50 protein-coding genes (2 of these 50 cut by a window edge) are annotated in these 57,671 nt (G+C 63.6%); 22 read left to right on the plus strand and 28 right to left on the minus strand.

The genetic code is table 11. The features are described 5' to 3' along the window. The 4 genes from EV286_RS16130 to EV286_RS16145 all read left to right on the plus strand — a co-directional run. A protein-coding gene (locus tag EV286_RS16130) for an ABC transporter ATP-binding protein (protein WP_132958170.1) crosses the window boundary here: on the plus strand, positions 1-646 show its end. Its footprint begins 1,064 nt before the window's first position; 646 of the gene's 1,710 nt are visible here — the last part of the coding sequence; the start codon falls outside the window, past its left edge; it ends in the stop codon at positions 644-646. Between the two features lie 9 nt (positions 647-655). Continuing rightward, on the plus strand, positions 656-1,435 hold the full coding sequence (otnI, locus tag EV286_RS16135) for a 2-oxo-tetronate isomerase (RefSeq protein ID WP_132958171.1): 780 nt from the start codon (positions 656-658) through the stop codon (positions 1,433-1,435). A gap of 7 nt (positions 1,436-1,442) precedes the next feature. Next, on the plus strand, positions 1,443-2,318 hold the full coding sequence (locus EV286_RS16140) for a 2-hydroxy-3-oxopropionate reductase (RefSeq protein WP_132958172.1): 876 nt from the start codon (positions 1,443-1,445) through the stop codon (positions 2,316-2,318). 102 nt (positions 2,319-2,420) lie between these two features. After that, positions 2,421-4,532 carry a beta-galactosidase gene (locus EV286_RS16145; RefSeq protein ID WP_132958173.1) on the plus strand — a complete coding sequence of 704 codons (2,112 nt, stop codon included), beginning with the start codon at positions 2,421-2,423 and terminating at the stop codon, positions 4,530-4,532. Between the two features lie 60 nt (positions 4,533-4,592). On the opposite strand, the gene EV286_RS16150 is transcribed toward EV286_RS16145, so the two are convergent. The 11 genes from EV286_RS16150 to EV286_RS16200 form a co-directional block, all read right to left on the minus strand. Beyond that, complete coding sequence (locus EV286_RS16150; RefSeq protein ID WP_132958174.1) at positions 4,593-5,321, minus strand: dienelactone hydrolase family protein; 729 nt, start codon at positions 5,319-5,321, stop codon at positions 4,593-4,595. 127 nt (positions 5,322-5,448) lie between these two features. Further along, positions 5,449-9,159: a PAS domain S-box protein gene (locus tag EV286_RS16155; RefSeq protein ID WP_132958175.1), complete on the minus strand. Its 3,711-nt coding sequence runs from the start codon at positions 9,157-9,159 to the stop codon at positions 5,449-5,451. A gap of 216 nt (positions 9,160-9,375) precedes the next feature. Then, on the minus strand, positions 9,376-9,891 hold the full coding sequence (locus EV286_RS16160) for an RES domain-containing protein (protein ID WP_132958176.1): 516 nt from the start codon (positions 9,889-9,891) through the stop codon (positions 9,376-9,378). After that, the gene (locus tag EV286_RS16165; RefSeq protein WP_132958177.1) at positions 9,884-10,255 is read right to left on the minus strand and encodes a DUF2384 domain-containing protein; all 372 of its coding nucleotides are present in this window, start codon (positions 10,253-10,255) and stop codon (positions 9,884-9,886) included. Before EV286_RS16165 ends, EV286_RS16160 begins: the two co-directional genes overlap by 8 nt. 76 nt (positions 10,256-10,331) lie before the next feature. Then, the gene (locus tag EV286_RS16170) at positions 10,332-11,123 is read right to left on the minus strand and encodes a crotonase/enoyl-CoA hydratase family protein (protein ID WP_132958178.1); all 792 of its coding nucleotides are present in this window, start codon (positions 11,121-11,123) and stop codon (positions 10,332-10,334) included. After that, positions 11,120-11,986: a hydroxymethylglutaryl-CoA lyase gene (locus tag EV286_RS16175; RefSeq protein WP_165932863.1), complete on the minus strand. Its 867-nt coding sequence runs from the start codon at positions 11,984-11,986 to the stop codon at positions 11,120-11,122. Before EV286_RS16175 ends, EV286_RS16170 begins: the two co-directional genes overlap by 4 nt. Beyond that, complete coding sequence (locus EV286_RS16180) at positions 11,976-13,970, minus strand: acetyl/propionyl/methylcrotonyl-CoA carboxylase subunit alpha (RefSeq protein ID WP_132958179.1); 1,995 nt, start codon at positions 13,968-13,970, stop codon at positions 11,976-11,978. Before EV286_RS16180 ends, EV286_RS16175 begins: the two co-directional genes overlap by 11 nt. A 9-nt stretch (positions 13,971-13,979) precedes the next feature. Beyond that, entirely contained in the window at positions 13,980-14,363 is a 384-nt protein-coding gene (locus EV286_RS16185) for a RidA family protein (RefSeq protein ID WP_132958180.1), read from the minus strand. A gap of 10 nt (positions 14,364-14,373) precedes the next feature. Further along, on the minus strand, positions 14,374-15,981 hold the full coding sequence (locus EV286_RS16190; RefSeq protein WP_132958181.1) for a carboxyl transferase domain-containing protein: 1,608 nt from the start codon (positions 15,979-15,981) through the stop codon (positions 14,374-14,376). 52 nt (positions 15,982-16,033) lie between these two features. Further along, positions 16,034-17,197, minus strand: a complete 1,164-nt coding sequence (locus tag EV286_RS16195; RefSeq protein ID WP_132958182.1) for an isovaleryl-CoA dehydrogenase — start codon at positions 17,195-17,197, stop codon at positions 16,034-16,036. Between the two features lie 31 nt (positions 17,198-17,228). Next, positions 17,229-20,741 carry an indolepyruvate ferredoxin oxidoreductase family protein gene (locus EV286_RS16200; RefSeq protein WP_132958183.1) on the minus strand — a complete coding sequence of 1,171 codons (3,513 nt, stop codon included), beginning with the start codon at positions 20,739-20,741 and terminating at the stop codon, positions 17,229-17,231. Between the two features lie 404 nt (positions 20,742-21,145). Here EV286_RS16200 and EV286_RS16205 point away from each other — a divergent pair, with 404 nt between their 5' ends. From EV286_RS16205 to EV286_RS16220, 4 genes are all read left to right on the plus strand, one after another. Further along, positions 21,146-22,078, plus strand: coding sequence for an NADP-dependent oxidoreductase (locus EV286_RS16205; protein ID WP_132958509.1), 933 nt, complete (start codon positions 21,146-21,148; stop codon positions 22,076-22,078). Positions 22,079-22,311: 233 nt separating this feature from the next. Next, entirely contained in the window at positions 22,312-23,520 is a 1,209-nt protein-coding gene (hmpA, locus tag EV286_RS16210) for an NO-inducible flavohemoprotein (RefSeq protein WP_132958184.1), read from the plus strand. 143 nt (positions 23,521-23,663) lie between these two features. Next, on the plus strand, positions 23,664-24,119 hold the full coding sequence (locus EV286_RS16215; protein WP_132958185.1) for an Rrf2 family transcriptional regulator: 456 nt from the start codon (positions 23,664-23,666) through the stop codon (positions 24,117-24,119). A 122-nt stretch (positions 24,120-24,241) separates the two neighbouring features. Next, on the plus strand, positions 24,242-25,543 hold the full coding sequence (locus EV286_RS16220; protein ID WP_132958186.1) for a condensation domain-containing protein: 1,302 nt from the start codon (positions 24,242-24,244) through the stop codon (positions 25,541-25,543). A 7-nt stretch (positions 25,544-25,550) separates the two neighbouring features. Here the strand turns inward: EV286_RS16220 and mmsB are convergent, their stop codons facing one another. The 7 genes from mmsB to EV286_RS16255 form a co-directional block, all read right to left on the minus strand. Then, complete coding sequence (mmsB, locus tag EV286_RS16225) at positions 25,551-26,438, minus strand: 3-hydroxyisobutyrate dehydrogenase (protein WP_132958187.1); 888 nt, start codon at positions 26,436-26,438, stop codon at positions 25,551-25,553. Between the two features lie 46 nt (positions 26,439-26,484). Beyond that, on the minus strand, positions 26,485-28,080 hold the full coding sequence (locus EV286_RS16230) for a GMC family oxidoreductase N-terminal domain-containing protein (protein WP_132958188.1): 1,596 nt from the start codon (positions 28,078-28,080) through the stop codon (positions 26,485-26,487). 64 nt (positions 28,081-28,144) lie between these two features. Then, complete coding sequence (locus EV286_RS16235; protein WP_132958189.1) at positions 28,145-29,134, minus strand: branched-chain amino acid ABC transporter permease; 990 nt, start codon at positions 29,132-29,134, stop codon at positions 28,145-28,147. A 1-nt stretch (position 29,135) separates the two neighbouring features. Further along, positions 29,136-30,023, minus strand: a complete 888-nt coding sequence (locus EV286_RS16240; protein ID WP_132958190.1) for a branched-chain amino acid ABC transporter permease — start codon at positions 30,021-30,023, stop codon at positions 29,136-29,138. Positions 30,024-30,027: 4 nt separating this feature from the next. Next, a complete protein-coding gene (locus EV286_RS16245; protein WP_132958191.1) occupies positions 30,028-30,729 on the minus strand; it encodes an ABC transporter ATP-binding protein in 702 nt (233 codons plus the stop codon). Between the two features lies 1 nt (position 30,730). Further along, positions 30,731-31,513 carry an ABC transporter ATP-binding protein gene (locus EV286_RS16250; RefSeq protein WP_132958192.1) on the minus strand — a complete coding sequence of 261 codons (783 nt, stop codon included), beginning with the start codon at positions 31,511-31,513 and terminating at the stop codon, positions 30,731-30,733. Between the two features lie 5 nt (positions 31,514-31,518). Next, positions 31,519-32,724: an ABC transporter substrate-binding protein gene (locus EV286_RS16255; protein ID WP_132958193.1), complete on the minus strand. Its 1,206-nt coding sequence runs from the start codon at positions 32,722-32,724 to the stop codon at positions 31,519-31,521. A gap of 311 nt (positions 32,725-33,035) precedes the next feature. Between EV286_RS16255 and EV286_RS16260 the strand changes: the two genes are divergently transcribed. Continuing rightward, the gene (locus EV286_RS16260; RefSeq protein ID WP_132958194.1) at positions 33,036-34,001 is read left to right on the plus strand and encodes a LysR family transcriptional regulator; all 966 of its coding nucleotides are present in this window, start codon (positions 33,036-33,038) and stop codon (positions 33,999-34,001) included. 10 nt (positions 34,002-34,011) lie between these two features. On the opposite strand, the gene EV286_RS16265 is transcribed toward EV286_RS16260, so the two are convergent. Continuing rightward, the gene (locus tag EV286_RS16265; RefSeq protein ID WP_132958195.1) at positions 34,012-36,159 is read right to left on the minus strand and encodes a heavy metal translocating P-type ATPase; all 2,148 of its coding nucleotides are present in this window, start codon (positions 36,157-36,159) and stop codon (positions 34,012-34,014) included. 170 nt (positions 36,160-36,329) lie between these two features. Between EV286_RS16265 and EV286_RS16270 the strand changes: the two genes are divergently transcribed. Both EV286_RS16270 and EV286_RS16275 read left to right on the plus strand, forming a co-directional pair. Then, entirely contained in the window at positions 36,330-36,713 is a 384-nt protein-coding gene (locus tag EV286_RS16270) for a DUF427 domain-containing protein (RefSeq protein WP_132958196.1), read from the plus strand. A 34-nt stretch (positions 36,714-36,747) separates the two neighbouring features. Then, positions 36,748-37,047: a putative quinol monooxygenase gene (locus EV286_RS16275; RefSeq protein ID WP_132958197.1), complete on the plus strand. Its 300-nt coding sequence runs from the start codon at positions 36,748-36,750 to the stop codon at positions 37,045-37,047. A 71-nt stretch (positions 37,048-37,118) separates the two neighbouring features. On the opposite strand, the gene EV286_RS16280 is transcribed toward EV286_RS16275, so the two are convergent. Together EV286_RS16280 and EV286_RS16285 are read right to left on the minus strand one after the other, a co-directional pair. Next, positions 37,119-38,237, minus strand: coding sequence for a TDT family transporter (locus EV286_RS16280; protein ID WP_132958198.1), 1,119 nt, complete (start codon positions 38,235-38,237; stop codon positions 37,119-37,121). A gap of 98 nt (positions 38,238-38,335) precedes the next feature. Next, positions 38,336-39,223 carry a LysR family transcriptional regulator gene (locus tag EV286_RS16285; RefSeq protein WP_132958199.1) on the minus strand — a complete coding sequence of 296 codons (888 nt, stop codon included), beginning with the start codon at positions 39,221-39,223 and terminating at the stop codon, positions 38,336-38,338. Positions 39,224-39,502: 279 nt separating this feature from the next. On the opposite strand from EV286_RS16285, the gene EV286_RS16290 reads away from it, so the two are divergent. Then, positions 39,503-40,702, plus strand: coding sequence for an aromatic ring-hydroxylating dioxygenase subunit alpha (locus EV286_RS16290; RefSeq protein WP_132958200.1), 1,200 nt, complete (start codon positions 39,503-39,505; stop codon positions 40,700-40,702). Between the two features lie 73 nt (positions 40,703-40,775). Here the strand turns inward: EV286_RS16290 and EV286_RS16295 are convergent, their stop codons facing one another. Together EV286_RS16295 and EV286_RS16300 are read right to left on the minus strand one after the other, a co-directional pair. After that, complete coding sequence (locus EV286_RS16295; protein WP_132958201.1) at positions 40,776-41,024, minus strand: tautomerase family protein; 249 nt, start codon at positions 41,022-41,024, stop codon at positions 40,776-40,778. Positions 41,025-41,279: 255 nt separating this feature from the next. After that, positions 41,280-42,692: an aminotransferase gene (locus tag EV286_RS16300; RefSeq protein WP_132958202.1), complete on the minus strand. Its 1,413-nt coding sequence runs from the start codon at positions 42,690-42,692 to the stop codon at positions 41,280-41,282. A 343-nt stretch (positions 42,693-43,035) separates the two neighbouring features. On the opposite strand from EV286_RS16300, the gene EV286_RS16305 reads away from it, so the two are divergent. From EV286_RS16305 to EV286_RS16315, 3 genes are read left to right on the plus strand one after another with little or no spacing between them, the layout of a single operon-like run. Next, complete coding sequence (locus tag EV286_RS16305) at positions 43,036-43,860, plus strand: ABC transporter permease (RefSeq protein ID WP_245500746.1); 825 nt, start codon at positions 43,036-43,038, stop codon at positions 43,858-43,860. Next, positions 43,857-44,678, plus strand: a complete 822-nt coding sequence (locus EV286_RS16310) for an ABC transporter permease (RefSeq protein WP_132958204.1) — start codon at positions 43,857-43,859, stop codon at positions 44,676-44,678. Before EV286_RS16305 ends, EV286_RS16310 begins: the two co-directional genes overlap by 4 nt. A gap of 11 nt (positions 44,679-44,689) precedes the next feature. Beyond that, a complete protein-coding gene (locus EV286_RS16315) occupies positions 44,690-45,766 on the plus strand; it encodes an ABC transporter ATP-binding protein (protein WP_132958510.1) in 1,077 nt (358 codons plus the stop codon). Between the two features lie 43 nt (positions 45,767-45,809). Here the strand turns inward: EV286_RS16315 and EV286_RS16320 are convergent, their stop codons facing one another. Genes EV286_RS16320 through EV286_RS16330 form a run of 3 tightly spaced genes read right to left on the minus strand, consistent with a single transcriptional unit; the run spans position 45,810 to position 48,430 of the window. Then, a complete protein-coding gene (locus EV286_RS16320; RefSeq protein WP_132958205.1) occupies positions 45,810-46,886 on the minus strand; it encodes an extracellular solute-binding protein in 1,077 nt (358 codons plus the stop codon). Between the two features lie 37 nt (positions 46,887-46,923). Further along, positions 46,924-47,583 (minus strand): TetR family transcriptional regulator C-terminal domain-containing protein, encoded by a 660-nt coding sequence (locus EV286_RS16325; RefSeq protein ID WP_132958206.1) that lies wholly within the window; start codon positions 47,581-47,583, stop codon positions 46,924-46,926. Positions 47,584-47,605: 22 nt separating this feature from the next. Next, entirely contained in the window at positions 47,606-48,430 is an 825-nt protein-coding gene (locus EV286_RS16330) for a methyltransferase domain-containing protein (protein ID WP_132958207.1), read from the minus strand. 152 nt (positions 48,431-48,582) lie between these two features. Between EV286_RS16330 and EV286_RS16335 the strand changes: the two genes are divergently transcribed. From EV286_RS16335 to EV286_RS16350, 4 genes are read left to right on the plus strand one after another with little or no spacing between them, the layout of a single operon-like run. Next, positions 48,583-50,202 carry an NAD(P)/FAD-dependent oxidoreductase gene (locus tag EV286_RS16335; protein WP_132958208.1) on the plus strand — a complete coding sequence of 540 codons (1,620 nt, stop codon included), beginning with the start codon at positions 48,583-48,585 and terminating at the stop codon, positions 50,200-50,202. Continuing rightward, a complete protein-coding gene (locus EV286_RS16340; RefSeq protein WP_132958209.1) occupies positions 50,189-51,742 on the plus strand; it encodes an NAD(P)/FAD-dependent oxidoreductase in 1,554 nt (517 codons plus the stop codon). The genes EV286_RS16335 and EV286_RS16340 overlap by 14 nt, the downstream gene beginning before the upstream one ends. Beyond that, positions 51,739-52,959, plus strand: a complete 1,221-nt coding sequence (locus EV286_RS16345) for an aminomethyltransferase family protein (RefSeq protein WP_132958210.1) — start codon at positions 51,739-51,741, stop codon at positions 52,957-52,959. The genes EV286_RS16340 and EV286_RS16345 overlap by 4 nt, the downstream gene beginning before the upstream one ends. A 10-nt stretch (positions 52,960-52,969) precedes the next feature. Further along, positions 52,970-53,233 carry a hypothetical protein gene (locus EV286_RS16350; protein ID WP_132958211.1) on the plus strand — a complete coding sequence of 88 codons (264 nt, stop codon included), beginning with the start codon at positions 52,970-52,972 and terminating at the stop codon, positions 53,231-53,233. 259 nt (positions 53,234-53,492) lie between these two features. On the opposite strand, the gene EV286_RS16355 is transcribed toward EV286_RS16350, so the two are convergent. Continuing rightward, a complete protein-coding gene (locus EV286_RS16355) occupies positions 53,493-54,689 on the minus strand; it encodes an MFS transporter (RefSeq protein ID WP_132958212.1) in 1,197 nt (398 codons plus the stop codon). A 120-nt stretch (positions 54,690-54,809) separates the two neighbouring features. On the opposite strand from EV286_RS16355, the gene EV286_RS16360 reads away from it, so the two are divergent. Continuing rightward, a complete protein-coding gene (locus EV286_RS16360; protein WP_132958213.1) occupies positions 54,810-55,640 on the plus strand; it encodes a helix-turn-helix transcriptional regulator in 831 nt (276 codons plus the stop codon). Between the two features lie 158 nt (positions 55,641-55,798). On the opposite strand, the gene EV286_RS16365 is transcribed toward EV286_RS16360, so the two are convergent. Further along, entirely contained in the window at positions 55,799-56,494 is a 696-nt protein-coding gene (locus EV286_RS16365; RefSeq protein WP_132958214.1) for a phosphoribosyltransferase family protein, read from the minus strand. Between the two features lie 185 nt (positions 56,495-56,679). Between EV286_RS16365 and EV286_RS16370 the strand changes: the two genes are divergently transcribed. Next, complete coding sequence (locus tag EV286_RS16370; protein ID WP_132958215.1) at positions 56,680-57,147, plus strand: host attachment protein; 468 nt, start codon at positions 56,680-56,682, stop codon at positions 57,145-57,147. A 46-nt stretch (positions 57,148-57,193) separates the two neighbouring features. After that, positions 57,194-57,671, plus strand: partial view of a helix-turn-helix domain-containing protein gene (locus tag EV286_RS16375; RefSeq protein WP_132958216.1) — the 5' portion only. Its footprint extends 371 nt past the window's final position; 478 of the gene's 849 nt are visible here — the first part of the coding sequence; the start codon lies at positions 57,194-57,196; its stop codon lies off the right edge, out of view.

Below are 57,671 nucleotides of genomic sequence, written 5' to 3' on the forward strand. Positions count from 1 at the left end.
AGTCGTCTATCGCGGCAATGACGGCCACGAGGTCGATGTCACCAAGCTCTCGAAGCGCGAGCTGCGCAACTTCCACCGCGAGGTCCGCCTCGTCTTTCAGGATCCCTTCGCCTCGCTCAATCCGCGCATGACGGTCAAGGAGGTGATCGGCGATCCGCTGATCGTCAACGGGATCGCCAAGGGCCAGGCGCTGGAGGATCGCGTCGCCGAGCTGATGAAGCTCGTCGGCCTCGATCCGCTCGCCATGGAGCGCTATCCGCACGCCTTTTCCGGGGGGCAGCGCCAGCGCATAGGGATTGCCCGGGCGCTGGCGCTTGATCCGCGCATCATCATCGCCGATGAGGCGACCTCGGCGCTCGACGTGTCGATCCGCAGCCAGATCCTCGACCTGCTGCTCGACATCAAGCGGCGGCTTAATCTCAGCTTCATCTTCATCTCGCACGACATTTCGGTGGTGCGCTACTTCTGCGACCGCGTCGCAGTCATGCATCGCGGCAAGATCGTCGAGATCGGCGAGGCCGAACAGATCTGCACCGCCCCGCGGGAGGCCTATACGAAGAGCCTTATTTCTGCCGTCCCCAATCCAGATCCGCGCGACAAGCGTATGCTGCACCGGCATCGCTTCGTCGCACCCGCAGCCATCTGAGGAGTCAAAGTGCCCAAATTTTCCGCCAACCTCTCTTTTCTCTATCAGGACCTTGCCTTCCTCGACCGCTTCGCCGCCGCTGCCCGCGACGGTTTCAAGGCGCTCGAATATCTCGGCCCTTATGCCGAGCCGAAGGAAAAGGTCGCCGAAACCCTGAAGGCAAACGGCCTCAGCCAGGCGCTCTTCAACGTACCCTCGGGCGATTGGGCTGGCGGCGAGCGCGGCATCGCCTGCCTGCCAGACCGCGTCGAGGAATTCCGCAACGGCATCTCGCTGGCGCTGGACTATGCCAAGGCACTCGCCTGCCCGCAGGTGAATGTCATCTCCGGCCTCGTGCCGAAGGGCGCTGACCTCGAAACGCTGGAAAAGGTGCTGGTCGAGAACCTGCGCTACGCCGCCCCGCGCTGCGCGGATGCGGGCATCAGGCTGTTGATCGAGCCGATCAACCTGCGCGACATTCCAGGCTTCTTCCTGTCGACGACAAACCACGCCGAGCGCATCCTCGAAAAGGTCGGCTCGGACAATCTCTATATCCAGTACGACTTTTATCACATGCAGGTCATGCAGGGCGACCTGATCCCGACCTTCGCCCGGCTGAAGGATCGCATCGCCCATGTGCAGATCGCCGACAACCCCGGCCGCAACGAACCCGGCACGGGCGAGATCAACTACGGCTTCGTCCTCTCCGAACTCGATCGCCTCGGCTACGAGGGCTGGGTCGGCTGCGAATACAAGCCGAAAGCCGGCACGAGCGAAGGCCTCGGCTGGATGAAACCCTACCTGAAGTGAGAGCATCATGAATATCGGATTTATCGGACTGGGCGTGATGGGGCGCCCCATGGCGGAACACCTGATCGACGCGGGCCACACCCTTCACTTGAGCCGCGTCAAGGAAGCCTCCGAACACCTCATCGCCAAGGGCGGCAAGGCGGCTGCGAGCCCGAAGGCCGTAGCCGAGGCCTCTGATATCATCATTCTGATGCTGCCCGATACGCCGGACGTCGAGGCAGTCCTCTTTGGAGAAAACGGCGTATCTTCAGGCCTTTCTGCCGGAAAGCTCATCATAGACATGAGCTCGATTTCGCCCGTTGCGACCAAGGGCTTCGCGCGGCGCATCGAGGCGCTCGACTGCGACTACCTCGACGCGCCCGTCTCGGGCGGCGAAGTCGGCGCCAAGGCCGCGTCGCTGACAATCATGGTCGGCGGCAAGGAGGCGGCGTTCGCGCGCGTCCTGCCGCTCCTCGAGAAGATGGGCAAGAACATCACGCTCGTCGGCGGCGTCGGCGACGGGCAGACGGCCAAGGTCGCCAACCAGATCATCGTCGGACTGACGATCGAGGCAGTCGCCGAAGCGCTGCTGTTTGCGAAGAAAGCCGGCGCAGATCCCGCCAAGGTGCGCGCTGCGCTGATGGGCGGCTTCGCCTCCTCGCGCATCCTCGAGGTGCATGGCGAGCGCATGGTCAAGGAGACCTTTGAGCCGGGCTTCCGCATCCGCCTGCACCGCAAGGACATGACGCTCGCCGTCGATTCCGCCCGAGCGCTCGACCTTTCGCTGCCGAACACGGCGGCGACACAGCAACTGATGAATGCGGCCATCGCCAATGGTGACGGCGAGCGCGATCATTCGGCGCTCATCCGCACACTTGAACTTCTGGCCGGAGGACCGCGCTAGGCATCGCTTTAAGGACTGCCGGATCTAGGGCGTTCGACCGGCCGGAGACCCTCCGGGATGGCGGAGCTATGTCCGGAACCGTGATTGAAGAAGGATAGGACCATGCTCAGAAACGATATCCAATTCCCGTACGGCGCCGTCTATTTCCGCAAGTCCAGTCCGCCGCAGGAGGACTGGGAGCGCGATTACACGACCGCCGGCGAGGACGGACTCAACATATTCCGCCACTGGTTCATGTGGGGCGCGATCGAGAAGGCGCCCGGCGTCTATGACTGGGAGGAATACGACCGCCAGATGGACCTTGCGGCCGCCAACGGTATCAAGACGGTGATCGCCGAGCTCATCCATGCCGTGCCCGACTGGGCGGTGCGCAAATATGCCCACGCCCTGCAGGTCAATGCCGACGGCACGAAGCTCGGTTCCTACATGGGCGTCTCCTCGGCGACCGGCGGCTTCTCCAACAATGGCGGCGGTGCCGGCGCGCTGACGCTGAACTGCCCGGAGGTCAAGGAAGCGGCCGGCAACTTCCTCACCGCGCTCGCCACGCGCTACAAGGACCATCCGGCGATCTACGGCTACGACGTCTGGAACGAGTGCAACTACTCCGCCGATGTCGACTACAGCGACTATGCCAAGGCCGCCTTCCGCAAATGGCTGGAGAACAAGTACGGCAGCCTCGAGGTGCTCGCCCGCGCCTGGAACCGCTTCAGCTATGCCGAATGGGAGGATATCGAGCCGCCGGTCCACATGGCGCCCTATCCGGAATGCATCGACTGGCTGAAGTTCAAGCGCGACAATTTCTACGACCAGATGCAATGGCGTATCGACACGATCCGCGCCGTCGACAAGAAGAACGTCATCGCCGCCCACGGCATTTCCGGGGCGATCCCGAACATGGCCGCCAATGGCTGCGACGACTGGCTCGCCGCCTCCAAGGTCGAGGTCTACGGCTTCACCTGGATCCAAGCGCGCAAGGGCGCGGAGGCCTGGAAGAACTGGTACGGCGTCGACATCAACCGTGCCGCTGCCCGCGGAAAGCCCTTCTGGCACGCCGAGCGCCAAGGCGGCCCCCTCTGGCTGCAGCCGCAGGTGATCGGCCGCGACAAGCATGACGGACGCATCGCCGAGCCCGAGGACATCCGCCTCTGGAGCATGACCTCGCTTGCCGGCGGTGCGCGCGGCGTCCTGAACCTGCGCTGGCGGCCGCTGCTCGATGGCCCGCTCTTCGGCGCCTTCGGCTCCTACGGCATGGACGGCAGCCGCACACCGCGCTCCGAGATCGCAAGCAGGATGGCGAAATGGGCGAACGATCCGGCGCAGGCGACCCTCTGGGATGCCAAGCCCGTGCGCGGTGAGATCGGCATCCTCGTCATACCCGACACGCAGGAATTCGACTATCTGCTCAACTACGACCGCAAGGAGAAGCCCTATCCGGAGGCCATGTGGGGTGCTTACCGCGCCTTCCTCGAACACGGCGTGCAGCCGGACTGGGTCCATGTCGACGATATCGACGCCTATGACCTGCTCTACTTCCCCTATCCGATCATGTTCACCGCCGAGCATGCAAAACGCCTTGCAGCTTGGGTCGAGAAGGGCGGCACGCTGATCGCGGAAGCTTGCCCGGGCTATTTCGGCGACCGCGGCCGCGTCGGCACCGTCCAGCCAAACATGGGACTCGACAAGGTCTTCGGCGTGCATGAGGAAGAGGTCGAGTTCATGCCCGACATCGCCGAGCATATCTGCTTCCGCTTCAACGGCGAGCCGGTCAACGGCGGCGGCTTCCTGCAGTCATACCGGCTCGCGGGCGGCACGGCGCATGGCAATTTCAACGACGGACGGCTCGCGATTGTCGAAAACAGCTTCGGCAAGGGCAGGACGCTGCTGATCGGCACCAACCCCTCCGTCGCCTATTACAGGAGCGAAGGCCTGAAGAACGGCACGTTCTTCGCCGATCTCTTCCGATGGACCGGCAAGAAGAAGCACGTCACGCTCTCCAACCCCGCCCTCTTCGCCCGCGTCCACAAGGGCGAGAAGGAAAGCTTCCTCTGGCTCGTCAATCCGACGCACGCGCCGCGCAGCACGGAGGTCAGCGTCTCCGAAGAACTCGGCAAGCTCTATCCTGCCTCGTCCCCCTGGCCTCCCGGCCACCGGCACGAGGGCGGAAACTCCGTTGAGGTGCCGGCCCGCGATGTGCTGATCCTGAGACTGGATTGATAGGTCAGGACATTCTTAACGTGCCGTCCGCGAGCCTCGGCGCTTGCGGGCGGCCTGTCTTCAGGCGAGCGTTTCCTCGAAGAAGGTGAGAAGCCGCTTCCAGTGTCTTTCGGCGCCGTTTTCATTGAAGGCGCCATGGTCGGGCACCGTCCAGCCATGGGCCACGCCGACATAGTTCTCGATGATGTGATCGACTTCCGCTGTTCTAAGCGCCTCCGCAAGCCTGGCTGACTGCTCCGGTGGGAAGCTGCCGTCCACGCCGGCAACGCCGACATAGACCTTGCCCTTGATGTGGGTTGCCAGCCGGTGCGGGCTGTCCTCTTCGGCGCTGGCAAGATTGCCGCCATGGAAGCTTGCGGCCGCCGCAACGCGATCCGGATAGGCGCCGGCTGCTGTCAGCGCCCGACCACCACCCATGCAATACCCAACGACACCGACCGGACCTTCGGCGCCTTCCGCGGCAAGGGTATCCAGGAAGACTGCGGTATCGCTCTTCGTCATCTCCTGGCGCGTGCCGCGCACCATCGTCATGATCTTCGCGCGCGAATCCGGGTCACCGAAGGCGGTGCCGGTGAACGGGCCATAGGCTCCGAAGCGATAGAATAGATCGGGCATCAAGACGATGTAGCCGGCGTCGGCAAGACGCTGCGCCATGCCATAAAGCGCCGGGCGCGGGCCCATGGCATCCATGTAGAAGATGATGCCCGCCTTCGCCTTCCCGTCTGCCGGCCGAAAGAGAGCCGCATTGGTAACGCCATCGCCGGTGTTGATCTGAATATCCTGCCTCATGACAAATTCCCTGGAATCTCAATTCATATGATCCTGCGATGGTCTCCGATGCTCGGTCCGTCCGCGCCGGCGACCATAGCACCGCCGGCAAGTACGGCGCCACCGGCTCCCCAGAGTTTGGCCGCAGCTACGCCCGTGCCGCCGAAAGGGCGAGAAGAAGCGCTTCCCGATCATAGGGCTTGCGAAGGAGAACGGGTTTCGGCCCGACGGCGAGCGGCGGCACCTCGCCCTCTCCGGTCGCAAAGATGACGCCGATTGCCGGATCGCGCTCGCGCAACATCGTTGCAAGCGCGTCGCCGGAGATGTCCGGTAGTCCGAGATCCGTTACCAGCAGGTCGAAATGCTGGGATTGAGACAGCCTGAGGGCCTCCTCGGCCGTGCCTGCCTCGGTAATCTCGTGGCCGGCGCCCTGCAGCATCTCAGCAATGTCCATCCGGATCAGCATCTCGTCCTCGACGAGCAGAATCGTCAGCGGCCTGGCCGTCTGTAGCCCACCACGCCCATCGTTCTGCCTCGAGGGCTTCCGCTTGAGCTGCCGCCGGTTGCTGAGCAGATGCCTGATCCTTCGAGCCAGCGCCTCCCGGCTGTAGGGCTTCGAAAGGAGTTCGATGCCGGCGTCGAGCCTGCCCTCATGCACGATGGAATTTTCCGTATAGCCTGACGTGAAGAGCACCGCGATATCGGGCAGGCGCTCCTTTGCCTGCCGTGCCAGTTCCGCGCTCTTCAGCGGCCCCGGCATGACGACGTCGGTGAAGAGAAGGTCGATCGGCACCCCGCTTTCGATAATCGAGAGCGCGCTCGAAGCATCTCTCGCCTTCAGCACGCGATAGCCGAGGTCGCCGAGCATTTCGACGACCGTTGCCCGGACGTCCTCGTCGTCTTCGGCGACGAGGATCGTTTCGGTCCCGCCGCTCGTCGGGCCGTAGTCGAGGTCCGCCAGGCGATCCTCCGCGCGTGCGGAACGCGGCAGATAGAGCCTCACCGTCGTGCCATGCCCCACCTCGCTATAGACCTTGACATGTCCACCCGACTGCTTGACGAAGCCGTAGACCATCGAAAGGCCGAGGCCGGTGCCCTTGCCCACCGGCTTCGTCGAAAAGAACGGCTCGAACACCTTGTCGATGATCTCCTGTGTCATGCCGCCGCCGGTATCCGTTACGGCCAGCATGACATATTGACCAGGCTCAACGTCGACATGCCTGCGGGCATAGTCCTCGTCGATGAAGGCGTTGCCAACCTCGATCGTTAGCTTGCCGCTGCCGTTCATGGCGTCGCGAGCATTGAGCGCGAGATTGAGGATGGCATTCTCGATCTGAGCCGGATCGACGAAGGTGTTCCAAAGGCCGCTCGAGCGTATCGTTTCGATTTCGATCGCCTCGCCGATTGTCCGGCGCAGCATATCGCCCATGGTCGCAACGAAGCGGCCGATGTTGACAACCTTCGGCTCCAATGTCTGGCGTCGGCCGAAGGCGAGCAGCTGGCTTGCCAGCTTGGAGCCGCGATTGACCCCGGAAAGCGCGTTATCGATGCGCTGGCGGGCTCGTTCGTTGCCGGCGACATCCTTCGACAGCAGCTGGAGATTGCCCGAGACGACCTGCAGCAGGTTGTTGAAATCATGGGCGATCCCGCCGGTCAGCTGACCGATCGCCTCCATCTTCTGTGACTGGCGAAGCTGCTCTTCGGTCTGGCGCAGCGCCGCAGTCTGCTCCTTCTCTGCGCTGACGTCGCGCCCGTAGGCGAAGACCTGGTTGTCCTCGAAGGAAAGGCGCCAGGAAATCCAGCGATAGGAGCCGTTCCTATGGCGATAGCGGCTTTCGAACCGCTTGAGGTCGGAGAACGATTCCGGCTGCTGCAACGCTTGTATCGTGAGGTCGAGATCATCCGGCCAGACGAAATCGAGGATACTGTGTTCCACCACATCCTTCCGCCTGTGGCCGAGAATGCTCGTGAGCGCAGGGTTGACGGCCTGGACGATGCCGCCCTTCGTCAGAATGACCAGTATATCCTGCGAATTGCGCCATACCCTGGCAAGTTCGGCAGTGCGCTGGGTGACCTGCCGTTCCAGCGAATTGGCGAGGTCCTGCAGTTCCTGTTCGGCGCGGCGGCGCTCCACGGCCGTGCGTGTCCGTTCGGCCACCTCGCGGATGAAGGCCAGTTCCTGCGGGTTCCAGTCGCGGCTCGTCGCGTTGTTGAGATAGAGGAGCGCGACGATGCCGCCCTGTTCGGTGACCGGCATGTTGACGACGGACACCGCACTGATTGCCTTCAGCGCCTCAGCAGTCGCAGCCGTGCGGGGATCCTTTTCCGCATCGGCGAAGACGACCGTCTCGCCGCGCTTCAGGTTTTCGATATAGCTGCCGTAGTCCCTGAAATGCAGGATACCGGCAAGGGTTTTAATCCCCGGGGCGTTCCAGTCCCGCTCGATCGTGATCGTCTCGGCCACAGGATCGATCGTGCCATATCCCGCGCGGCTGACATTCAGTGCCTTTCCCAGGATTTCGGCCGCGGCATAAGCGAGATCCACCGGTTGCTCCAGTTCGCGGAAACGGTCGTTCAGCTCGATCAGCGCAAGGCGTCGGGTCTCTTCCAGGCGCGTCTTGGTCACGTCGACGTTCACGCCGATCATGCCCGCGAAGAGGCCGTTGACGTCGAAGCGGGGACGCGCGTCGGTGTGAAGCAGCCGGTAGACGCCATCCGCGTTGCGATAGCGCGCCTCCGCCTGGAAAGGCCGGTGCTCTGCCATCGCAGGAGCGACGGCCGCCGCCAGCGCGGCCCGGTCTTCGGGGTGGACCGTCGTGTTCCAGTCGAAGCTCGAAAAATCGGCCTCTGCCACGCCCCAGAACGCACGCTTCGCCGCATTGAGATAAACGCATCCACCGATCTCGTTTCCCATCCACAGCATCACCGGGGCGTTCTCGGCGATCAGGCGAAAGCGCGCCTCGCTCTCGCGCAGGGCGCCTTCGGCGAGTTTCCGGTCCGTGACATCCTGCCCCTGCACGAAGATGCCGGTGACGTTGCCGGTGTCGTCGAAGACAGGTTGGTAGACGAAGTCCAGGTAGCGTTCCTCGAATGCCGCCCCGGGCTGGCGTTGCAGCCGCACGAGCGCGCCCTGGCCGACAAAAGGCTCCCGCGTCCGGTAGACGTTGTCGAGAAGTTCGATGAACCCCTGTTCGCCGATCTCCGGCAGGGCCTCGCCAATCGGTTTGCCGATGATGTCCCGGTGTCCGACAAGCTGGAAATAGGCGTCGTTGGCGATCTCGAAGACATGATCCGGGCCGGCCATGGTCGCCACGAAGCCCGGAGCCTGCTGGAACATCTGCTGCAGGCGTTCGCGCTCGCCCGTCAGCCGCCGTTCGGCGCGTACCTTTGCGGTCGTCTCGACGACGATTGCGATCACGCCCGCCGGCTTGCCGGTTTCGTCGAGTACCGGCGAGTAATCGAGGTTCATCCAGACCTGTTCCGGCGCGCCGTGCCGGTGAAGCGTCAGCTCCTGGTCCTGATAGGCAAGCGTCTGTCCTGCCAGGCCGACCTTCATCACATGATCGTTGAAGTCCGCCACCTCCGGCCAGCCTTCGCGGACCTTCGAGCCGAGAAGCACCGGATGCCGCCCACCGGCAAAGACCGAATAGGCGTCGTTGTAGATCATGATTCCGTCTTCGCCCCATAGCGTAACGATCGGAACCGGCGAACGCAGCATGAGGCTGCATGTCGTTCTAAGGCTTTGCGGCCACGAACCGATGTGGCCGAGGGACGTCGCGGACCAATCGAACCCGGCGATCAGCCGCGCGGTGTTTCCGCCTCCCGACAGAAACGATAGATCTCTGCTACCCGAATGCATCTTTGCCTTGCCCGCTGATCCGCGCGATCGGATGCCGTTTGCCACTCCTCCAGGACCCTCCGGCACCTCATGGAATGTGGGGGCGATCAATGACCAACCCGAAGACACTGGAGCAGTGGAAGTAGATATGGAGGTCACGCAAACAGACAAGATGCCGCGGACAGGCTTTTGAAATCGACGGCTGCGCGCCGCCTGGCATTTCGCCTAACCGCGCGCCTATGTCCAGGAAGCGGAAGACTTCGGCATGCGGCCGTCCGGATCGACGACGGCGAGTTCCGGCATCCCCGGCGCGTTCCATCGCCAGAGAGCGACGCAGGTGCCGCCGGGCGACATGAAGGACGGATAGATCACGCCGTCATGGCCAAGGTCGAGCAGCCTTTCCCGCAGACGATGGGTTGGCGGGATCTCGCCACTGTCGATCAGCATCCGCCATTCGCAGCGATGGATATCGGCCGAAACGCCAAACGCTTCGAGACATGCGGGATCGGTAAGGTCGGCAAGCGAAGCATTGCGAAGCTCGAGCTGGGCGATCAGCGCCGGATGCTGCACAAAGCCCTGATTGTATTCGGCCCATGCCGTGGAGAGTTCGCGCGCTGCATAGATCGTCGGTGCGCCGACCGGATTCCAGCGGCCGCCGAAGCGTGCCGCGCCCTCGCCCGAGAGCGGCGCATGGGCCCATTTCGGCACGAAGGCACGCCAGAGCGTCAGCGCATCCGCGGACCTATCAGGCATAGACGCCCGATCGCACCGCTTCCAGATAGGCAAGCACCCGATCCGCCTTGCCCTCGCCGACGAGATCGTAAGCGGTCTTGCCGGCCCAGCCGGGGATCGGCTGGTGCTTGAACCAGATGACGGCGCGGCTCTCGTCGCCGGCCATTTCCTCGGCCATGGCAAGGATCCGCACGACATTGCTCAGCGCGCTGTCCACCTTGCGCGCGCTCGACTTTGCCGTCAGCGTGTTACGAGCGACGCCGATCAACTTGGCAAGCTCGGACAGCGTGACGCCCATCTCGTCCGCGACGCGACGTGCCGAGAGAAACGGCGTCTCGCCATCGCCGAAGCGGGCGGCGCCCATATCGAAGCTCAGTGCCGACATGACGATATCCTGACATAAATTGACTTCATGCGTATAAAAATACGCGCAAAGTACGCGCAATTCAAGCGCAAGCCGATCAATTCGCCTGTCGCCAGCGTGGCTCGCGCCGCTCCAGGAAGGCGGAAATGCCTTCGCGCGCCTCCTCCGTCTCCCAGGTATCGGCAAGCCGTTCGATCGTCGCTTCGATGACCGCATCGGTGATCGGAAAACCGAGCGAGCGGGCGAGCGCCTTGGCCCGGCCGGCGGCGCCAGGTGCGGCATCGAGATAGGACCGGACTTCGGCCTCGACCGCGTCGTCCAGCTCCGCCTCCGGTACGACACGCGTGACGAATCCCGTCGCGTGCGCCTGCCAGGCATCGATGATCCTGCCCGAAAGAAAGAGCGGCCGTGCCCTGCCCTCGCCGATCCGGGCGACGACATAGGGGCTGATCGTCGCTGGGATCAGGCCGAGGCGCGCTTCCGTCAGCCCGAAGCGGGCCGTCGCCGCGGCAATCGCCGCATCGCAGACGCTGATAAGGCCGATGCCGCCGCCAAAGGCATTGCCCTGGATGCGGGCGACGAGCGGTTTCGGGATTTCGTTGAGAAGCTTGAACAGCAAGGCAAGCCGGCGCGCTTCGGCAATCCGCCCGGCGCGCCCGGCCTCGAACTGCTCGCGCATCCAGCCAAGGTCGCCGCCGGCGCAGAAACTTGCGCCATCGGCCGCCAGCACGACCACGCGCACGGCCGGATCGGCGCCAAGGTCATGCGCCGCTGCCGTCAATTCGTCGATCATCAGCGCCGAGAGCGCATTGTGCTTTGCCGCCCGCGCAAGCGTGAGGCGCGCCACACCCCGTTCGTCCACGGCAATGTCGAGCGTTCCCTGGTTCATGCGGCACTCCTCAGACCGCGGGCGAAGGCGGCAGCCCGCTCAAGCTTTTCCGGCGAGAGGCCGGTTTCGAAACCCCTGGACCTCAGGAATGCGTCCGCCGAGACCGTATCGACGTTCCCCTTGGCACCCGGAGCGTAGGGGCACCCCCCGAGCCCGCCGACCGAGGCGTCGAAGACCCGTAGGCCGCGCTCCAGCGAAACCGCGATATTGTCGAGCGCGAGCCCGCTCGTATCGTGGAAATGGCCCGCGAGCATCTCGGCCGGCATTTCCTCCAGGACCGTGCGAAGCATCTTGTCGACCGCCTCGGGCGTCCCTCTGCCGATCGTGTCGCCGAGGCTGACCTCATGACAGCCGAGCGCTTTCAGCCGGCAGGCGACGCTGGCTGCCGCCGCCGGCGCGATCGCTCCCTCGTAGGGGCACTCGACCACGCAGCTGACATAGCCGCGCAGCGGCAGGCCATGCTCGACAGCGGCGCGGGCCACTAGCCGGAAACGCTCGATACTTTCATTGATCGTGCAGTTGATATTCTGCCGCGAAAAGCTCTCCGAGGCGGAGGCGAAGATCGCGACCTCGTCTGCCCCCGCGGCGAGCGCTGCCTCGAAGCCCTTCATGTTCGGCGTCAGCACCGCATAGTGCACGCCCCGCCTGCGCCTTATGCCGGCCATCACCTCGGCCGCGTCCGCCAGCTGCGGCACCCAGCGCGGGCTCACAAAGCTCGTCACCTCGATGCGGTCGAAGCCGCAGTCCGAGAGCATGTCGACAAGCGTGATCTTGTCCCCGGTCGCAACGGGCTGCTTCTCGTTCTGCAGACCGTCCCTTGGCGACATTTCCACGATCGCAACGTGCTCTCCCCTACCCTCCATCAGGCTCCTCCGGCTTGAAGGCGAGCAGCACCGTTCCCTCGCTCGTCTGGTCGCCCTCCGTGGCATGAAGGCTTTCCACGATGCCGTCGCGCATGGCCGAAAGCGTCAGCTCCATCTTCATCGCCTCCATGACGATCAAGGCGTCGCCCTTGGTCACGGCATCGCCTTCGCGAACGCGGACGATCTTGACGAGGCCCGGCATGGGAGCAACGACATGATCGCCGCCGGGACCGCTTTCCGCGGCCTGGTCCAGCGGGTCCGGCAACCGGAATTCGTATGTTTCGCCGTCGAGGAGAAACGTCAGCCGGTGCGGCGCCTCGAAGACCCGGGCACGAAACTGCCGCCCGTCGACCTCGACCTGGCAGCCGTCATCGAAGCGGCTGATGATGTGAACCGGAACCGGCCCGTGACCCATGCGCACGGTAAAGGCGTCCGGTCCCTTGCCGACGACATAGAGGCTCGTGCGACCGCCGGCATGCTCCAGCGTGACGATGCGGCGCGCCTCGCCCCAGACCTGCCAGGACCCGAGCGACTGCCAGGGATCGCTCCCAGGAGCGCGCCGCAAGGTGCCGAGCGAGAGCACCGCGGCAAGCGCGACGGCTGCCTCGTCGGGCGAGGTGACAGCCGTTAGCGGCTCCAACTCCCGGTCGATAAGGCCGGTGTCGGGATAGCCGGCGGCGAACTGCGGCTGCCGGCTGAGGCGGGCGAGAAAATCGAGATTGCTCGCCGTACCGGCGATATGACTATCGTGCAGCGCCTCCGTCAGGCGCCTGAGCGCGGTGCGGCGGTTCGGCCCATGGACGATCAGCTTGGCGATCAAAGGGTCGTAGAACGGCGTGATGCGGTCGCCCTGTCGCACACCGCTATCGATCCGTACGCCGCCTTCGGGAAAGCTCAGTTGTGAAAGCGTCCCGGTCGCCGGGAGAAAGCCACGCGAGGGCTCCTCGGCATAGATCCGCGCCTCGAAGGCCCAGCCGTCGATCGAAAGCTCCGACTGCTTCTTCGGCAGCGGTTCGCCCGCCGCCACCCGCAGTTGCCACTCCACAAGATCGATGCCGGTGATCGCCTCGGTCACCGGATGCTCGACCTGCAGGCGTGTGTTCATTTCCATGAAGAAGAAGCGGTCCGGCCAAAGCCCGCTGGAGACGTCGGCGATGAATTCCACCGTGCCGGCACCGCGATAATCGATGGCGCGTGCCGCCTTGACAGCCGCCTCGCCCATGGCGCGGCGCATTTCAGCCGTCATGCCCGGCGCAGGAGCCTCCTCGATCACCTTCTGGTGGCGACGCTGCAGCGAGCAATCGCGTTCGAAGAGATGCACGACACTGCCGTGGCGGTCGCCGAAAACCTGGATCTCTATATGCCGCGGCTGCAAAAGGTATTTCTCTATGAGAACCGCGCCATCGCCGAAGGCCGACTCCGCTTCCCGCTGCGCCGCCTCCAGCGATGCCTGGAAATCCTCCACCCGGTCGACGCGGCGCATGCCCTTACCGCCGCCGCCAGCCCGCGCCTTGATCAGGACCGGAAAGCCGAGCGCCGCCGCCTGTTCCGCCAGGAAGGCGGGATCTCTGTTGTCGCCGTGGTAGCCGGGAACGACCGGAACGCCCGCCTCCTCCATCAGCGCCTTGGCGGCGTCCTTCAGACCCATGGCTCGAATGGAGGCCGGCGATGGGCCGATGAAAGCGAGGCCAGCGTCCTCGACCGCCTCGGCGAAATCGGCGTTCTCGGAGAGGAAGCCGTAGCCCGGATGCACGGCTTCAGCGCCGCAAAGCTCTGCCGCCGCCATGACGCGCTCGATCGAAAGATAGCTCTCGCTTGCTGGCGCCGGTCCCAGCCGGAAGGCCTCGTCGGCCAATTCGACATGCAGGGCGCCGGCATCAGCATCGGAATAGACGGCCGCCGTGCGGATGCCCATCCGCCGCGCAGTGCGAATGACGCGGCAGGCGATTTCCCCGCGATTGGCGATCAGTATCTTCGAAAACATCGGCGTGTCCTATTGCGCGGCGACGACCTCGACCTCCAGGAGCCACGAGGAATCGAAAATGCCGGCGATCACCACCGTCATCGCCGGCGCCAGGGAGCCTAGATATTCGTTGCGGATTTCGCGGTTCGCCATGACGTGGTGCCTGTCGGCAAGATAGGTCGTCACCTTGACGATGTCGGCCTTGCCCATGCCCGCCGCCTTGAGCTGCGCGTCGACATTCAGCCAGACCTGGCGGGCCTGCGCCTCGAAGCCATCGGGCAGAACGTCATCCGAGGTCATCGGCACCTGGCCGCTAACCAGCAGGAGCTTTTCGAAATTCTCAAGCTTGACGGCCTGGGAATAGCCGCCACGCGGCTGCGGCGCGTTCTTGGCGTTGAAGGTCTCGCGTTTCATCCTATCATCCTCACATCCTGAACAGACCAAAGCGGGTGTCGCCAATCGGCGCGTTCAGCGCCGCCGAGAGCGACAGAGCAAGCACGTCGCGGCTCTTGCGCGGATCGACGATTCCGTCGTCCCAGAGCCTGGCCGAGGCATAAAGCGGATGGCTCTGGGACTCGAAGCGATCGAGAACCGGCTGCTTGAACTTCGCTTCCTCTTCCGGTGTCCATGGCGTTCCCGCCCGCGCCAGCGCCTCGCCGCGCACCGTCGCCAGCACACCGGCCGCCTGCTCGCCGCCCATCACGGAGATGCGGCTGTTCGGCCAGGTCCAGAGGAAGCGCGGCGAGAAGGCGCGCCCCGCCATGCCGTAATTGCCCGCGCCGAAGGAGCCGCCGACCAGCATCGTGATTTTCGGCACGTTCGTTGTCGCAACCGCCGTCACCAGCTTGGCGCCGTGCTTGGCAATGCCCTCCGTCTCGTATTTCCGGCCGACCATGAAGCCGGTGATGTTCTGCAGAAAGACAAGCGGAATCTTCCGCTGCGAGCAGAGCTCGACGAAATGCGCGCCTTTCAGCGCCGACTCCGAGAAGAGTACGCCGTTATTGGCGACGATACCGACGGGAATGCCATGAATATGGGCAAAACCGCAGACCAGCGTCGCGCCGTAGCGCGCCTTGAACTCGTCCATGCGGGAACCGTCGACGATGCGGGCAATAACCTCGCGAATGTCATAGGGGGTGCGCAGGTCGGCCGGCACGATGCCGAGGATTTCGTCGGGATCGTAAAGCGGCGCTTCCGGTCTGCGCTGCTCTACGCTCTCAGCCTTCGACCGGTTGAGCGCCGCCACCGCGCGCCTGGCAAGCGCCAGGGCATGGGCATCGTCGCGCGCCAGATGGTCGGCGACGCCCGAGAGCCGCGTATGCACATCGCCGCCGCCAAGTTCCTCGGCCGTCACGACCTCACCCGTCGCCGCCTTCACCAGCGGCGGGCCGGCAAGGAAGATTGTCCCTTGGCCCTCGACGATGATCGCCTCGTCCGACATGGCGGGCACATAGGCGCCGCCCGCGGTGCAGGAGCCCATCACCACAGCGATCTGGGCAATGCCGGCGGCTGACATGTTCGCCTGGTTGTAGAAGATGCGGCCAAAATGCTCGCGGTCCGGAAAGACCTCGTCCTGGTTCGGCAGGTTGGCGCCGCCGGAATCGACCAGATAGACACAGGGCAAGTTGTTTTCCGCGGCGATCTCCTGCGCCCTGAGATGCTTCTTCACCGTGATGGGATAGTAGGTCCCGCCCTTCACCGTCGCGTCGTTGCAGACGATCACGCATTCGCGTCCCTCGACGCGGCCGATGCCGGTGATCAGCCCCGCGCCCGGCGCCTCGTCACCATACATGCCGTGCGCAGCCGTCATGCCGATTTCGAGAAAGGGCGTCGCCGGATCGATCAGCGCCGCCACCCGGTCGCGCGGCAGCATCTTGCCGCGCCCGACATGCCGCTCGCGCGCCGCCGCGCCGCCACCGGAAGCCGCCTTCAGCGCCGCCTCCTCCGCCACCCGGATCGCCTCCGCCATGGCCTCGCGATTGGCCCTGAAGGTCTCCGAATTCGTGGATATCTGCGACTTCAGAACGGTCATCTATGCTTACCCGCGTGCGCGATAACGACAAAACTCTGCGATGGGATCTCGCTCAACCCGTTTCGGCAAACAGCTCCCGCCCGATGAGCATACGCCTGATTTCCGAAGTTCCCGCGCCAATCTCATAGAGCTTGGCGTCGCGAAGCAATCGGCCCGCCGGATAGTCGTTCGTGTAGCCGTTTCCGCCGAGCGCCTGGATGGCTTCAAGTGCCATGGCGGTCGCCTTCTCGGCGGCGTAGAGGATGCAGCCGGCAGCGTCCTTGCGCGTCGTCTCGCCGCGGTCGCAGGCCGAGGCGACCGCATAGACATAGGCCCGGGCCGTGTTCATCGAGACATACATGTCGGCAAGCTTCGCCTGCATCAGCTGGAACTCGCCGATCGCCTGGCCGAACTGCTTGCGTTCATGAAGATAGGGCACGACGACGTCGAGGCATGCGGCCATGATGCCGAGCGAGCCGGCCGAAAGCACGACGCGCTCATAGTCCAGCCCCGACATCAGTACCTTCACGCCGCCGCCGACGCTGCCGAGGACGTTTTCCTCCGGCACCTCGCAGTTGTCGAAGATCAGCTCGCAGGTGTTGGAGCCACGCATGCCGAGCTTGTCGAGCTTCGGACCGGTGGAAAAACCCTTGAAATTCTTCTGGACGATGAAGGCGGTAATGCCGCGCGTGCCGGCCCCCGGGTCGGTCTTTGCGTAGACCACCAGCACGTCCGCGTCCGGGCCGTTGGTGATCCACATCTTGCTGCCGTTCAGCACATAATCCTCGCCGCGCCTTTCGGCACGCAGGCTCATCGAGACGACGTCGGAGCCGGCGCCGGGCTCCGACATGGCCAGGGCTCCGACATGCTCGCCCGAAATCAGCTTCGGCAGATACTTCGCCTTCTGTGCGTCCGTGCCGTTGCGGCTGATCTGGTTGACGCAGAGATTGGAATGCGCGCCATAGCTCAGCCCCACGGAAGCCGAAGCGCGACTGATCTCCTCCATGGCAACGCAGTGAGCGAGATAGCCCATGGCCGCCCCGCCATATTTCTCCTCCGCGGTGATGCCGAGCAGTCCGAGCTGGCCCATCTTCTCCCAGAGAGGCGCTGGAAAACTGTTGGTCCGGTCGGTCTCTTCGGCAAGTGACGCGACACAATCGGTCGCAAAGCGGCGCACGCTGTCGCGCAGTGCCTCGATCTCCTCGCCGAGAGCGAAGTTCAACCCGCCTTCATACATCGCATCCTCCCCTCCGCCGCCTCTCTGCAGCTTATGCTGCGTCGAAGACGCGCGGCTTCTCCTTCGGCTTCTCGTAGGCTTCCAGCCGTCGCGCCACCTCGGCGCGGACCTTGCGGACAGCCTCCTCCTTGACCGGCCCGTAGCCTCGAATCTCGTCGAACAGCGTAAGGATCGCAAGAGCATCCATCTCGTTATTGGCAGAAAGTCGACCGATGACCCTCTCCGCCACATTCTCGTATTCGCCGATCAGCCGACGCTCGAGCTTGCGTTCGGAAAGATAGCCGAAGGGGTCGAGGGCCGTCCCGCGCAGCTTCTTGAAGCGAGCAAGGCGACGCAGAAGCGGCAGGATCCATGCACCATATTCCCGCTTCTTCGGGCGGCCGTTCGGATCGCGGCCGGCAAGGATCGGCGGTGCAAGGTTGAAGGCGAGCTTGATGTCGCCATCCATCTCCTGGCGCAGATGCGCCTCGAAAGCCGGATCCGAGAGAAGCCGAGCGACCTCGTACTCGTCCTTGTAGGCGAGTACCCGGGCATAGGTCGCAGCGACCGCGAAAGGCACCTTGTCCGAAAGCTCTGCGCGGCGCGCGGCCATGATTGCCTTCGCCACGAAGGCGGCATAACGCTCGGCGAGTGCGGCGTCCTGATAGGTTGTAAGATGCCCCTTGCGATGGGCGATCAGCTCGTCGAGGTCCATTTGCGCCAGCGTCTTTGCCTCTTCCGGCTCCGCCATCAGCCGATGAACGGCCTGCGGATCATGGGCGAGAAGACGGCCCCAATAGAAGGCAGCCTTGCTGGGCGAGACCGCGACGCCATTGAGCTCGATTGCCCGCTCGATCGCCTCGAGCGAGAGCGGCAACAGCCCGAGCTGCCAGGCAAAGCCGGTGAGGAGGATATTTGTCGACATGGCATCGCCGGTGACCGCCTGGGCGACATGGCCGAAATCGAGGAAAACGGAACGGCCGTCGACGGTCTTGGCGATCGTGTGCTGCAGGGAGCCGACCTTGAAATCGAAGTCGCGCTTACGAACGAAATCCGCAACTGGCATGAGGCCGGTGTTAACGATGGCGACGGTGCGCGACGTCTTGCAGAGCGTGATCGCATCCTTCGAGGCGGCAACCACTTCGTCTGCGGCAAGCAGGAGATCCGCACCGCCATTGACGATGCGCGAGGATGTCACGTCCGCCTCTTGTCGGCCGATGCGCAGGTGGCTCATCACTGCTCCACCCTTCTGGGCAAGCCCGGCCATGTCGAGGATCATCGGTACCTTGCCCTCGAGATGGGCGGCCATGCCGAGAATGGCTCCGATCGTCAGGATACCCGTGCCGCCGACGCCTGCGATCGCGATGTTCCACGGCCGCTCCCCGAGCACGGGAACCTGCGGCATCGGCACCTCGGCATCCGGATGTTCCAGCGCCTGCCGCTTTCTGCGCTTGCCGCCATGGACAGTAACGAAGGAGGGACAGAAGCCTTTGACGCAGGAGAAATCCTTGTTGCAGGTCGACTGGTTGATCTGCCGCTTCCTGCCGAACTCGGTTTCGAGCGGCTCGATCGAAATGCAGTTGGACTGGACGGAACAGTCGCCGCAGCCTTCGCAGACGGCCGGATTGATGTAGACCCGCTTGGCCGGGTCCTCCAGCAGGCCGCGACTGCGCCGGCGCCGTTTTTCGGCGGCACAGGTCTGCACATAGACGATCGCCGAGCAGCCCTCGGTCTCGCGCAGCGTCAGCATCACCTGGTCGAGATGGTCGCGGTGCAGCACCGTGACGCCGGGCGCTAGTTCGCCGGCGCGATAGGAATCCGGGTTGTCGGAGAGAAGGTAGATCGGCTTGACGCCCTCGTTATAGAGCTGGTGCGTCATCAGCTGCGGCGTCATGTAGCCGTCGATCGGCTGACCGCCGGTCATGGCGACGGCGTCGTTGTAGAGCAGCTTGTAGGTGACGTTGACCTTGGCCGAGACCGATTGGCGGATGGCGAGAATACCGGAATGGAAATAGGTGCCGTCGCCGAGGTTGACGAAGATGTGCTTCTCATCGGTATAGCGGGCGATCGCCGTCCAGGGCACGCCCTCTCCGCCCATCTGGGTGAAGGTCTCGGTGCTGCGGTCCATCCAGGTGACCATGTAGTGGCAGCCGATGCCGGCGGTTGCGCGGCTGCCCTCCGGCACGCGCGTCGAGGTATTGTGCGGACAGCCCGAGCAGAAGAAAGGCGTGCGCGCGAGCGGCGCAACGTGATTGCGGCTGATCGCGCCGCGCTCGGCAAGATAGGCGAGCTTGGCGGCGATGCGCTCGTGCAGTGAGGGGTCCAGCTCGAGACGCAGGATGCGCCCCGCAATGGCGCGCGCCACGGCGCCGACCGTCAAGGCAGCGGAGAGGCTGAGATACGGGTTGTCGTGCTCGTCGAACTTGCCGACGATGCGCGGACGCACGTCCGAGCGCCAGTTGAAGAGCTGCTGCTTGATCTGGTTCTCGATGATCTCGCGCCGTTCCTCGACGACGAGCACCTCCTCCAGCCCCTCGGAGAAGTGGCGGACGGCCTCCGGCTCGAGTGGCCAGGGCATGCGAACCTTGAGGATGCGCAGCCCGATTGCCGCCATCTCGCGCGGGCCGATCTCGAGCTCGCGCAGGGCCTGCAGCACATCCTCATAGGCCTTGCCGGAGGAAATGATGCCAAAGCGCGCATTAGGCACGTCATGGGTCACCTCGTCTACACGGTTGGCGCGGGCAAAGGCGATGGCCGCATAGGCCTTGTAGGTCTGCAAACGATCGTCCTGAACGAGCGGCGGATCGGGCCACCGCAGGTTCAGGCCGCCGGGCGGCAGTTCGAAGTCCGTGGGCAGCACGAATTGCCGCTTCTCGCCGGATAGATCGACCGCCGCCGTTGTCTCCACCGTGTCGGCAATGAACTTCATGCCGACCCAACAGCCGGAATAGCGCGACATGGCGATGCCGAGCAGGCCGTATTCGAGGAATTCATGGATGGAGGATGGATAGAGGACCGGGATCACCGCCGACATGAAATCGTGGTCGGTCTGGTGCGGAATGGTGGACGACTTGGCCGAGTGGTCGTCGCCGGCAAAACAGAGGACGCCGCCATGCTTCGAGGTGCCGGCGGCGTTGGCGTGCTTCAGCACGTCGCCTGAGCGGTCGACGCCGGGACCCTTGCCGTACCAGATGCCGAGGACACCGTCCTTGCGCACGCCGGGAGACAGGCCGACCTGCTGCGTGCCCCAGACGGCGGTCGCCGCGAGATCCTCGTTGATACCGGGCTGGAAGGTGACGTCATGGGCGTCGAGAAACGGCTGCGCCTTGAGTAATTGCTGGTCGTAACCGCCAAGCGGCGAGCCGCGATAGCCGGAAATGAAGGCTGCGGTATTCAGGCCCGCCGCACGGTCACGACGCATCTGCGTCATGGGCAGGCGGACCAGCGCCTGCAGGCCAGTCATGAAAACGCGGCCTTCATCGGCCGTATATTTGTCGTTAAGCGAAACTTCAGTCGCCAGCATCTGCTCTCCTCCCGAGATAGCAGCTCTGTTACTCACGCGCATTTCTGCGCGCCGATCGACGACCAGCGGTTGGGCACTCCCCTGCCCGTGCGCCGGACTGACCGAACGATACGACTCGAATATTAGCACCGGCGGATGCTAATTTCCGAACGAAGGCGATGTCATCGGCGCATGATTTGCAAAAATCGTCGGTACGGGCCGCAATTTCGCGCCAAGCAGCATGGCGCCGGGACCGCAGCCGTGACGCATGGAGGAAACTTGGCTCCACCGCCGGATTATCGGCCGCTGGTTGATAATCCTTCCCGGACTGAGCGGATTATCAGGTCCGGATTGGCGCGGCATCCTGTGCCCATCAAAGCCAACGAGGCTTCGGCAAACACAGGAGCAGGACAATGGAGACCAATAGGATCGAAAGGGAAACCGGTAACGTCAGGGAGAATGGAGCGATGAAGGCTTACAGAGTTCATGAGTTCGGCGGCCCGGAGGTGATCCGGGCAGAAGAGATCGAGCGGCCAGCGCCCGCCGAGGGCGAGGTGCTGGTAAAGGTGGCGGCTGCCGGCGTCGGCCCTTGGGACGCATGGATCCGCGCCGGCAAGAGCGCGCTGCCGCAGCCTCTACCACTCACGCTCGGTTCCGATCTGTCAGGAACTGTCGAAACGATTGGCCCCGGCGTTTCCGGATTCAAGCCGGGCGACGCGGTCTATGGCGTCACCAATCCGCGCTTCATCGGCGCTTATGCGGAATATGCCATCGCCGCGGCCGGCATGATCGCGCCCAAGCCACGGACGATCGATGACGTCGGGGCCGCCTCGATCCCCGTCATTGCGGTCACGGCGCGACAGGCGCTCTTCGATCACGCCGGCCTCAAGGCCGGGCAAACCGTTCTCATCCACGGCGCTGCCGGCAATGTCGGCGCCTATGCCGTGCAGTTTGCCCACATGGCCCGCCTCAAGGTCATCGCGACCGCGAGCGCGGCGGATATCGCAACCGTCAGGGCGCTCGGGGCCGATATCGTCGTCGACTACCGCAGCGAGCGCTTCGAGGACAAGGCCAGCAATGTCGATGCCGTCATCGACCTGACCGGCGGCGAGACGCAACAGCGCTCCTTCACCGTGCTGCGCCGCGGCGGCAAGCTGGTCTCGGCCGTGTCGCAGCCGGACCAGGAACTCGCCAAGAAGCACGGCGTGGATGCCTTCTTCTTCCTCGTCAACGTGACGACTGAACAGCTGACCGACATCGCTGCGATGGTGGACGCCGGCAAGCTCGTGACCAATGTCGGCACGGTGCTGCCGCTCGCCGATGCGATCAAGGCGCACGAGATGCTTGAAGGCACCCGCAGCCATGCCAGGGGCAAGATCGTGCTGAAGGTTGGGGCCTGAGGCGAACCCGTCTTTCTCAGGGAGGGTGAGCACCTACCCTCCCGAAACCAGACAGCATCGAACTCGCGCCGCCATTGCGACAGCGCGGCACTCGGCCTGTTTCCCCACGCTTCTCAACGTGCCTGCGACAGAAGCGCGCGATCTTTGTCGCTCCTTAAAAGATATATTGTAAATGTATCTTTTTGAGCCTAAGTCTCCCGCGTCAATCAAAACAACGAAGTGCGGAGATATCCATGACAAAGCCCCTGAGCGAAGCTACCAAGGCGATCGTCAGAGCCACCGTGCCGGCGCTTGCGGCACATGGGACCAGCATCACCGGCGCCATGTACAAGCGGCTTTTCCAGGACGCCGAGGTGCGCGATCTGTTCAACCAGTCGAACCAGGGCGAAGGCGGACGGCAGACCGCGGCGCTGGCCAATGCGATCCTTGCCTACGCGCGGAACATCGACAATCTCGGTGTGCTTGGCGGTGCCGTCGAGCGCATCGCGCAGAAGCATGTCGGACTGCAGATCCAGCCCGAACATTATCCGTATGTCGCGTCGGCACTGCTCGGCGCAATCACCGAAGTGCTTGGGGACGCGGCGACCGAAGAGGTGCTTGCCGCCTGGGGCGAAGCCTACTGGTTCCTGGCTCATATCCTGATGGGCCGCGAAAAGGTGATCTACGACAATCTCGAATCCGCGGACGGCGGATGGACGGGGTGGCGGCAGTTCCGCATCGAGACCAAGCGCCGCGAAAGCGAGGTCATCACCTCATTCATCCTGCGCCCTGTCGATGGCGGCCCGGTGCTGCGCCATCAACCCGGCCAGTACCTTACCTTCCGCATCCCGGTAGCCGGTCTCTCGCCGCAGCGGCGCAACTACAGCATTTCCTCCGCACCGAATGGCGAAACCTACCGCATCTCGGTCAAGCGCGAACCGCACGGTCTGATCTCGAATACCCTGCATGACGAAATCCCCGAAGGCGCGATCCTCGAGGTCGCCCCGCCGACCGGCGACTTCTTCCTGGCCGAGGAGAGCGACCGGCCAATCGTGCTGCTTTCCGGCGGCGTCGGCCTCACGCCGATGGTCAGCATGTTGGAGGCGATCGCCGAAACCGACCGCGAGGTGCCAGTCCATTACGTTCACGGTGCCCTCGACGGGCGGACGCATGCCATGGGCCACCACGTCCGCAGCCTGACAGCGGAAAAGCCGCATCTGAAGACAGCGATCTTCTACCAGTCTCCGCACGAAGACGACGAGAAGGGCCTTCACTACGATCACGACGGCTACATCACGGTCGACTGGCTGGCCGAGAATACGCCGATCGAAGACGCCGACTTCTATCTCTGCGGCCCGACACCCTTCCTTGCGGCGTTCGTCAACGGCCTGTCGGAGGCCGGCGTGCCGGACGATCGTATCCACTACGAGTTCTTCGGTCCCGCTGGCACGCTGAAATCGTGAACGCAGACATGGTCCATGGGCCGGACGTCACTCGACGCCGGCCCGTGGACAAAACGATTTAATGGGCTGAAAATGATGGATAGTGGAGGTATGTTTGTGCAATAGCTCCATGACTATTTCTCTTCAATGATAGGCAAGGCGACATGAGGCTTACTGTCTATTCCGACTATGCCCTGCGGCTCATGATGTATCTCGGGCTCAATGACGGCAGGCTCTCGACGATCTCCGAAATCGCCGAGGCCTACGACATCTCGAAGGCGCATCTGATGAAGATTACCCATGAGCTCGGCCAGAAGGGGCTGATCGAGACGGTGCGCGGCCGGCAGGGCGGCATGCGGCTCGGGCGCCATGCGGACGAGATCGGCGTCGGCGAGATCGTCAGGGCCTGCGAGCCCGACTTCGCGCTGGTTCCCTGTCTCGAGGCTGGCGTCGGCATCGTCTGCGCCATCCAGCCGGCCTGCGTTCTGAAGCGGGCACTCGCATCGGCCGCCGCCGCCTTCCTGGACGTCCTCGACGGCTACACACTTTCCGACCTGATCCGTCCCTCGGTTCCGCTCCGCCAACTCCTGGAAATCGCAGCACCCCGAAGCCAGGCTTAGCGCCGCTTTGGGAGCGGGTTGCCGGTCTGCTACGATCGTAACATCACCGATGACGCGAGCAATTCCGGCGTAACAGACCGATGTCAGCCTCCCGCGGATTCTGATCCGCGGAGTACAGTGCCTTGTCGAACGATCCTTCCACGACTGCCTATGATAGCGACCATGACATCATGCCGGAGCGGCCCGACCTCGTCCGACAACTCGGGGGCTTCGAAAGGGTCCTCCACCATTATTCGCTGGAGCATCCCCGACACTTCTGCATGGTGGCCGAGATCATGGGTCGCAAGAGCCAGCAGGATTACCGCGACGCTTTCGACGAGATCCAGAGGCGGCATGCCCTGCTCTCCGTCTACATCGCCGATGACCCGACAACGGGACCCGGCTTCTATAAATCCGAGCGACCACTGAAGGTAACTTTCACTCCCTTCGCGCAGGAGCCAGACTGGCGGCGCGTCGTCGAGCGCGAACTAGCAACATCATTTCCGGCGTCCGAGGCGCCGTTGATGCGGGCAACCGTATTGCATGGAACGGGCCGAGCCACGATTGTGCTGACTTTTCATCATTCGATCGGAGATGGCCTCTCGGCTGCCTTCATCATCCAAGACTTGATGGAAGCTCTCGACAAGCAGTACCTGCCGCCCCTCGCAAAGCCGGACGCGTTGGAGACCGTCGCCGGCAAGCGACTGCTTGGAGAAGGGGAAGAGTTTGATATCAAGCCATTCTCGGAAGAAACGGCCAAGGTGCTGCGCTCGATTGCAGCCGCGCCACTCTGGCGCCCCTTCGAGGGAGATGCCCCCCAAGTCTCGACAGTCTCCTTTGATCCCGCCTTCACGTCGCTCCTGCGCGACACGGCAAAATCCAACGGCACGACGGTTCATGGCGCCATCTGCGCCGCCGTGGTCTGCAGCGCCGGCGAGGCTATCGGCAAGGACAGCGTCACGATCACCAGCGCCGTTAACCTGAGGACCGTGCTGAGTATCGAGGAGCGCGTCTGCGCTCTGCTCGCTATCGTCGGCACCGTGCGCTTCCCGCGTGACGTGTCCGGCAACTTCTGGAAACTCGCCCGCCAGGCAACGGAAGAACTGGCACACGCCCGCACAGCAGGCGGCCTTCTCAACACCATCGGCCTGGTCGAATCCAATGTCCCCCCGACGGCCGACCATATTCTGGCATCAGGACTGTTCGGATCACTGCAGTACGATGTCATCGCCACCAATCTCGGAGTGCTCTCCATCCCCACCGAAGTGGGCGACCTGCGACTTGAGTCGCTCTGGGGGCCTTGCATACAGGGTCGTTTCGCCAACGAACGCGTGATCGGCGCTGCGACCATAAACGGACAATTGCGGATCGTTCAGACGACGCCGAAGCATATCCCGTCCTTCCTCGACAAGCTGCGCCAAACGCTGGTTGACGCCTGCGCCTGACAGCCCGTCAACCCGCCGCGTGCTCCCGGAACATCTCGATGATGGCCGAAAAGTCGCGTCCGCCATTGCCCTGCTTCTCGAAGAGCGCGTAAAGCTGTGCCGCCTCGGCCCCGAGCGGGGTCGAGGCGCCGCTGGCAAGGGCCGCCTCCTGCGAAAGCCTGAGGTCCTTGAGCATGAGCGCCGCCGCAAAGCCGGGCTTGTAGCCCGTGTTGGCCGGCGAGGTCGGTACCGGCCCCGGCACGGGGCAATAGGTGTTGATCGACCAGCACTGGCCCGACGAGGTCGAGGCGACGTCGAAGAGCGCCTGGTGCGACAGGCCAAGCTTTTCGGCGAGCACGAAGGCCTCGCAGACGCCGATCATCGAGATCCCTAGGATCATGTTGTTGCAGATCTTCGCGGCCTGGCCGGCGCCGGCATCGCCGCAATGGACGATCTTCCGGCCCATCGCCTCGAGGATCGGCTTTGCCTTCGCAAAACTCTCCACCGAGCCGCCAGCCATGAAGGTCAGCGTGCCGGCGGATGCGCCGCCGACGCCGCCGGAAACCGGCGCGTCGAGCGACAGGCAGCCGGCGGTCTTGGCCATTTCATGCGCCTTGCGCGCGCTTTCGACATCGATGGTCGAGCAGTCGATGATCAATGCACCTGACGCAACGGAAGCCATGATATCCGCCCAAGCAGTAATGACATGCTTACCTTGCGGAAGCATCGTAACGACTACTTCGGCTTCTCCGACCGCCTGGCTCAGATGGCTCGCCGGCTTGACGCCCGTCGCCTCTGCCGCCTTGAGGATGGGGGCCGCGAGGTCGAAGCCGGTGACATCATTGCCGGCCTTGACCAGATTGGCCGCCATCGGCCCACCCATGTTTCCGAGCCCAATGAATGCGATCCGTGTCATGTGAGGAGCTCCTTCCAGTCGGAAATATTGGTATCGCGAGCGCTTCCTAGCGGTTGTCCGCAAGGATCATCTCCGCCGCCTTCTCTGCGATCATGATGGTCGGCGAGTTCGTGTTGCCAGAGGTAATCGCGGGCATGACCGATGCGTCGGCAATCCGGAGCTTGCCGAGCGCCCGAAGGCGCAGGCGCGGATCGACGACGCTCTCGCGATCCCCGCCCATGCGGCAGGTGCCCACCGGATGGAAGATCGTCGTGCCAATGTCACCCGCTGCCCGCTCCAGTTCGGCCTCCGTCTGGTAGGACGGGCCGGGCTTGTATTCCTCCGGACGGAACCGGGTAAAGGACGGCTGGGCGACGATCCTGCGCGTCAGCCGGATCGATCGCACGGCGATTTCCCGGTCGTTCGCGGTGGAAAGGTATTTCGGGCTGATCACAGGCTGTGCCGCAAAATCCGGGCTGCCGATATGCACCGAGCCACGGCTTTCCGGCCTGAGATTGCAGACGCTCGCGGTGATCGCCGGGAAAGCGTGCACTGGATCGCCGAACTTGTCGAGGGAGACGGGTTGGACGTGATATTGCAGGTCGGGTGTCTCCTTGTCCGGTCCGGAGCGGGTGAAGATGCCGAGCTGGCTCGGCGCCATCGCCATCGGGCCGGAGCGGCGGACGAGATATTCCAGCCCGATGGCCGCCTTGCCGAGAAGCTTCGTCGCCTTCTCGTTCAGCGTCGGCACGCCGCTCACCTTGTAGACGAGGCGCAGTTGCAAATGATCCTGCAGGTTCTCGCCGACGCCCTTCACTTCGGTAAGGAGGTGGATCCCCGCCTTCTGCAGAACCTCGCCACGACCGATGCCGGATAGCTCGAGGATCTGCGGCGAGCCGATGGAGCCCGCGGAAAGCACAGTCTCCTTGGTCGCATAGGCCTTCTTCGTAGTGCCCCCGTGCTGAAACTCGGCGCCGATGACATTGCCCTCCGCGACGAGCAGCCGGCGGACCTGAGCCTTGGTGAGCACGACGAGATTGCCGCGCTCGATCGCCGGGCGCAAGAAGGCTTTGGCCGTGTTCCAGCGAATGCCGGAGCGTTGATTGACGTCGAAATAGGCTGAGCCCTCGTTGTCGCCGCGATTGAAATCCTCGGTCTCCGGAATGCCGGCCTCGCGCGCGGCATCGCGGAAGGCGTCGAGCACGTCCCAGCGCACCCGCATCTTCTCGACGCGCCATTCGCCGCCGGCGCCGTGCATATCGTCGGCACCCCTGTAGTTGTCCTCGGACCTGCGGAAGAAGGGCAGCACGTCGTCCCAGTTCCAGCCGGTACATCCCATCTGCCGCCACAGGTCATAGTCGCGCGCCTGTCCGCGCATGTAGATCATGCCGTTGATCGAGGAACAGCCGCCGAGCACCTTGCCGCGCGGATAACCGAGCGAGCGCCCGTTCAGCCCTTCCTCCGGCGCCGTCGTGAAGCACCAGTCGGTGCGCGGATTGTTGATGCAGTAGAGATAGCCGACCGGAATATGGATCCAGTGGTAGTTGTCGCGACCCCCGGCTTCGAGCAGGAGGACGCGGTTGTTGCGGTCTTCAGAAAGCCGATTGGCGAGCACGCAACCGGCGCTGCCGGCGCCGATGACGATATAGTCGAAGCGATCCATGCCCTATGCGACTCCCAGGCGCCGTCCATCCCCATCTGCCGCAGCCCTGCGGCGGAGAGAACGGCTAACGGCGATATTCGAAACCGAGCTTCCGTCCCAGCCGCGAGGCATAGAACTCGCCCACGATGCCGCGCCGGAAGATCAGCACGCAGACCATGAAGACGACGCCCGTGATGATGGTGACCGGGAACTCCGACGTCGCCAGGTAGTTCTGCAGCACGACGACGAGACCGGCGCCGAAGATCGGGCCGATCAGCGTGCCGATGCCGCCGAGCAGCGTCATCAGGATGACCTCGCCCGACATCTGCCAGGCGACGTCGGTCAGTGTCGCGAACTGGAAGACCAGCGACTTCACCGCGCCCGCAAGACCAGCGAGCGCGGCCGACATCACGAAGGCGCCGAGCTTGTAGCGCGCCACGGAATAGCCGAGCGAAATGGCCCGCTGTTCATTCTCGCGGATCGATTTCAGGATCATGCCGAAGGGTGAATTGATGAACCGCCAGATGATCGCGATGCCGATGATGAAAACCGCCAGCACGAAATAATACATGCCGGTCGAGCTGTTGAGATCGATGAAGCCGAAGAGATGACCGCGCGGCACCGACTGGATGCCGTCCTCGCCTTCCGTGAAGCTCGCCTGCAGGCAGAAGAAGAAGAACATCTGCGAGAGCGCCAGCGTGATCATCGCGAAATAGATGCCCTGCCGGCGAATGGCAAAGAAGCCCATGACGAGGCCGAGGAAGGCCGCACCCGCGACGCCGACGAGAATGCCGAGCTCCGGCGGAAGGCCCCAGGCCTTCACCGTGTAGGCCGTGAAATAGGCAGCACCGCCGAAGAAGGTCGCATGGCCGAAGGAGAGCAGCCCGGTATAGCCGAGCAGCAGGTTGAAGGCGCAGGCGAAGAGCGCGAAGCACAGCAGCTTCATCAGGAAGATCGGGTAGAAGAAGAACGGTGCGAGCAGCAGGAGCAGCAGCCCGATGACGAGGAAACCCGCCTGGACGGAAAAGGCGGTGCGGCTTTTCTCGGTGCGGATCGTTTCGGTTATGTCTGCCATGTCACGCGTCCCGGCCGAAGAGGCCCGCGGGCCTGATGAGAAGCACGATCGCCATGATGACGAAGATCACCGTGTTCGATGCTTCGGGATAGAAGACCTTGGTGAGCCCTTCGGCCACGCCGAGCATATAGCCGGTGACGATGGCACCCATGATCGAGCCCATGCCGCCGACGACGACCACCGCGAAGACGACGATAATCATGTTCGAGCCCATCAGCGGCGAGACCTGATAGATCGGCGCAGCCAGCACGCCGGCAAAGGCCGCAAGGCCGGCGCCCAGCGCGTAGGTGAAGGTGAGCAGCACCGGCACGTTGACGCCGAAGGCCTGCACGAGCACCGTGTTCTCCGTCGCGGCACGAAGATAAGCGCCGAGCTTGGTCTTCTCGATCAAGAGCCACGTGCCGACGCAGACGACGAGCGAGACGACCACGACCCAGCCACGGTAGATCGGAAGGAACATGAAGCCGAGATTGGCGCCCCCTGCCAGCGCCGCGGGTGTCGCGTAGGGCTGGCCGGACGAGCCGTAGAGATAGCGGAAGGTGCCTTCCACCGCGAGCGCGAGCCCGAAGGTGAAAAGCAGGCCGTAGAGCGGATCGAGGTCGTACAGCCGGCGCAGGAACAGCCGCTCGATGATGGCGCCGGCGAGCCCGACGATGATCGGCGCGAGAATCAGCGCCGGCCAGTAGCCGATACCGAGATAGGACAGCAGCAGATAGGCGACGAAGGCGCCGAGCATATATTGCGCGCCGTGGGCGAAGTTGATGACCCGGAGCAGGCCGAAGATGATCGCAAGGCCGAGGCTCAGCAGCGCGTAGAAGGAGCCGTTGATCAGTCCGATCAGCAGTTGCCCGAGGAGCGCCTGCAGTGGTATGCCGAAAATCATGGTCATGGCGTCATACCCCCAGAACCTTGTGCAGCATGCCCATCCGGTCAGGCAGTTCTCCCACCGGAAACTCGGCCACCATCTGCCCATGATCCATCAGATAGAAGCGGTCCGCAATGCGGCTCGCAAACCGGAAGTTCTGCTCGACGAGCAGGATGGTCATGCCGCGCTCCTTGAGCTTCCTCAAGACCTCGCCGATGCGCTGAACGATGACCGGCGCGAGCCCCTCGGTGGGTTCGTCGAGGAGAAGCATCCGGACGCCGGTGCGCAGGATGCGGGCGATTGCGAGCATCTGCTGCTCGCCGCCGGAAAGCTTGGTGCCGGGGCTGTTGCGCCGCTCGAGGAGATTGGGAAAGAGCTCGTAGATCTCGTCCACCGTCATGCCACCGTCAGCCACAACAGGCGGAAGCATCAGGTTTTCCTGCACGGTCAGCGTCGAGAAAATACCGCGCTCCTCCGGCACGAAGCCGATACCCCGGTGCGCCGTCTTGTGCAGCGGCACATGCATCATGTCGGCGCCGTTGAAGCTGATCGTGCCCTTGCGGGCGCGCACGATGCCGACGATCGTCCTCAGCGTCGTCGTCTTGCCGACGCCATTGCGGCCGAGGATAGTAATCGTTTCCCCTTCGCCGACGCGCATGTCGACGCCGTGCAGGATATGGCTTTCGCCGTACCAGGCGTTGAGGCCCCGGACCTCCAGAAGCGTGTTCATCTCAGGCCTCCTCCGAGCCCATGTAGGCCTGGCGCACGCGCGGGTCCTGGCTGACGGTCGCATAGTCACCCTCGGCAAGGATCTCGCCGCGCTGAAGGACAGTGACGTGATGGCAGATATTGGCAACCACCGAGAGATTGTGCTCGACCATCAGCACGGCGCGGTCGCGCGCCACGTTGCGGATGATCTCGGAAACGACGCTCACATCCTCCTGGCCCATGCCGGCCATCGGCTCGTCGAGCAGCAGCACCTTGGGGTCGAGCGCGAGCGTCGTGGCGATCTCCAGGCCGCGCTTGCGACCATAGGAAAGGTCGGCGGCGAAGGCGTCGCGCTCCTTGATAAGCCCCACTGCGGCAAGAAGCTGCTCGGCACGTTCATTGAGGCCGTCGAGCGCGGAAAGCGGCCGCCAGAACTGGTGCGCGAGATTGTTTGGGCGCTGCAGCGCCACGCGGATATTGTCGAGAACGGAAAGGTGCGGAAAGACCGCCGAGATCTGGAACGAGCGCACGAGACCCATGCGCGCCACCTTGTCCGGCGCTGTCTTGGTGATGTCGGTGCCGAGCAGCTCAATCGTTCCGTGCGTCGGCTGCAGGAATTTGGTCAACAGGTTGAAGACCGTCGTCTTGCCGGCGCCGTTCGGCCCGATCAGCGCATGGACGCTCGCGTGGTGCACGTCGAGATCCACGTTCTTCACGGCGGTGAAGTTGCCGAAGTCGCGGCGCAGACCGCGGGCGGATAGCACCACCCGCGGTCTGCCTGCAGTCGCTGTCGCAGAGACCGCCATCGTCCCTACTTCACCAGATCGCAGCCGCTCTTGGCCGGATCGATATAGGCTTCCTTGCCGGGGATGGTGGCGAGCACGTTGAAGTAGTCCCACGGCTCCTTGCTTTCCTCAGGCTTCTTGACCTGCAGCAGGTACATGTCGTGGATCATCCGGCCATTGGGGCCAACCGTGCCGCCGCGTCCGAACACGTCATCGACCGGCATTCCATGCAGCTCCTTGGCGACCGCGTCTGCATCGTCGGTGCCCGCCTTCTGGATGGCCTTCAGATACTGCAGCACGGCGGAATAGGTACCGGCATGGATCATGTTCGGCATCTTGCCGGTGCGGTCGAAGAACTTCTTGGCGAAGGCGCGGCTTTCGTCGTCGCGGTTCCAGTAGTACCCTTCAGTCAGCGTCAGGCCCTGCGCGGCTTCAAGCCCGAGGCCATGCACTTCGGCAAGCGTGAAGAGCAGAGCCGCCAGATGCTGGCCGCCCTCGGTGATGCCGAATTCAGAGGCCTGCTTTATGGCGTTGGCGGTATCGAGGCCGGCATTGGCAAGGCCGATCACCTTGGCGCCGGAGGACTGTGCCTGCAGCAGGAAGGACGAGAAGTCCTGGCTGGACAACGGATGGCGGACGGAACCGACAACCGTGCCGCCGGCGGCCTTGACATAGTCGCTCGTCTGCTGTTCCAGCGAATAGCCGAAGGCATAATCGGCGGTGAGGAAGAACCAGCTGTCGCCGCCTTCCTTGACGAGGGCGCCGCCGGTGCCGACGGCAAGCGCATGGGTGTCATAGGCCCAGTGGAAGCCGTAGGGCGAGCAGGCCTTGCCGGTCAGGTCCGTCGTCGCCGCACCGGTGACGATGTCGATCTTCTTCTTTTCCTTTGCAATCGCCTGTACTGCGAGCGCCACTGACGACGTCGTCAGCTCCATGATGGCATCCACCTGTTCGGTGTCGTACCACTGGCGAGCGATGTTGGAAGCGATATCGGGCTTGTTCTGGTGGTCGGCGTCGACAATCTCGACCGGAACATCGAGGACCTTGCCGCCGAAATCCTCGACAGCCATCTTTGCCGCCTCGACGGAAGACTTGCCGCCGAAATCGGCATAGACGCCCGACTGGTCGTTCAGGATGCCAATCTTGACCTTGCCGTCGGATGCGCCGGCGGCCATCGCCGCCGTGCTGCTGGCCAGCAGGACCGCGAGCGACGCAATAAGATTCTTTCGCATATTTCTCCTCCCAGAGATTTCGAAAAAATGTGAGTCTGTTCAAAATTGGTGAGCCGCCCTCCTCAAGGCAGCCAACGTCGCGGTTACGATCATGGAATTCCGGCCGGGGTGCAAGGGCTGTTTACAATCAATTGCAAACAGTATCTGTTCATTTATGCACAGAAGTCGGTGTCCGCCCGCCTCCTGTGGCCACAAAACGCAAGCGTCAGGGGACCTTGGCACACGACGCGGCGTGAAACACGATTCTGCGCAAACAGGGCGGCATTAGACGAAAGACCAATCACGCAACGGCAGGCATTTCGGGAAGAACAATGAACAATACCCCGCATTTCACCTGGGACGACCTGCAATTCTTCCTTGCGGTGGCGCGAACGGGGCAACTTTCCACCGCCGCGCGCCAATTGCGCACGAGCCATGCCACCGTCTCACGCCGCATCGACCGGCTCGAATTCGCGCTGAAGGTCAAGCTGTTCGAGCGCAATCCGCGCGGCTACGTGCTGACGGCCATGGGAAACCGCTTCATCGACACCGCCGAGAAGATGGAGAGCGAGGCCGAGCGGCTCCGCTCCGATCTCGTCGCGGGGTCGACCCAGCAGCGTGGCGTCGTGCGTCTCAGCGCACCCGAAGGCTTCGCCAACTTCTTCTTCGCCAGCGTCCTGCCGGAATTCGGCGCCCGCCACCCGAACATCTCGCTGGAGCTGGTGACGATCCAGCAGATCATGTCGCTGTCGCGCAAGGAGGCGGACCTGGCCGTCGTGCTCGACGAACCGAAGGGCGGCCCCTATTTCTCGGAGAAGCTCACCGACTATCATCTGCAGGTCTATGGCTCACAGGATTATCTGGCGCGCACGCCACCCGTCACCTCGCGCGACGACCTGCCGAACCACGCCTTTATCGGCTACATCCAGGACATGATCTTCGCGCCGGGCCTCGACTATCTCGGCGACATCCATCCGCGCATCCGCCCGCAGTTCCAGAGCTCCAGCATCTTCGCGCAGCTGACTGCGACCCGGAGCGGGCTCGGTCTTTGCGTGCTGCCCTATTTCTTCGCGAGCCACTATCCGGAGCTGCAGATCGTCTTGCCGGGAGACGTCAATCTCTGCCGCCACTACTGGATAACCTGCCATCGTGACCTGAAACAGGTGCCGCGCGTGCGCGCCGTCATCGACTTCCTCGTGGAGGCGGTCGGCAGGAACGCGCATGCCTTTCTTGGAAATGTCCCGCCTTCAAGGCAGCCGGATCGCCGGGCAGCGGCGGCCCGGACGGCCAAAAGCTGACAAGGACGCGCTACGCCCTCTCGGCGTCTTCCGGCTGGCGCAGGCGCAAAAGCCGCAACGCGTTGGCGGTGACTAGCACCGTCGCACCGGTGTCGGCGAGGATCGCCATCCAGAGCGTCGTCATGCCGAAGAGCGTCGTCAGGAGGAAGACGCCCTTCAGGCCGACCGCGATGGTGATGTTCTGCCAGATGTTGCCGAGCGTCGCGCGTGACAGCGAGACGAGCTTCGCGACATCGGTCACGCGGTTGCGCAGCAGTGCGGCCTCGGCGGTCTCCAGCGCAACGTCGGTGCCGCCACCCATTGCAACGCCGACGGAGGCAGCCGCAAGGGCGGGTGCATCGTTGATGCCGTCGCCAACCATGGCGATCGGGCCGCGCTGCTTCAGCCGCGCGATCTCCTGCAGCTTTGCATCCGGCAGCAACTCCGCCTTGACGTCGAGCTGCAGTTGCCGGGCGATCGCTTCGGCGGTCCGCGCGTTGTCGCCGGTCAGCATGACCGTTTCGATGCCGGCCGCCTTCAAGGCGCGAAGTCCGGCCGCGGCATCGGTCCGCGGCTCGTCGCGGAGCGCGATAAGGCCCTCAAGCACAGCGCCGGAGACAACTGTCACGACGGTCTTGCCTTCGGTTTCCAGCGCCGTGATGCGCGCCGCGACATCCTCGGCAAGCGGCGCCTGCTCCGCGGCAAAGCGCGGAGAGCCGACCGAGACGAAGGCGTTTTTGAGTCGCGCAGTGACAGCCTTGCCGGGCACGGCAGTCGCGCCGCCGAATGCCTTCGGGACGTCGAGATTGCGCGTCTTCGCCGCCTCGACGATCGCCGCACCGAGCGGATGCGTCGTGTTGCCCTCCACGGCGGCAGCTCTCGCCAGCACGTCCTCCTCGCTTCCGACGAGGGCGATGACATCCGTCACCTGGGGACGGCCGAGCGTCAGCGTGCCCGTCTTGTCGAAGGCGACGGTCCTGATCTTGCCAAGTGTTTCGAGGGCTGCGCCGCCCTTGATGAGCAGGCCATTGCGGGCACCGGTCGCGAGGCCCGAAGCGATTGCGGCGGGCGTCGAAATGACGAGCGCACAGGGGCAGGCGATCAGGAGTGTCGCCAGGCCGCGATAAACCCAGGTCATCCAGTCGCCGCCGAAAGCGAGCGGCGGAACGAGGATGACGAGAAGTGCCACCACCATGGCGCCGGGCGTGTACCAGCGGCTGAAATCATCGATCACGCGCGCCATTGGGGCCTTGGATTCCTGCGCTTCCTCGACCATGTGCACGATGCGGGAAATGGTGTTGTCGGCGGCAACGTGGCTGATCTCGACCCGCAGCTCGCCATTGGCATTGATGCTGCCGGCATAGACCGATGCGCCCGGCTGCTTGGCCACAGGAACCGACTCGCCGGTGACCGGCGCCTCGTTCACTTCCGAGGAACCGTCGATGACCGCGCCATCCGAGGGTATACGGTCGCCGGGCCGCACGACGACGATGTCGCCGATCGCAAGCTCCTCGACACTGACCTGTTCGACCGCCCCGTCCCTCTCGCGCAATGCGACGCGCGGGACGAGATCGACGAGCGCCTTGATGCCCTTGCGCGCCCTGTCGGCTGCAAGCGTTTCGAGAAGTTCGCCGATCGAGAAGAGGAAGACAACGACCGCGGCCTCCTCGGCCTGCCCGATGGCGATCGCGCCGATTGCGGCAACGCTCATCAGGGTCTCGACGCTGAAGGGAGAGCCTTCGAAGGCGCCAGCCACCGCCCGCCTTGCAAAAGGCAGAACGCTCAGTATCGCGGCAATGGAATAGGCCCAGCGCTCAGTTGCCGGAAAGAGGCTTGCGACGATGAAGGCGAGCACGAAAAGGCCGCCGGTCGCAAGCACCAGCCGAACCTTCTCATCCTGCCACCAAGCGGACTTGTCGTCGGACTCCGGAGCGGCCCTGCGTTCGGCTGCCGCCGCAGCAGCACCCAGGGGCTTGTAGCCGAGCGCCCTGATCTTTTCCTCGATGGTGGTCTGCGAGGTCCGGTCCTCGTCCAGCTGCAGGGCGAGCGTGCCTGCCGTGTAGCTCACCGAGATCTCGCTCACGCCCGGCAATCGCTTCATCGCCGTTTCGATTTTCAGCGCGCAGGAGCCGCAATCCATGCCTTCGATCTTGAGTTTCAGGGGGCTCGCTGCCGCCATGACGTCACCTCGATGTTTCGATCCGGCAATCTTCATAAATCCTCTAGCAGCTAGAGGGTCAAGCGGGCTAGATTAGGTTTATCGAAATAGCACATTACACGCGCCCATTGCGAAATTGCGGGCCGAGACACACCTATCTTTCGGGCACACTGTTTGTGGAAGGAAAAGCCATGTCAGCCAGGCCGACGAAAATTCCAGGACCCGATCACCCCATCACCATCGACCGCCACGCCTCGCGCGTTGTCGTCAAGCTGGCGGGCCGCACGATCGCCGACAGCCGTCACGTGCTTACGCTGCGTGAGGCGAATTACCCTGCGGTATTCTATTTCCCGCGCACCGATGTCGACATGTCCCTGCTGGAGCCGACGGACCACGCCACCTACTGCCCCTACAAGGGCGACTGCTCTTATTACAGCCTGCCGCTCGGCGGAGAGCGTTCGAAGAACGCGGTCTGGAGCTATGAGAGCCCGTATGAGGCCGTCGGCGAAATCCGTGGGCATCTGGCCTTCTATCCGGATCGTATCGATAGTATCGAAGAGACGCCCATCCTCTAGATCGGGCGGAAGACAACTTTCAGAGGAAATCCATATGATCCATGTCGTTGCCATCCTGACCGCAAAGCCGGGCAAGAGGACCGAGGTACTCGAAGCCTTCAGGCAGATCGTCCCGGTCGTCCTGACCGAAGAAGGATGCATTGAATACGCTCCGGTCGTCGACGTGGAGGGCGCCGATCCCGCTTTCGGCCCTGATACATTCGTCGTCGTGGAGAAGTGGGCAACCCGTGAGGCCCTGAAGGCCCATAGCACTGCCGCTCACATGGTCGCCTACGGCGCAAAGGTGAAGGACCTGATGGCGGCGCGTGCGGTCCACGTTCTCGAGCCGGCTTGAGCCACTTATCTTCATAACTTCTGCAGATCACGGGCCGCGCCAACGCGCGCGGCTCCGCCATCGGCAATGACTTACGCCTCGGGCGCGAAGAACAGGTAGCCGTGCCAGGCGCCCCGGACCGTGCGTATCATGATGACGACCCAAAGGATCGCAAGGGCGGCAACCAGGGCATAACCGAAATTGGAAATCGGAGCGAAGTTGAAGGTCGAGCCGAGGCGAAGCGTCGCCACGGCATAGACGCCGAGCGGGAAGGTGTAGCCCCACCAGCCGAGATTGAAGGGCATTCCTTCGCGCATGTAGTGAAGGGTTACCATGACTGCGGTAACCAGCCACCACAAGCCATAACCCCAGAGCATCACGCCGCCGAGCAGGCTCGCACCGCCAAAGGCTTCGGCCACGGCACCAAGGCCGTTTGCCTGCAATGTCGCGGTCGCATCATGGCCGAGGACGATCAGGCCGAGAGCCCCGGTCCCGATAGGGCCGAGAGCGAGCCAGCTCGTGGGCGCCATGGCAACCGGCGGCAGCTTGTGCAGCACCATGCGCATGAAAAGGATGACGAGTATTCCCATGGCAAGCGGCACGGAACACGCCCAGAGCGCGTAGCTCGCAAGCAGGATCGTGAGCTTCTCCGAAGCGTCGGCGAGATGCGGCACGAGCAACCCGCCGCTGACCGCCGCCACCTCGCAGGCGACGACCGGCAGGAGCCAGACGGCCGTCATATGCTCGATCTTGTGGCTGTGATGCGTGAACATCAGAAAGGGCACGACGAGCCCGCAGAGAAGGGCGATCGCGACATCCACCCACCACAGGGTTTCGGCGACCATGATCGCCACGTCTCCCCAATACTGCGGTCCGTAGATCATCAGGCCATTGATGATGGTCGCGAGCCCCATTGGAAGGCAGCCAACCGACATGGAGACCACCGGATGGCGCATGAACTCGATGGCCTCGGCAGGGTAGAACATCCATTGCCAGAGATAGATGGAGAGCAGCACCGCAAACAGAACGATGTTCAGCTGCCACAAGGCGTTGCCGGCCACGTGCAATATCGGTTCGCCCGGGAACTGGCTGAGCGCGACCGAGAGGATGCCGGTGCCCATCGTCACGGCAAACCAGTTGGGCGTGAACTGCCGGGCGATGTTTCTCGGCGCGGCAAGCTGGGTAAGCGGAGGAGCGTAGAAACCTTGCATGGAAACACCTGCGGCGATCGAATTGATACGCGCAGGCTACGCTTCCCGACTATTCGCATCCAACGAATTATAATGAATAAATTGTTCGTTTTTATCGATCATTTGCCACGCTCGCGGATCATCGCCACAAAAGCATCACCCGCTTTGCTGCGATAACGCTCCTTGTGGCGCAGGAGATAGAATGGCCGCGGCGTCGGCGGATAGGCGACCTCACACAGGGTGCCGCTCTTGAGTTTCGAGGCAACCACCGCGCGGGAGACCAGCATCGCGCCGGGGCCCGCTTCGACTGCGCCGGAGACGATTTCGTTACCGGGCAGCGTCATGGCGATGTCGAGTTCGTTTCTGTCAATGCCCTCGCGGGCAATCAGGTTCTCGAAGGCGAGACGCGTGCCGGAGCCCGGCTCGCGAATGACCCAGGGGCTTTCCGGCAACTGGCTGGACCTGAGCTTGGCAAGGGACGCCCAAGGATGCTGTGGTGCCACGACCACGATCATCTCGTCTGTCGCGACGACCTCTACCGAAAGGGCAGGCCTTTCCACCTGCCCCTCCACCAGGCCAATCTCGACCTCGCCGGCCTCGACCGCATCGGCGACGTCGACCGTGTTGCCGACACGGACACCGAGGGTGATGCCCGGAAACTTCTCCCGATACCGCACAAGCCGCGCCGGGAGCCAATAGCCGGCGATCGTCTGGCTTCCCATGACGGAAAGCTCTCCCCGCTTGAGCCCGGCTAGATCGGCCAGCGCCCCTTCGGCAGTTCTTGCCGAGGCAAGAACGGCAACCGCCTCTTTCAGGAAGGCCCGGCCGGTCTGGTTCAGGACGATCGAACGGCCGACGCGGTCGAAGAGCTCAACCCCGTGCCTGCCCTCGAGCGCGGTGATCGCCGCGCTGACGGCGGATTGCGTCATGTTCAGCGCCGTCGCCGTCCTGGTGATGTGCTCGCGCGTTGCGACCTCAACAAAAATGCGAAGCTGATCCAATGTCATTGCCATATCCCCCGCGGTCGTTTCAACGGCGCGCGCCTTTCGCCGGACGCATGGCCGCCCCAAGGTTTATCCGCTGGCGCGGTATGGACAAGAGCAGCCGACGACGCACCCCAAGAACCTGCGAATCCAGCCACATCGCGGCGCCGGCTGTGTCTGTCGAGAGACAAATCACGTGAGCGGGTTGAGGCCATGCGGATGCCACGAATCTCCAGAGGCCTTCCTTTTCAATGGAAAATGAGATAATATTGAATGAACGTTCAGCAAAAATAGGATTGAGCCATGAACGAGACGATCCGCGATCTCTCCATCCCGAACGACTGGGATCGGCGGGGCCTGCCGGGCTGGTGCTACCACAGCGAAGCGCTGCTGGAGCTTGAGAAGCAGCATGTTTTTCGCGAGCACTGGCAGATCGCCTGCCACGTGTCCGACGTGCCGGAGCCCGGAAACTACCTGACCATGGACGTCGTCGGCGAGCGGGCGCTGATCCTGCGCGACCAGCACGGGGAACTGCGCGCGTTCCACAATATCTGCCGCCATCGCGGCTCGCGCGTTGTCGCCGACGAGAAGGGTACCTGCCGCAACGCGCTGGTCTGTCCGTTCCACGGCTGGGTCTACAATCTGGATGGCACGTTGCGCGGCGCGGCGCGGCCGCGCTCGTTCCCGGCGCTCGACAAGCAGGAATTCGGCCTGATCCGGATCGATCTCGAGGTGTGGCTCGGCTTCGTCTTCATCCGCTTCCGCCCCGGTCCGCAGCCGTCTGTGGCCGAGCTCATGAAGCCCTTCGAGGCAGAGCTCTCGCACTACAACACCGGCGAGATGGTGCCGACCGAAGGCATCTGGACGCATACGTCGCCGGTCAACTGGAAATCGGTGCGCGACGTCGACAATGAAGGCTATCACGTCGCCATGGCGCACCCGGCGCTGCAGGATCTTTACGGCTCGACCTACTACGACGAGCCCTTCGTCAAGGGGCTCTGCCGCTCATTTGCGACTTTCAATCCGCATGCCGGCCGGCGTTGGAGCGTCGACAAGTACGTGCGGCTGGCGCCGGAGGCATCGCACCTGCCAGAGGATCTTCGCAAGGCCTGGATCTATTTCGGCATCTTCCCGAACGCCGTCATCGCAGTAACGCCTGAGAGCGCGCAGTTCTACCAGGAGTTCCCGCTGACGACCGGCAAGACGCTGTTGCGCGGCGGCATCTATCGCTACGCCGACGAAAGCCGGGCACAGCGGCTGGCACGCTACCTCGCCTTCCGGATCGACCGCGACACACAGTCCGAAGACGTACAGTTGACCAAGTGGTCCAACGAGGCGATGACCTCGAAGGCCTTCCACGGCTTCTATCTCTCCGACCTCGAATATGGCGTGCGTACCCATCACGACCATCTTCGCGCCGTGCTGCCCGTGATGAGGCTCGACGAGGCGCCGGACGAGCAGGACGTTGCCGCCGTCAACGCAAGGCTCGCAACGAAATCCTGAGACGCAAGATGGCAGCCGCTGGATCGGCTGCCATCTTGCCTCCCCTTTTCACCGCCCATTCCGCGGGTCAGGGTCAGTCGAGCTTCAGGGCATCGGACAGCCGGAGGGAGCCGTCCCGTATCGCCTTGACGTGTTCGGGTCGGATGAGTTCGCCTCCGATGCCCCATTCTCCGGCTTTGACATCCTCAAGGACGACCCAGGTGATCGGGCGCGTGCGTTCACCGTCCACAGCGACGACGGCGTCCGTTACGCGGCGGATCAACTCACCCTTCTGTTCTTCGGTGAAGATATTTTCGACAGCTTTGATAAGAACGAGCGGCATGCTTCACTCCGTGTGTTGAAAGACAATCGCGAGACGTGATCTTCCAACCGGAGATGAGCCTTTCATTGCATTTGAGCGTCACAATGTTTCATTTGAAGCATTGGCAGAAAGTACTTGCCTCGCGGGCGAAGCCTGACCGCACATTCTGTCGCCGCGCCCGTTCAGAACTTCACTTTGCTCCGTCCACGCAGAAAGCGGGGCCGGTGGCCCGACCCCGCTTCCTCCCCCAAGTGAAAGGCGAACGACGCAGCAACGTCAGCCCTTCCACAAGCCCTCCCGGACAAGTTCGTCCATCGTCAGACGAATACTGCGCCTGAGGATGGAGACCATGTCGTCGATCTGCGTGCGGTTGATCGTCAGCGGCGGCGACATCACGCACATGTTGATCAGCGGGCGCACCAGCAGGCCAAGCTCCTGGCAGTGACCGTCGATGCGCTTGCCGACCTCGAGGTCCAAAGTCAGCGGGTTGTTGCTCGCCCGGTCGGCCACGCATTCGACGCAGGCCATGAGACCCTGGCCGCGCACCTCGCCGACCAGCGGCAGTTCCTCCAGCGTCTTCAACTGCGACTGGAAGTAGCCGGAAATGTCGCGCACGTGCTGCAGCAGCCCCCCCTCCAGAATGTCGAGGTTCTTCAGCGCGACGGCGCAGCCGATCGGATGGCTGGAATAGGTCAGCCCATGCGCAAACATCGCATCGGGATGGTTGGAGCCCCTCAGACGCTCCAGGAGCTGCGAGGAGATCATCACCCCGCCTAACGGAAAATAGCCCGAGGTGACGCCCTTGGCGAAGGTAATCATGTCCGGCTCCATGCCGAAGGTCGCGCCGGAGGCGAAGACCTCGCCGAGCCGTCCGAAGGCCGTCACCACCTCGTCGGCGATGAAGAGGATGTCGTTGTGGGCGCAGAGTTCCCGCATCCTGGGCAGGTAGCCCGCCGGTGGTACGATGACGCCACCGGAGGCCATGATCGGCTCGGCGATGAAGGCACCGATGCGTTCGGCCCCCTCCTTCTCGATCAGGTCGCGGAATTCGGCCACGAGGTAATCGCAGAAGTCCGCCTCGGCGACGCCCGCCGGCCGGCGGAACGGATTGGGGCAGGAAAGCCTGCGAACCTGGTCGCGCGCGCCGTCCATCCAGTCCAGATCGCGCGGCCTGCCGTTCAGCGAGGCGGAGAGATAGGTCGAGCCATGATATCCGCCCTCGCGGGCGACGATCAGCTTCTTGTCCGGTCGGCCGGTGACGTTGTTCATGAACTGCATGAAGCGAAGGGCCGTTTCGACGGCGGAAGACCCTCCCGTCGTGTAGAAGACATGACCGAGATCGCCAGGCGCATACACCGCCAGCCGCTCGGCGAGAACGGCGGAGACACGGTTCGTGGTGTACCACGGAGAATTGTAGGAAAGCTCCATCGCCTGGGCATGGAGGACGTCGGCGAGTTCGCGTCGGCGATGTCCGACATTGACGCACCACATGCCTGCCGGCCCGTCGATCAGCCGCCGGCCCTCGGCATCGACCACGTAGACACCGTCGCCACTTGCGAGTTCGCCGCGCGCTTCGGCGCCGATATGTCCAGCGGTCGGCCAGGGCTGCACCAGGTGATCCCGCGCAAGTGCTGCGGCATCCGCCCCGCGGTCATCTGCCAGATGGGCCGTCTCACGCTTTGCCGCCATATTTATTCTCCTGATCTTTCAGCCTCTGTATTTGTCCTAAATCTCTGACAAGAAACATATATGCCAGTTATTCTGAATGGCTGTTCAATCAATATTGCAGAAAAGACACTTGCATTCAATCCCGATTTGCGTCCATCTTGATTACCGGGAACAAAAGAGGCGAATAACGCCACGGGACGGAACGAATGACGCGTCGGCTGCATCACGAGTGTTGGTCGTGGAAGCAATCGTGGGGAGGTCGGCGGTGACGGCGCTCTCCAGTACGGATGTCCACGGGCCAAGGAGCGAACGCCGGCGCCACGCCGGGCGCTGGACGGATAGCGAGGAAGCCAGAGGGCTCGCGCTGGTATCGCCCACCCTGCTCTACGCGCTGGCCCTGCTTCTCTTGCCGATCCTGATCGTGATCGCCTACAGCTTCTGGACCCAGGACTATCTGACGATCGACCGCAGCTTCACGCTCGAAAACTATCGCGTCGCGCTGACAGAACCAATCTATCGCGATCTGCTCGTCCGCTCCTTGACTATCTCGCTGGTCGTCAGCCTCGTCACCGTCGCGGTTTCCTATCCGATCGCCTGGTTCATCTCCTTCCACGGCGGCGTCCACAAGAACCTCTGGCTCTTCCTCATCACCGTGCCCTGCTGGACGAGCTATCTGCTGCGCGTCATGGCCTGGAAGATCATCCTCGGCTATGAGGGCGTCTTCAACGTCGCGCTGCTGTCGACCGGCATCGTCGACAAGCCGGTGACCTCCCTCCTCTACAATTCCAATGCCGTTGTCATCACGCTTGTGCACAGCTGGGCCGCGTTCGCGATCCTGCCGATCTTCGTCTCCCTGGAAAAGATCGACCGCTCGCTGATCGAGGCGGCGCACGATCTCGGCGACGGCAAGCTGCGAAGCTTCCTCAGGGTCACGCTGCCGCTTTCGCTTCCGGGCGTCATCTCGGCCTTCCTGATCGTCATGATCCCGACGGTCGGCGACTATGTCACGCCGCGGCTTGTCGGCGGCAAGGATGGCGTGATGATCGCGACCGCCATCCAGGCGCAGTTCGGTAAGGGGGCCAACTGGCCGCTCGGCGCGGCACTGTCGGTCACGACCATGGTCATCGTCTCCGCCATGGCGGGACTGGTGGTGCTCGGCATCAGGCTTCTCGTGAGGGCGGTCAGATGAGTGGGCGTCCCGGCATTCCGAAATCCCGCTGGCTGCCGGCCTATGTCGCGCTCTATTTGGGCTTCCTCTACCTGCCGATCCTGCTCCTGCCGATCTTCTCCTTCAACAATGCGGCAACCACCAGCTTCCCGCTCGCCGGATTCACGACCAAATGGTACGAGTCGCTCTGGGGCAATTCGGCCATGCTCACCGCCGCCCGCAACAGCCTCGTCGTCGGCATCTGCGTCTCGCTTCTCAGCACCGTTCTCGGCATCTGCGCGGCACGCGCGATAACCCGCTATCACTTCCGCGGCCAGCGCCCGGCAACCGGGCTCATCATGGCGCCGCTCTTCCTTCCGGAAATTATCGTCGCCGTCTCGCTGCTGATGATCGTCCTGCAGGTCGGCCTCGAGCCGTCGCTCGTGACTGTCATCCTTGGCCAGACGATCTTCTGCATCCCCTATTCGCTCTCGGTGCTGATCTCCGGTTTCCAGGGCTTCGACCGCTCGCTCGAGGAAGCCTCGCTCGATCTCGGTGAGACCGCCTTCGGCACGCTGCGCCGGATCACCCTGCCGGTGCTGGCCCCCGCCATCATTTCGAGCCTGCTCGTCTCCTTCACCGTGTCGCTCGACGAGTTCATCCTCGCCTTCTTCCTTTCCGGCACGGAACCGACATTGCCCGTCTACATCTGGGGCCAGTTGCGGTTTGCCGCCAAGATGCCCGGCGTGCTGGCGCTCGGCAGCCTCATGCTGGCGTTCTCCATCATCCTCATCACCATTGCCGAAACCGTACGTCGCCGCTCCGAGGCGAAGCTCGAACGCGCAAGGAGCCAGCCATGACCGACACGCCGATGATATCGATCGACGCCGTTTCGAAGTTCTACGGCATCTATCAGGCCCTCGATGAAGTCTCGCTCGATATTGCCGCCGGCGAGTTCTTCTCGCTGCTCGGCCCCTCGGGCTGTGGCAAGACCACGCTGCTGCGCTCGATCGCCGGCTTCGAGACGCCGACCAGTGGCGACATCCGCATAGACGGCCAATCAACACTCGGCATCCCGCCCAACCGGCGCCCGACCAACATGGTCTTCCAGAGCTATGCGATCTTTCCGCATCTGAACGTCGAGCAGAACGTCGCCTACGGACTGAAGCGCCTGCGGCTCGATGCGGTGGAAGAAAAGCGTCGCGTTGGCGCAGCACTCGAGCAGGTGCGCCTCGGCGCCCTCGGCCACCGGCAGGCGCATGAGCTTTCCGGCGGCCAGCGCCAGCGCGTGGCGCTCGCCCGCGCGCTCGTCATGCGGCCCAAGGTGCTGCTGCTCGACGAACCGCTCTCTGCACTCGACAAGAAGCTGCGCGAGGAAATGCAGGTGGAACTGCGCTCGCTGCAGAAGGCTGTCGGCATCACCTTCATCCTCGTTACCCACGACCAATACGAGGCGCTGGCGCTCTCCGACCGCATCGCCGTCATGTTCGGCGGGCGCATCGCCCAGGTCGCGACGCCGAAGGAGATGTACCAGCGCCCATTGACACGAAAAGTCGCCGATTTCCTCGGCGGCATGAACTTTCTTTCAGCCCGCATCACTGGCGAGAACGATGGCAAGCTCTCGGCGGAGACCGCGCGTTTCGGCGATATCGTGCTCGACAGGCCGCGTGGATTCCGGCCGCGCGAGGGACAAGTGACGATAGGCATACGGCCGGAGCGGCTTCGCCTGCTCTGGGATGGCGACCAGGCGCCGCATCAGATGGTAGGTCGCGTGGAGAACCGTGCCTATTTCGGCGAGGTCACCCATCTGATGATCGGGGTCGACGGGCTGGAGCAACCGCTCTCGATGGTCGAGACAAACGACTACGGCGCCGACGACCTCCCGCTCGGCGCCGAGATTCGCCTCGCCTACGATCCGGAAGCCTTCGTGCTGCTGGCGGAGGACTGACGCGAGCAGCGGCTCCGGCCAATTTTCGCCGGAGCCGGAGGTCTTAGTAACCGGCCTTTATCTTCTCGAATTCGGCGATCATCTTCTGCCTGAGCTCTGTCGGCATCGGCGACTGGAAGAGCGTGTTGTCCACGAACTTATCGACGTCCGCGTAGCCCTTGTCGGCAAGGAGCTTCGGATCGACGGCGGCCATCCCCTTGCCATTGGCGTGACCGTATCCCCAAGTTTCGACCATATAGGACGTGATCGCCGGATCAGAAATGGAGTTCAGGAAGTCATACTGCTCCGCCTCGTCGGCTTCACCGCCCTTGAGACGCACATAGCCGCAGACCCAGGTGGAAAGGCCTTCCTTCGTATCCTTCTTCATCGCGACAGGCGTGCCATCGGCGGCAAGCGTGGTCGCGGTCTCGTTCCAGGCCCAGGCGAGATCGACCTCGCCGCTCGCCATCGCCTGGCTGAGGTCTGTGTTGTCCGTCCAGTAGAGCCGGACGTTCTTGTGCACCTCGCGCAGGAAATCCGAGGCCTGCTTGAACTGCTCGCCGTTCATTTGCGTCCAGTCCTTGAGGCCGATCGCAAGGCTCGCAAGGGCATAGGCGTCGTCGACATTGTCGCCGATCGAGACGCGATCCTTGAACTTCGGATCCGCGAAGGCCTTGAGCGAGGTGATCTCCTCCGGCTTGACCGTATCCGTGCGGTAGGTCAGCACCGTGTTGCCCCATTCGAAGGGAAGGAACCAGGCCGTGCCGTCATCCGATTTCATCAATCCCTTCATCGAGGCGATGCCGGGCATGGTGTCGTTCCAGTAGGTGAGCTTGGACGTATCCAGCGGTTCGAGCAGACCCGCCTCGCGCCATTTGGCGATACTCTGCGAACAGGGATGTGCGATGTCGGCCTTGAACCCCGATCTCAGCTTCTGGAAGGCCTCTTCCTCGTCGGCGAAAAAGCTGAAATCGGGCTCCGTGCCGTGTTTTGTCGTGTAGGCAGGATGGAAGGCGGGGTCCTCGTAGCCTGACCAGTCGAAGACGGTGAGATTGGCGGCAAGCGAGGCACCGGCTGTCGTCGATGCGAGAAAAGCGGCAAGGGCCGCCCCGGCCATGTGCCTGATGATCCGTGATGCCATTCCGTTCCCCTTTATGTTTCTCGGTTCCCTGTTTTTGCTATTTCAGCCCCTCGCGGGTGAAGTGCGCCGGAAAGACAGCGACGAGATATTCGACCGCCGCCGCATGCGCCTTCTCGCGCGTCAGCCCGTCGCCCATCATCAGCCGCAGCCAAAGGCCTTCCATTACCGCGCAGAGCGCAAGCGCCGTCGCCTCGGCAACGATCGCATAACCGCCCTCCGCCTTCAGCGCCTGGCAGAGCGCCACGAAAGTTTCCTGGTACTTGACGTCGCGCGCGCCGCAGAGTGCCTGATAGGTCGGGCGCGACTTCGCCTCGCCCCAGAAAGCGCACCAGGCGGCGAGCTTGCGCTTCGTGCAGATCCTGCGGTCGAAATCGGCCGCGACCAGCGCCCAGAGCTGCGCGGCGACACCCGATCCAGCCTTCTCGAGGGCCGCATTCCAGTGGGCGGCATATTCGTCCGCCATGAACTGCAGCGTCGCGATCAGCAGCTTTTCCTTGCTCTCGAAATGAAAGTTGACGATGCCGCGCGAGAGACCGGCCCCATCGGCGACATCGGCGAGAGTCGTTTCCGAATAGCCGCGCTTGGCGAGCGAATCGATCGTCGCCTCGATCAGCTGCTGGCGCCGCGTCTCCTTGGAGGCCTTGCGGCCGCGCTTTTCCTGATCCGCCGTTTCCTGTACCGCAGAACTCAATTTCATCCGTACCGCCGTGTTCTTCTGTTCAAGATGGAGGAACATCGCCGACGCTCCCCTTCCGCGTGGGCCTGGTTCCGCGAAGATGAGTGGGACAATGCTCACCGCTGTCAAGGACCTTCTGCATGGCGATCCAGGTCCCGATATTCTTGGCGACATAGTCCTCGCCCACCGCAGCAACGGCGGCGGCGCGCAATGGTCCGCCGAGGCGCTCCAGCTCCTGCCGCGCCACCTCGCGATACCAAGCATTGCGGCTTTTAGCCTCGATCCCGGCAAAGCCGGCCGCCCGCATCGCCGCGGTGTAGCGCGTGGCCGACGCCATGCCGAAGCTGAGCCCCTCGGCCTTCAGGTAGGCCTTCATTTCCGGTGAGGGCTCACCATCGTGGGCGATCAGCCAGTCGGAGGCGGCAAAGGTTCCGCCCGGCTCCAGCACGCGGAATATCTCCCGGAACAACGCCTCCTTGTCCGGCACGTGCACCAGGGCATCCTTGGAGAAGACGACGTCGAAGCTCCCGTCCTCGAAAGGCAGCCGCCCCGGCGGCGCCTCGACGAAGGTCACGGCGCCCGCGAGGCCGGCCTCCTGAGCCGCGCGGCGGGCGTGCTCTATGACCGGCCGCTCGACATCGAAGCCCGTGACGTGCACGGGGCCGTACGTCCTCGCAAGATGAAGTGTGATGCCGCCGGCGCCGCAACCGAGATCAAGGACACGCCTGCCCGAAAGTTCGAGCCCATCGAGCACGCGATCCACCTCCTCCGGCCCGCCCGGAGACAGATAGCCCTCACCCCAGAGCACCGCGAGAAAGCGGATGGCCTTGTCGTCATATTCCGGTTCGTGCGGAGCGTTGTCGCCCATGCAGGACCCCTGCCTTCAACCGCGTCTTGTCATGGTGAGAAATCCTATCGCATTATCAGCGGATTGCAACATACTTGCTGAATGTTCATTCAAAATAACTGGACAACCTGCTGCTTTCCGTGTCACTTTTTTGAGAGGATGGAGAGGGCCGCATGAAGAAATACGACGTGGTGATGATCGGCGGAGGACATAACGGCCTGGTGGCAGCCTGCTACCTCCAGCGCGCCGGGCTCGACGTCGTGGTCCTCGAAAAGAACGACTGGGTGGGTGGGGCGGCGACCAGCCGCGAACTGACGCCGGGCTTCCTCTATTCCAACTGTTCCTACGTCTGTTCGCTGTTTCGCCCGGAGATCATGCGCGATCTCGAGCTGCCGAAACATGGCCTGCAGGTGATCTCCTATGAGAGCGGCGCGGTCTTCACCCGGGACGGCGATTACCTCGCCTCCTATCGCGACCATGATTCCCACCGGCGCGAATTTGCCCGCTATTCGAAACGTGATGCGGAGGCCTACGACCGCTACGCGCGCGACGTCACCCGCCAGTGCCGCTTCATCCAGCCGCTCTTGATGCGCACGGCGCCGGACCCGTTCAGCTTCCGGCCGCGCGACATCTCCGAACTCCTCTATCTGGCCCGCAAGTTCGGCGATTTCTCGCCGGCGGCGATGGCAAGGACCCTGCGCTTCTGGACGATGTCGATCTCCGATTTCCTCGACGAATATTTCGAGACCGACGTCATCAAGGCCTATCTCGCCCTCTCCGGCATCATCGGCACGGCGCTCGGACCGATGTCACCGGGTACGGCCTATGTTCTGCTGCACCATTACATGGGCGAGGTCGACGGATCGGTCGGCGCCTGGGGCTATGCGCGCGGCGGCATGGGGGCGGTCACGAAGGCGCTCGCCTCCTCCTTCCAGGCCTCCGGCGGCACGATCCGCACCGGAGCGGATGTGGACAAGGTGATGACCCGCGGCGGCAAGGCAACAGGCGTCGTGCTTGCCGGCGGCGAAGAGGTCTTGGGCAATCTCGTCGTCTCCAACGCCGATGTGAAACGCACCTTCCTGAAGCTCGTGGACGAGGACGACCTGCCGGAGCGCTTCGTGCACCGCGTCAGACACTTCAAGATGCGCGGCTCCTCCGGCAAGCTCAACATCGCTCTCGACAGCCTGCCGGAATTTCCGGCCCTGCCGGCGGCTTCCGCCTGCATGCGTGGCGACATGCATTTCACCGATTCCATCGAGCGCATGGAACGGGCCTATGACGACTGGAAGGCCGGACACTGGTCCGCCGACCCCTTTGTCGACATGATGATCCCGACGACGCTCGATCCGACCATGGCCCCGCCGGGCAAGCATTTCATGAGCTGCTTCGTGCAGTATTGCCCGCCCAAGGTCGAGGGACGCGACTGGACAGACGCCGACCGCGACGCCTTCGCCGAGACCGTGGTGAAGCAGATCTCCGATTATTCGCCGGGCTTCCGCGAGCGGATCCTGCACATGGAGGTGCGCACGCCACGCGAGATCGAGCAGGAGGTCGGGCTTACGGAAGGCAATATCTTCCAGGGCGAGCTCACCTTCGACCAGCTGCTCTTCAACCGGCCGGTTCCGGGCTACGCGCAATATCGCAGCCCCGTTCGCGGCCTCTACATCTGCGGGTCATCGACGCATCCCGGCGGCGGCGTCATGGGTGCGCCCGGCCGCAATGCAGCCGCCGAAATCCTGCGGGACCTGAAGCGCCCCGCCCGAGAGATGAGTGAAGCCCATGACGTCATTTGATGCGATCGTGATCGGTGGCGGCCACAACGGCCTGACGGCTGCGACGCTTCTCGCGCAGAAGGGCCGCAAGGTCGTGCTTCTGGAGGCAACGGATGCGCTCGGCGGGGCGATCCGCGGCTACGCGTTTCATCCCGGCTTCATCAGCCCCGGCCTTGCCCATGTCGTCAACCGGCTCGACCCGAAAGTCGCTCGCGCCATGGGCGTCGCGGCGCCGCGGAGAGACGAGGTCGCGCCGATCGTCGTGCTGTCGGAAAACGGCCCGCCGGCGATACTGCGCGGCGGCTACGGCGAAACGCTTGACGGCGTCTCTCCCGCCGAGGCCGCTGGCTTCGCCGCCCTGCGCCGCAAGCTGCTGCTGCATGCCGGCATCCTCAAGCGCTTCCTGAAGCGGGCGCCACCTGAAATCGGCGATACGGGCATCGGCGATCTGGCCGCATTTGCCTCCGCCGGGCTTGGGCTGATTTCCAAGGGCCGCGAGGAAGCGCGCGATTTTGCCCGCATGCTGCTGATGAATGTCGCGGACCTCGCCGACGAGTATCTTTCCGACGACCGGCTGAAGGGCCTGCTCGCTTTCGACGCGACGCTCGGCATCCATCTCGGGCCACGTTCTCCTACATCGCTTCTCGGCCTCTACTACCGCCTCACCGGTGAGACCGGCGACAGGACCGGTGCGCAGGTCTTGGTTTCGCAGGCGGCAGGCATTGCCGGCGCCTTCGAGCAGGCGGCCCGCAGGGCCGGCGTGACGATCCGTACCGGCACCGCCGTCGAGCGGATCATGGCGGATCGCGGCGTGACGAGCGGCGTGGTGCTTGCCGGCGGCGAGGTGCTGACGGCACCCGTCGTCATTTCCGCCATCCATCCGGAGACGACATTTCTCGATCTCGTCGCCCCCGCCGAGCTTGGCACCGGCTTCCTGCGCTCGGTCCGCGGTATTCGCTCGAAGGGAAATGTCGCCAAACTCGATCTCGGCCTTTCACGGGTACCGGAATTTGCCGGCGTCTCTGCCGCCGACCTCAGAGGCCGGCTCGTCATTGCCCGCTCCGTCGATCACGTGGAAAAGGCCTTCAATCCGGCAAAATATGGCGAGTTTTCTGCAGACCCGGTGATGGAGATCACCCTGCCGAGCCTTGGCGATCCGTCGATGGCGCCTGTCGGCCATGCGACGCTCTCGGCCCTCGTCCAATACGCGCCCTATGAGTTGAAGGCCGGGTGGGAGAAGGGCAAGCCTGCCTTCCGCAAGGCGATCCTCGACGTGCTCGAACGCTATTCGCCGGGAATCGGCGGCAGCATCGTCGCCGAAAGCCTTCTGACGCCCGCCGATATGGAAGCGAAATTCAACCTGCCCGGTGGACACTGGCACCATGGCGAGCTGCAGGTCGACCAGTTGCTTGTCAACCGGCCGGTGCACGCCGCCTCGCGCTACGCAACACCGCTCAAGGGTCTCTATCTCGCCAGCGCTGGCGCGCATCCGGGCGGCGGCCTGTCCGGGCTGCCGGGGCTTCTGGCGGCAAACAGGGTACTTTCGGGAGAGCGCCCATGAGACATGAGACAATCGCAAGGCGGGCAAGCCAAGGACACATCACTACGCCAAGGCTAGAGACGCCTTTCCACGCGCGCATCGCGGCGCTCGACACGACGAACGAGTGGTACAACTGGGCCGGCTACAAGGCGCCGCATTCCGTCTTCGACACGGAACTCGAATACTTCGCGATCCGCTCCACGGCCGCGCTCTTCGACATCTCGCCGATGGTGAAATACCGTATCAACGGTCCGGATGCGGAGGCCTTCCTCAATCGGCTGACGCTGCGCAACGTGGCCAAACAGGCGGTCGGCCGCGTGCAATACACGGCCTGGTGCGACGACCACGGCCATGTCCTCGACGACGGCACGCTCTTTCGCCTCGGGCAATCGGAATTTCGCCTCTGCTGCCAGGAGCGGCACCTGCCCTGGCTCATCGACAGCGCCCTCGGCTTCGAGGTCGAGATCCGGGAAGAGACCGAGGAGATTGCCGCCGTCGCGCTGCAGGGGCCGACGTCGTTTGCAGTGCTGGCAAGCGCCGGCTTCGAGGGCGTGGAAAGGCTGAAACCCTTCCAGCTAGCGGAATTTCCCCACGGGGACGATTCCGTCGTCATCTCCCGCACCGGGTTTACCGGCGATCTCGGCTATGAGCTTTTCGCTCCGGCCCGGGCGGCACTCTCCCTCTGGGACCGGCTCTGGCTTGCGGGCGCGCGACATGGGCTGCGGGCGATCGGCTACGATGCGCTGAACCGCGCCCGCATCGAGGCGGGCTTCATCGTCGCCAATGCCGATTTCGTCACCGCCGAGGCGGCGTTGCGCGCCGACCGTGAGAGAATGCCGGACGAGATCGGCCTCGACTGGCTCGTCGATCCCGAGAAGCCCTATTTCAACGGCCGCGACGCGATCCTTGCCGCACGGCAGAAAAAATCGCTCAAGTACATCCTCGTCGGCCTCGAAATCGAGGGAAACATTCCCGCCGACGGCGCGATCGTCTATCATCGCCGCAAGTCCGAATGCGGATTGGTGACGGCCGCGACATGGTCGCCGACTGCCAAGCGCAACATCGCCATCGCGACGCTTCGCCGGCCGTATGGTGACGGGATCAAGGACGATCTCTGGGTGGAGATCTACGCAATGCGCGAACTGCAGTACCAGAAGATGATGAAGCGGGCGCGGATCGTCCCCCGCCCCTTCATCAAGCTCGACCGCCGCACCGCCACCCCTCCGGGACTCTTCTGAGGCTCATCCGATGGACGAGGAAACCCGCCGTCAATGGGATCTGGTCCGCACGCCGCCGGGCATCGAATGGTCCGGCCGGACGCGCTACGCGGCTGCGACCTTCTTCTATCATCGAGGCGAAATGGATGCCGAGACACTGGAAGTCTATCGCATCTGCTCTCGCCTCGACGCTGAAGACCCGCTCGCCGTACTCAAGCGCTATCGGGTCGGCGCGGACTGGGTGGAAAAGATGGAGGCGTTTGACGTTAAGGGAGAAGCCAAACCTGGCGCTTAAGAAAACCAGCCCAATGATTTGATTTTATTAACTTACCTTCCGCTGGAGAGCGGAGTTCAATATTCCGCCCTGCGGGGAGATTCGCCATGTGCCGGACTTCGGCCGGTGATCATTCTCGACACCAACGTCATTTTGGAGATGCTGACTGCTTCACCGTCAGCATCGGCCGAAGCTTGGGCTCGGCGACCAGCATCCGGCTTCACCACCGCAATCGGGCGCGAGGGCAGACCATTCCCATCCGCCCCCTTCACCTGATCCCTCAATGCCGCGGGATGCGCGGCAGCAGAACCGTGAAGAGCCCGAGAAGCGGCAGGTAGGAGCAGATCTGGTAGACGAAGGCGATGCCGTGCGTATCGGCGAAGTCGCCGAGGAGGGCCGCGCCAAGTCCGCCCGCGCCGAAGGCGAAGCCGAAGAAGATGCCGGCGATGAGCCCCACCCGCCCCGGCACCAGTTCCTGTGCGAAGACCACGATCGCCGAGAAGGCGGAGGCGAAGATCAGGCCGATGACGACGCTGAGTACGCAGGTCCAGAAGAGGTTGGCATAGGGCAGCATCAGCGCGAAGGGAATGACGCCAAGGATCGAGAACCAGATGACGAAACGGGCGCCGAAGCGGTCACCGATCGGGCCGCCGAGGAAGGTGCCCACGGCAACCGAGCCCAGGAAGAGGAACAGCATCAGCTGCGCATCGCGCACCGCAAGGTGAAACTTCTCGATCGCATAGAAGGTAAAGTAGCTGGAAATGCTCGCCATGTAGACGTTCTTCGTCGCCGTCAGCAGCACCAGGATCAGGAGTGTCCATACGACGCGGCTCTTCGCCAGCGGCAATGCCCGGCTGACGGCATGCTTGCTCGCGTGCTGGCGGCGGTGGGCGATGTACCAGTTGCCGACCCAGCTCAGGACCACCATGCCAAGCATGGCGATCGCCGCGAACCACGCAACGCTGTGCTGGCCGATCGGCAGCACGATGAAGGCGGCGAGCAGCGGGCCGAGCGCCTGGCCGGCATTGCCGCCGACCTGGAAGAAGGACTGCGCGAAGCCATGCCGCCCGCCCGAGGCCAGCCGCGCGACGCGTGACGATTCCGGATGGAAAACGGCCGAGCCGAAGCCGATGAGGCTTGCTGCGACAAGCAGCATTTCGAAACTGCCGGCATTGCCGAGCAGGATGAGCCCGCAGAAGGTGCTCGCCATGCCCACCGGCAGCGAATAGGGCATCGGCCAGCGATCCGTGACGATGCCGACCAGCGGCTGCAGCAGCGACGCCGTTACCTGGAAGGTCATGGTCAGCAGGCCGATCTGCACGAAGTCCAGGTTGTAGTTTTCCTTGAACAGCGGATAGAGCGATGCCAGCAGCGACTGCATGATGTCGTTCAGCATGTGGCAGAAGCTGACCGCCAGCAGGATGGACATCGTCGTCTTTTCGAAACGGGCGGGACTGCCCGAAAATGCAGCTACCATGGGGGAATTTCCTCTCGCGCGCCCCAATCCGGGCGTCCGCGCTCTTTATGTCGCTTTTACACGCCTTGCCGGTGGCCATCTTTTGTGCTTTGGTCCACTTCTTTCGCGATCGGGCCAAAAATGGAAAAGCTCTCCCGACATTTGCTGGCGACGCTCCATGACGATCATGAGCGCAGCATCCGCTGGATGGAGGAATCCAATGCCGAGGTGCTGGTGCACAGCTCGGAGCCTCCGCATGGCTACACCGTGCCCGTGCACAGCCATCGGCGCACGCAGCTGCTCTGCGTATTTGCCGGGGTGGTGATCGTCATGACCATGCGCGGCCGCTGGATGATACCGCCCGGCCACGCCCTTCTCATTCCACGCGGGCTGGAGCATTCCGTCGAGATGCTGAGCGATGTCAGCATGAAGTCGGTCTATCTCACTCCGCGGGACGGTTGGGCCACTGGAGAGGCGCCGAAAGTGCTGGAAGTGAGCGAGCTTGCCCGCAGCCTGCTCCTGGAGGCAATCCGGCTGCAGGAGGTGCTGGCGAGCAACCGCAAGGCAGAACTCGTGCTCGCGCTTCTCGTCGAGGAGATCGAGACCCTCGAGGAGCGCCCGCTCGGACTGCCCTTCCCTTCCGACAGGCGGCTGGCGGCACTCTGCCGCGCTTACATGGAAAACCCCACGCCGAATGTGCGGCTTGACGATTGGGCCGAAAAGCTGGCGATGAGCCGCAGGACATTCACCCGGCTCTTCCGCAGGGAGACCGGCATAAGCTTCATCACCTGGCGCCAGCAGGCAAGCGTCTTTGCCTGCCTGCCGCAGCTGACGGAAGGCCTTCCGGTTACGAACATCGCACTGGGCGCCGGCTACGAGAGCGTGGCCGCCTTCACCACGATGTTCCGCCGCATGCTGGGCACATCTCCGCGCTCCTACATGACGAGCCGCCGCACCTTCGGCACCCACTGAAACAGCACACGAAGAGCTAAAGGAGGCTTGTTCTCCACGGGACCGAGCCCGTCTACACGGCCAGAAAAAATGCGCCCCGGAATCGATTTCCAGGGCAAGGCGACGTCGCGACCGACGTATCTTGTTGTCGGAGCAGGATGCCCCCGCGGGTTGGCCGCTTATCGGATGGCGTAATCGACATCCTTTCGCGAATATGCGTTTCCCTCGCCGAGTGCCGCTTTTGCCTCCGCGAGTTGCCGCACCACCTCTTCGTCGCAGACCTGCCGGAAGTCGGTGTAGTGGGCGCTGACAGCATCGAAGGCGAAGGGCTGTTTCAGGCAAACGACCTCGTCGAGCGCCTCGGGCATATCCGACACGGCCGATTGCGAGGCAACGGGTATCGCCGCGACGATCTTCCTGGCGCCACGCTGCTTCACGCCGAGAATGGCGGCGCGCATGGTCGCGCCAGTCGCCATTCCGTCGTCGACGATGATGGCGATCCTATCCCTGATCCCGACGGATCGGTCGTCCCGGCCGTAGAGTTCGCGGCGACGGTCGATCTCGGCAAGAGCCTTTCCACGAGCCTCCTCGAATACGGCGTCCGGCACCTGCTCGAAGCGGATGACGTCGGGGTTGCGCACGACGATAGGATCCTCGCCGTCGACGAGCGCTCCCATCGCGATTTCAGGCTGCGCCGGCAGCCCGATCTTGCGCACGAAGAGGATTTCAAGAGGAGCCTGCAGGTGTGCGGCGACCTCTGCCGCAACAGGCACGCCGCCGCGGGGCAGCGCGAGCACGACCACGTCCTGGCCGCGATACCGATCGAGGGCGATTGCCAGCTTCTGGCCCGCATCCATGCGATTTCGGAATGTCATGAATAGTCCCTTTGCAAAGATGCGCACCCGCGGGAAACCGCCCGCGCCTGCCTCAGTCTCGCTAGATTCCACGGCTATTGTGCGCAGAAGACTAGATCAGGTTTTCTGCACTTGCATTGATGGGCGTCAATTCGTGGCATCGCATAGCGTCTTGCTGGTGATGCCCAGGAAGCGGGGGGACCGAGATGCGATCGATTAGAACCTGGGTGCTCGTTGCGGACGGTTCGCGCGCCCGCATTCTGCGCGACCCTTTCTCCCATGCAGTGAGCGCCGAAAACCTGGGCGAACTCGTTTTTCGGGCGGAGCAGAAGCGACTGCGCGAGATCATGGCCGACAAGCCCGGCAAGGGTTTCGGCGCCTCGGGAGCCCGGCGCTCCTCCATGGAATATCATTCGGACCCAATTCGAGAGGACGAGCGCGCCTTCGCCTCGATGCTGGTGGAGGTGCTGAACAGCCACCGCATGGCCGGCGATTTCGAGAGGCTGGCGATCTTCGCATCGCCGGAAATGCTCGGGGACCTGCGCAAGGCGCTGCCCGATCCGCTGAAAAACATTACCGTCGGCGAGATCGCCAAGGACCTCACCCGCCTGCCGGCGTCCGAGCTCCGCCTTGCCGTCGCCACGTTGCTAGAGCGCGGAAGGGCCAATGCATGAGACAGGGATGCGCTAGGCTCGACAACGGCTCCCAGGGGAACGCGCCATGACATTTCAAGGCTCGACGAAGGCCCATTCGAGGTGCGATCAGTGCGCCGTCCAGCGCCGCTCGATCTGCCATGCCGCCGACGGTCGCGCCCGCGAGGAGTTGAACCGCATCTCGCATATCCGTACTTTCGCGGCAGGCGAGACGGTGACGGCCGAGGGGCAGGAATCCTGCATCGTCGGCAATGTCATCACCGGCGTGCTGAAGCTCGTGAAGACGCTGTCCGACGGCCGCCAGCAGATCGTCGGACTGCTCCTGCCGTCCGACATGGTCGGCCGCGTCTTCGAGACCACTTCGCGCTTCGCCATAGAGGCTGCATCCGACGTGACGCTCTGCTGCTTCGAGCGGCGTGCCTTCGAGGCGCTGCTGGCCCGCGAGCCGGAGCTCGAGCACGCAATGCTGGTGAGGACGCTCGATGAACTCGATGCAGCGCGCGACTGGATGCTGCTGCTCGGCTGCCAGACCGTACTGGAGCGGA

Source organism: Rhizobium sp. BK251 (genome assembly GCF_004345245.1).
In the GTDB taxonomy this organism is placed as follows: domain Bacteria; phylum Pseudomonadota; class Alphaproteobacteria; order Rhizobiales; family Rhizobiaceae; genus Rhizobium.

Coding starts and splice junctions, on each gene's coding strand:
- EV286_RS16140 (WP_132958172.1), top strand. CDS start 1,443: ATGAATATCGGATTTATCGGACTGGGCGTGATGGGGCGCCCCATGGCG.
- EV286_RS16145 (WP_132958173.1), top strand. CDS start 2,421: ATGCTCAGAAACGATATCCAATTCCCGTACGGCGCCGTCTATTTCCGC.
- EV286_RS16150 (WP_132958174.1), bottom strand. CDS start 5,321: ATGAGGCAGGATATTCAGATCAACACCGGCGATGGCGTTACCAATGCG.
- EV286_RS16155 (WP_132958175.1), bottom strand. CDS start 9,159: ATGCATTCGGGTAGCAGAGATCTATCGTTTCTGTCGGGAGGCGGAAAC.
- EV286_RS16160 (WP_132958176.1), bottom strand. CDS start 9,891: ATGCCTGATAGGTCCGCGGATGCGCTGACGCTCTGGCGTGCCTTCGTG.
- EV286_RS16165 (WP_132958177.1), bottom strand. CDS start 10,255: ATGTCGGCACTGAGCTTCGATATGGGCGCCGCCCGCTTCGGCGATGGC.
- EV286_RS16170 (WP_132958178.1), bottom strand. CDS start 11,123: ATGAACCAGGGAACGCTCGACATTGCCGTGGACGAACGGGGTGTGGCG.
- EV286_RS16175 (WP_165932863.1), bottom strand. CDS start 11,986: ATGGAGGGTAGGGGAGAGCACGTTGCGATCGTGGAAATGTCGCCAAGG.
- EV286_RS16180 (WP_132958179.1), bottom strand. CDS start 13,970: ATGTTTTCGAAGATACTGATCGCCAATCGCGGGGAAATCGCCTGCCGC.
- EV286_RS16185 (WP_132958180.1), bottom strand. CDS start 14,363: ATGAAACGCGAGACCTTCAACGCCAAGAACGCGCCGCAGCCGCGTGGC.
- EV286_RS16190 (WP_132958181.1), bottom strand. CDS start 15,981: ATGACCGTTCTGAAGTCGCAGATATCCACGAATTCGGAGACCTTCAGG.
- EV286_RS16195 (WP_132958182.1), bottom strand. CDS start 17,197: ATGTATGAAGGCGGGTTGAACTTCGCTCTCGGCGAGGAGATCGAGGCA.
- EV286_RS16200 (WP_132958183.1), bottom strand. CDS start 20,741: ATGCGCGTGAGTAACAGAGCTGCTATCTCGGGAGGAGAGCAGATGCTG.
- EV286_RS16205 (WP_132958509.1), top strand. CDS start 21,146: ATGAAGGCTTACAGAGTTCATGAGTTCGGCGGCCCGGAGGTGATCCGG.
- hmpA (WP_132958184.1), top strand. CDS start 22,312: ATGACAAAGCCCCTGAGCGAAGCTACCAAGGCGATCGTCAGAGCCACC.
- EV286_RS16215 (WP_132958185.1), top strand. CDS start 23,664: ATGAGGCTTACTGTCTATTCCGACTATGCCCTGCGGCTCATGATGTAT.
- mmsB (WP_132958187.1), bottom strand. CDS start 26,438: ATGACACGGATCGCATTCATTGGGCTCGGAAACATGGGTGGGCCGATG.
- EV286_RS16230 (WP_132958188.1), bottom strand. CDS start 28,080: ATGGATCGCTTCGACTATATCGTCATCGGCGCCGGCAGCGCCGGTTGC.
- EV286_RS16235 (WP_132958189.1), bottom strand. CDS start 29,134: ATGGCAGACATAACCGAAACGATCCGCACCGAGAAAAGCCGCACCGCC.
- EV286_RS16240 (WP_132958190.1), bottom strand. CDS start 30,023: ATGACCATGATTTTCGGCATACCACTGCAGGCGCTCCTCGGGCAACTG.
- EV286_RS16245 (WP_132958191.1), bottom strand. CDS start 30,729: ATGAACACGCTTCTGGAGGTCCGGGGCCTCAACGCCTGGTACGGCGAA.
- EV286_RS16250 (WP_132958192.1), bottom strand. CDS start 31,513: ATGGCGGTCTCTGCGACAGCGACTGCAGGCAGACCGCGGGTGGTGCTA.
- EV286_RS16255 (WP_132958193.1), bottom strand. CDS start 32,724: ATGCGAAAGAATCTTATTGCGTCGCTCGCGGTCCTGCTGGCCAGCAGC.
- EV286_RS16260 (WP_132958194.1), top strand. CDS start 33,036: ATGAACAATACCCCGCATTTCACCTGGGACGACCTGCAATTCTTCCTT.
- EV286_RS16265 (WP_132958195.1), bottom strand. CDS start 36,159: ATGGCGGCAGCGAGCCCCCTGAAACTCAAGATCGAAGGCATGGATTGC.
- EV286_RS16270 (WP_132958196.1), top strand. CDS start 36,330: ATGTCAGCCAGGCCGACGAAAATTCCAGGACCCGATCACCCCATCACC.
- EV286_RS16275 (WP_132958197.1), top strand. CDS start 36,748: ATGATCCATGTCGTTGCCATCCTGACCGCAAAGCCGGGCAAGAGGACC.
- EV286_RS16280 (WP_132958198.1), bottom strand. CDS start 38,237: ATGCAAGGTTTCTACGCTCCTCCGCTTACCCAGCTTGCCGCGCCGAGA.
- EV286_RS16285 (WP_132958199.1), bottom strand. CDS start 39,223: ATGACATTGGATCAGCTTCGCATTTTTGTTGAGGTCGCAACGCGCGAG.
- EV286_RS16290 (WP_132958200.1), top strand. CDS start 39,503: ATGAACGAGACGATCCGCGATCTCTCCATCCCGAACGACTGGGATCGG.
- EV286_RS16295 (WP_132958201.1), bottom strand. CDS start 41,024: ATGCCGCTCGTTCTTATCAAAGCTGTCGAAAATATCTTCACCGAAGAA.
- EV286_RS16300 (WP_132958202.1), bottom strand. CDS start 42,692: ATGGCGGCAAAGCGTGAGACGGCCCATCTGGCAGATGACCGCGGGGCG.
- EV286_RS16310 (WP_132958204.1), top strand. CDS start 43,857: ATGAGTGGGCGTCCCGGCATTCCGAAATCCCGCTGGCTGCCGGCCTAT.
- EV286_RS16315 (WP_132958510.1), top strand. CDS start 44,690: ATGATATCGATCGACGCCGTTTCGAAGTTCTACGGCATCTATCAGGCC.
- EV286_RS16320 (WP_132958205.1), bottom strand. CDS start 46,886: ATGGCATCACGGATCATCAGGCACATGGCCGGGGCGGCCCTTGCCGCT.
- EV286_RS16325 (WP_132958206.1), bottom strand. CDS start 47,583: ATGAAATTGAGTTCTGCGGTACAGGAAACGGCGGATCAGGAAAAGCGC.
- EV286_RS16330 (WP_132958207.1), bottom strand. CDS start 48,430: ATGGGCGACAACGCTCCGCACGAACCGGAATATGACGACAAGGCCATC.
- EV286_RS16335 (WP_132958208.1), top strand. CDS start 48,583: ATGAAGAAATACGACGTGGTGATGATCGGCGGAGGACATAACGGCCTG.
- EV286_RS16340 (WP_132958209.1), top strand. CDS start 50,189: ATGACGTCATTTGATGCGATCGTGATCGGTGGCGGCCACAACGGCCTG.
- EV286_RS16345 (WP_132958210.1), top strand. CDS start 51,739: ATGAGACATGAGACAATCGCAAGGCGGGCAAGCCAAGGACACATCACT.
- EV286_RS16350 (WP_132958211.1), top strand. CDS start 52,970: ATGGACGAGGAAACCCGCCGTCAATGGGATCTGGTCCGCACGCCGCCG.
- EV286_RS16355 (WP_132958212.1), bottom strand. CDS start 54,689: ATGGTAGCTGCATTTTCGGGCAGTCCCGCCCGTTTCGAAAAGACGACG.
- EV286_RS16360 (WP_132958213.1), top strand. CDS start 54,810: ATGGAAAAGCTCTCCCGACATTTGCTGGCGACGCTCCATGACGATCAT.
- EV286_RS16365 (WP_132958214.1), bottom strand. CDS start 56,494: ATGACATTCCGAAATCGCATGGATGCGGGCCAGAAGCTGGCAATCGCC.
- EV286_RS16370 (WP_132958215.1), top strand. CDS start 56,680: ATGCGATCGATTAGAACCTGGGTGCTCGTTGCGGACGGTTCGCGCGCC.